The sequence below is a fragment of the Mycobacterium sp. IS-1590 genome (assembly GCF_001500025.1).
Lineage (GTDB): Bacteria > Actinomycetota > Actinomycetes > Mycobacteriales > Mycobacteriaceae > Mycobacterium.
Genome location: NZ_LQIW01000017.1, coordinates 1 through 55307, shown reverse-complemented (window position 1 = coordinate 55307; position 55307 = coordinate 1). Strand labels below are relative to the sequence as shown.

The window sequence follows — 55307 nt, the reverse complement described above, 5'->3', positions numbered from 1 at the left end:
GCGGCTGCCCAAGAGCCTCTCGCTCGACGAGGTGTTGGCCCTGCTCGAGGCGGCGGGCGGCGACAGCGACGCCGACAGCCCACTCACGCTGCGTAACCGCGCGCTGCTGGAACTGCTGTACTCGACCGGGGCGCGCATCTCCGAGGCGGTGGGTCTCGACATCGACGACGTCGACACCCACGCGCGTTCGGTGCTGCTGCGCGGCAAGGGCGGCAAGCACCGGCTGGTCCCGATCGGCCGGCCGGCGGTGACCGCGCTCGACGCCTATTTCGTGCGCGGGCGTCCCGATCTTGCGCGCCGCGGACGGGGCACGCCGGCGATCTTCCTGAACGCCCGCGGTGGGCGGCTGTCGCGGCAGAGCGCATGGCAGGTGCTGCAGGACGCGGCCGAGCGGGCCGGGATCACCTCGGCGGTGTCGCCCCACGTGCTGCGGCACTCGTTCGCCACGCATCTGCTCGACGGCGGCGCCGACGTCCGTGTCGTGCAGGAGTTGCTCGGCCACGCCTCGGTGACGACCACGCAGATCTACACCATGGTCACCGTCAACGCTTTGCGCGAGGTCTGGGCCGGTGCCCATCCGCGGGCGCGCTAGCCGCCGCATGGCGCGTTAACTGGTGGATCGCACGTACCGGCTGCGTGCAATCCACCCGTTAAGGCATGAAGACAGTCACCGGCCGCCCAGATACTCGGACTCGAGGAGCAGGTCGGCCAGCAGCGACTGATACTCCGCGTGGGTCTTGTGCTCAACGGTGTCGAACAACGTGCCCTGCTGTCGGCGCATGTACTCGCGGTACTTCGGCGCGCCGGGAATCTTCACGTTGTCGGCGACGACGACGGAGCCTCGGTGCAGCCAGCCACGGTCGAGGATGCTCTGCAGATCGGACAGGTAGGCGGCCTTGTCGTGGTCGATGAACACCATGTCGAGTGAGCCCGCGCCGAACCCGTGCTCGGAGGCCAGCAAGTCGAGGGTCCGCCCGCCGTCGCCGAGTGTGCCGACCACACAGGTGATGCGGTCCGCGACGCCGGCGTGCGCCCAGACATCCCGGGCGATCTCGGCGTTGGCCTCGGCGAGTTCCACCGAGTAGATCCGCGCCGACGGCGCCGCCCTGGCCAGTCGCAGCGCCCCGTAGCCGCAGTAGGTCCCGAGCTCGAGCACCAGGCTCGGATTGCTGCGGCGCACCGCGGCGTCGAGAATCTCGCCCTTCTCGTCGCCGACATTGATCAGGAAGGACTTCTCGTACGCGAACCGGTCGATGGTGGCGAGGACGTCGTCGATGTCACCGCGCCGCGCGTTGGCCACCACATAGTCGCGAAGGGCGGCCTCGCGCCCGTCGCCGACCTGACCGGTGGTGGAGATGTTGCGCACACCGATGGCCATCCGCAGAAAAGACCACCTCAGCAGCGGGATCCGTTGCCTCAAGCCCATTCCGCCAGCCTATGACGCGGTGCGGCTCAATCGGCCCCCAACTTGCCCGCGGGTCTGGCTGACCTGGCACGTTCCTGCCGTTAAACTTGCCCGGATGTCCGCCATGCCCGTGAAGTGCCTGACCAGCGAAGGCCTGGTATGAGCGACGACGGGGCAGCGGTGGAAGTGGGCCTGACCGGCCGTCCACCGCGGGACATCCCCGAACCGCCGCCGAAGACCACGCACGGTCCGGCCAAGGTCATCGCGATGTGCAACCAGAAGGGCGGGGTCGGCAAGACCACGTCGACCATCAACCTCGGCGCCAGCCTCGCCGAGTACGGCCGCCGGGTGCTGCTCGTCGACCTCGACCCGCAGGGCGCGCTGTCGGCGGGCCTGGGGGTGCCGCACTACGAACTCGAGCACACGGTGCACAACCTGCTGGTCGAACCGCGGGTGTCGATCGACGACGTGCTGATCCACACGCGGGTCAAGAATCTCGACCTGGTGCCCAGCAACATCGACCTGTCGGCCGCCGAGATCCAGCTGGTGAACGAGGTCGGCCGAGAGCAGTCGCTGGCGCGGGCGCTGTACCCGGTGCTGGACCGCTACGACTACGTCCTGATCGACTGCCAGCCGTCGCTCGGGCTGCTCACCGTCAACGGCCTGGCGTGCAGCGACGGTGTGATCATCCCGACCGAGTGCGAGTTCTTCTCGCTGCGCGGCCTGGCGTTGCTCACCGACACCGTGGACAAGGTGCACGACCGGCTGAACCCGAAACTGTCGATCAGCGGCATCCTGATCACCCGCTACGACCCGCGCACCGTAAACTCTCGCGAAGTCATGGCCCGGGTAGTGGAGCGTTTCGGTGATCTCGTGTTCGACACCGTCATCACCCGCACGGTGCGCTTCCCAGAGACCAGCGTCGCCGGTGAACCGATCACCACATGGGCGCCGAAATCCGGTGGGGCGCAATCGTATCGATCTCTGGCTCGCGAGGTCATCCACCGGTTTGGCGCGTGAATGACCCGGTGACGGAGACCGAAGCCGCGACGACCCCGGATTCGGACGAAGCTCCGCAGTCGGGCTTCAAGGTTCGGCTGAGCAATTTCGAGGGCCCGTTCGACCTGCTGTTGCAGCTGATCTTCGCCCACCGCCTCGACGTCACGGAGGTGGCGTTGCACCGGGTCACCGACGACTTCATCGCCTACACCAAGGCGATCGGCCCGCAGCTCGAACTCGACGAGACCACCGCGTTCCTGGTGATCGCCGCGACACTGCTCGACCTGAAAGCGGCGCGGCTGCTGCCGGCCGGCGAAGTGCACGACGAAGAGGACCTCGCGCTGCTCGAAGTGCGTGACCTGCTGTTCGCCCGCCTGCTGCAATACCGCGCGTTCAAGCACGTCGCCGAGATGTTCGCCGAACTGGAGGCCGCGGCGCTGCGTAGCTATCCGCGCGCGGTCGCGCTGGAGGATCGCTACTCCGAGCTGCTGCCCGAGGTGATGATCGGTGTGGACGCGCAGGACTTCGCGCAGATCGCCGCGGCGGCGTTCACGCCGCGGCCGGTGCCGACCGTGAGCACCGAACATCTGCACCACGCGGCGGTGTCGGTGCCCGAGCAGATCGGTAACCTGATGGCACTGCTGGAGAGGCGCGGGATCGGCCAGTGGGCGTCCTTCCGAGATCTGGTCGCCGACTGTGAGGCGCCGATCGAGATCGTCGGGCGGTTCCTGGCGCTGCTCGAGCTGTACCGGGCCCGGGCGGTAGCATTCGAACAACCTGAAGCGCTTGGAGTGCTGCAGATTTCGTGGACCGGTGAGCGGCCGACACACCAACACCTGGCGGTGGAAGAAGATCAGTATGGATAGCCAAGACCACGACAACCTCGACGAGGTCGCGACGGACTTCGATGAGGGCGTCGCGGCCGAAGCGACCGACCTCGGGATCGACGTCGCCGAACCGCCCGAACTGGAGGACGGTGAACTCGGTTCCGTGCTCGAGGCACTGCTGTTGGTGGTCGACACCCCGGCAAGCGTGGAACAACTCGCGCTGGCGATCGAGCAGCCGCCGTACCGCGTCGCGGCCAAGCTGCAGGCGATGGCGCAGGAGTACACCGTCCGTGACAGCGGTATCGACCTGCGCGAGGCCGGGGGCGGCTGGCGGATGTACACCCGCTCGCGCTACGCCCCGTACGTGGAACGCCTGCTGCTCGACGGGGCGCGCTCGAAGCTGACGCGCGCGGCACTGGAGACGTTGGCCGTGGTGGCCTATCGACAGCCGGTGACCCGGGCCCGGGTGAGCGCGGTGCGCGGCGTCAACGTCGATGCGGTGATACGCACGCTGGTCGCCCGAGGACTGATCACCGAAGCGGGCACCGATCCCGACACCGGCGCGGTGACGTTCGCCACCACCGAACTCTTCCTCGAGCGGCTGGGTCTGACATCGCTGGCCGACCTCCCCGACATCGCTCCGCTGCTGCCCGACGTCGACGTGATCGACGACCTCAGCGAAACCCTCGACGAGGACCCGCGTTTCATGAAACTCAGCGGCGCGCCGGCGCCCGAACAGCCGCTGTCGTTCGACGTGGACACCGATGTACATGGCTGAACCCGAGGGCGTGCGACTGCAGAAAGTGTTGTCGCAGGCGGGAATTGCATCACGCCGGGTCGCCGAGAAGATGATCAGGGACGGTCGCGTCGAGGTCGACGACCGCGTCGTCACCGAGTTGGGCACCCGCGTCGACCCCGAGGTGTCGGTGATCCGGGTCGACGGGGCACGGGTGACGCTCGACGACACCCTGGTGCACCTGGCGATCAACAAACCCAGGGGCATGCATTCGACGATGTCCGACGACCGGGGCCGCCCGTGCATCGGCGACCTGGTCGAGCACCGGGTTCGCGGGAACAAGAAGCTGTTTCACGTCGGCCGACTCGACGCCGACACCGAGGGGTTGATGCTGTTGACCAACGACGGGGAGCTGGCCCACCGGCTGATGCACCCCTCGTTCGAGGTGCCCAAGACCTACCTGGCCACCGTCCTGGGGGCGGTGCCACGCGGTGTCGGCCGTGAACTGCGCAACGGCGTCGAACTCGACGACGGGCCGGCGCGGGTCGACGATTTCGCGGTCGTCGACAAGGTTCCAGGCAAGACGCTGGTGCGGGTCACCCTGCACGAAGGCCGCAAGCGGATCGTGCGTCGGATGCTCGCGGCGGTCGGCCATCCTGTGCAGGAACTGGTACGAACCGACATCGGCACCGTCACGCTGGGGGATCAGCGTCCGGGCAGCATCCGGGTGCTGACGCAGAAAGAGCTCGGCGAGTTGTACAAGGCGGTCGGCCTGTGACGTCACTGGTCATCGCCGTCGATGGCCCTGCGGGAACTGGGAAGTCAACGGTGTCAAGGGGTTTGGCGCGTGAGCTGAACGCCCGATACCTGGATACCGGGGCCATGTACCGGATCGTCACCCTGGCCGTGCTGCGCGCCGGTGTCGAGCTGACCGATACCGAAGCCGTCGCGGCGGCGGCGTCGGAGGCCGAACTCGCGGTCGGATACGACCCCGACCAAGACCGCTCTTACCTTGATGGAGAGGACGTTTCGGCCGAGATTCGCGGCGCCGCGGTCACTACGGCGGTTTCGGCGGTCTCGGCGGTGCCGGCCGTGCGCACCCGGCTCGTCGACCTGCAGCGCAAGCTGGCCTCCGGGCAGGACAGCGTCGTCGTGGAGGGCCGCGACATCGGGACGGTGGTGCTGCCCGACGCCGATCTCAAGATCTTTTTGACGGCGTCGGCCGAAGAGCGTGCGCGTCGCCGCAACGACCAGAACAAGTCGACCGGTCTGGGCGACGATTACGAGGCGGTGCTGGCCGACGTCAAACGGCGCGACCACCTCGACTCCACGCGGGCGGTGTCGCCGTTGCGGCCGGCCGACGACGCCGTCGTCGTCGACACCAGTGCGATGACGCAGCCCGAGGTGATTGAGCATCTGACGCGCCTCGTGCAGGAGCGGGCGGGAGCGCAGCGATGAGCGAGGACGGAACCTGGGTCGACGAAAGCGATTGGGAGATACCAGAAGGCTTCGCTGAGGCCATCGAGGAGGCCGCGGCAGCACCGCCGGTCGTCGCCGTCGTAGGACGCCCGAACGTCGGAAAGTCGACGTTGGTGAATCGCATTCTGGGCCGGCGCGAGGCCGTCGTGCAGGACGTGCCCGGGGTGACCCGCGACCGGGTGTCCTATGACGCTTTGTGGTTGGGCCGCAGGTTCATTCTGCAGGACACCGGCGGCTGGGAGCCCGACGCGAAAGGTCTGCAGCAGCTGGTGGCCGAACAGGCGTCGGTGGCGATGCGCACCGCCGACGCGATCATCTTCGTCGTGGACGCGGTGGTCGGTGCGACGAGCGCGGACGAGGCGGCGGCGAAACTGCTGCAGCGCTCCGGTAAACCGGTGTTCCTGGCGGCCAACAAGGTCGACAGCGAGCGCGGGGAGGCCGACGCCGCGATGCTGTGGTCGCTGGGGCTGGGGGAGCCGCACCCGATCAGCGCCATACACGGCCGCGGCGTGGCCGACCTGCTGGACACCGTGATCGACGCGCTGCCCACGGTGTCGGAGATGTCGAGCGGCGGGGGAGGACCGCGCCGGGTCGCACTGGTGGGCAAGCCGAACGTGGGCAAGAGCTCGCTGCTGAACCGGCTGGCGGGCGATCAGCGCTCCGTCGTCCACGACGTCGCGGGCACCACCGTCGATCCGGTCGACTCGCTGATCGAGATGGACGGCAAGCTGTGGCGGTTCGTCGACACCGCGGGTCTGCGGCGCAAGGTCGGACAGGCGAGCGGGCACGAGTTCTACGCGTCGGTGCGCACGCACGGCGCGATCGACGCGGCCGAGGTGGCGATCGTGTTGATCGACGCGTCTCAACCGCTGACCGAGCAGGATCAGCGTGTGCTGTCGATGGTGGTCGAGGCGGGCCGGGCGCTGGTGCTGGCGTTCAACAAGTGGGACCTGGTCGACGAAGATCGGCGTTACCTGCTGGACCGCGAGATCGACCGCGAGCTCGTGCAGCTGCAGTGGGCGCCGCGGGTGAACATCTCGGCCAAGACGGGCCGCGCGGTGCAGAAGCTGGTGCCCGCGCTGGAGAGGTCGCTCGAGTCGTGGGACACCCGCGTCCCGACGGGCCGGTTGAACACGTTCTTCAAGGAAGTAGTGGCAGCGCATCCGCCGCCGGTGCGCGGCGGTAAGCAACCGCGGATCCTGTTCGCCACCCAGGCGACCGCGCGTCCGCCGACGTTCGTGCTGTTCACCACCGGTTTCTTGGAAGCGGGGTACCGGCGTTTCCTGGAGCGACGGTTGCGTGAGACGTTCGGTTTCGAGGGCAGCCCGATCCGGATCAACGTGCGGATGCGCGAGAAGCGGGGATCCCGCTCCCGGTGATCTGTGGAGTCGCACCGGCGGTAGGCGCCGCTGCCGCTCCACGAATCGACGATTAGCCTTGCCCAAGTGCCCGTCGTCGACATGATCCTGATCGCGTTGGCGGGCCTGGGAGCGGGCGCGATCAACACGCTCGTCGGCTCCGGCACCTTGATCACGTTTCCGACCCTCGTGACATTGGGCTATCCGCCGGTGACGGCGACCATGTCGAACGCGATCGGGCTGGTGGCCGGCGGTGTGTCGGGCACGTGGGGGTATCGACGCGAACTGCGGGGGCAGTGGGACCGGCTTCGGTGGCAGATCCCGGCCTCGTTCGCCGGCGCGGTGCTCGGCGCGTGGCTGTTGCTGCACCTACCGGAGACGGTGTTCGAGCAGGTTGTGCCCGTGCTTCTGATCGCTGCGCTGGTGCTGGTCCTGGTCGGTCCGCGGATTCAGGCGTATGCGCGGGCCCGCGCCGAAGCGGCCGGGCAGTCCGCCGAGCACGTGTCGGGGGCCCGGATGGCTGCCGTCGTCTTCGCGACGTTCGCGGTCGGGATCTACGGGGGCTACTTCACCGCGGCCCAGGGGATCCTGCTGATCGCGGCGATGGGCGCGTTGCTCCCCGAGGACATGCAGCGCATGAACGCCGCCAAGAACCTGCTGTCGTTGGTGGTCAACGTGGTGGCCGCGGTGGCGTACACGATGGTGGCGTTCGACCGGATCAGCTGGGTGGCGGCGGGCCTGATCGCGGCCGGTTCGTTGGTCGGCGGATTCCTCGGGGCGCGCTACGGTCGTCGTCTTTCGCCCAACGCGTTGAGGGCGGTCATCGTCGTGGTGGGAATCATCGGCCTGTATCGGTTGCTGACTGTCTAGACGACTTCGGTATGGTTACGCGAAGCCGTCTGACGAGAGGGGAGCCGCGTGGCCGAGCGCCGATTCCGCACCGCGCCGTCGACCCTCTGCGCCCTTGAGCCGTTCTGGCCGTCACGGCGGGTCATCGCCTTCGACGAGTGGTGTCGCGAGCGCATCTGATTCGCGCCCACCCGTCCGTCCGGTCGCGCCTACCGCGCTGACCACTTTCGAAAGCAGTCGAACGTATGCGTTCGCTTCTGATATTCACGCTCGTCGGTGTCGGAGCGCAGCTGGTGGACGGCGCGTTGGGCATGGCTTTCGGCGTGACCGCCTCGACGCTGCTGGTGCTCAGCGGTCTCGGCGCGGCCCAGGCGAGCGCGGCGGTGCATCTGGCCGAGGTCGGCACGACGCTGGCTTCGGGTCTGTCGCACTGGCGGTTCAAGAACCTCGACTGGTCGATCGTGCTGAAACTGGGCGTGCCCGGCGCGATCGGCGCGTTCGCCGGTGCGACCGTGTTGTCCTCGCTGTCAACCGAGCACGCCGCCCCGCTGATGGCGGGGATCCTGGTCGCGATCGGCGTCTATGTGGTGCTGCGATTTTCGCTGCGCAACCCTCCGGTGATGCGGCACGGCGAGACACCGCATACGGCGAGGTTCCTCAGCCCGCTCGGATTGTTCGGCGGGTTCATCGACGCGTCCGGAGGCGGCGGCTGGGGTCCGGTGACGACGAGCACGCTGCTGTCCCGCGGTAAGACGGCGCCGCGCACGGTGATCGGATCGGTCAGTGCCTCGGAGTTCCTGGTGGCGGCGTCGGCGTCGGTCGGTTTCGGTATCGGGCTGCGCGAGGAGTTCGTCGAGAACCTGCCGGTGGTACTCGGTCTCGCGGCGGGTGGGGTGATCGCCGCCCCGTTCGCGGCGTGGCTGGTCAGCCGGATCCGCCCCGCATTGTTGGGGACCGCCGTGGGCGGTGTCATCGTGCTGACCAACAGCCAGAAGCTGGTGCACTACTTCGGTATCGAATGGCCGTGGTCGACGGGCGTTTACACGTTGATCGTCATCGCATGGGCCGCAGCGCTTTACGTGGCTTGGCGGTACCGTCGGTCGGTGGAGCAGGTGCTTGCCGCCGACGAGGCGGCAAGCGTCCCGGTCGGCAGGTGAGCGGACCGGGTCTCGGCGAGATCGCGCCGGGTGGCGGTTGGGATTGCAAGGCAAGCCTGCGGTAGCATTTCGACCTGCTGCCGGCGATCCCGGCGGCACCGCGGGCTGTGGCGCAGTTTGGTAGCGCACTTGACTGGGGGTCAAGTGGTCGCAGGTTCAAATCCTGTCAGCCCGACTTTCGAATCACGTTGTGACCTGGGGTGATGCCCCCTCAAGCGGATGCATTCGCGCATTGTGATCCAAGGCGTGGCGCAGCATCGGCTCACCCAGCGGGACCACACCGAACCTCCTGCCTGAGCCAGCCTCGCGCGTACTTACCCTTGATGAAGAGTTGCGTTCACACAGACCGCCGCCGGCGGCCCGGCAACGGAGGGTGCGATGCCGAAGGATCTCGAGGTCGATCCGATCGATCTGCACATGTCCGCTGATCACATGGACATGCATCATTCGGACCTGCTTGCCGCGCACAGCGCCGCCAACAGCGCGATCGAGGCGGCTCAAGTCGGCTGGGTCGGCGCCTCGGCATCGGCCCTGCAGGCGAAGTTCGCGGAGTGGCACGAGGCCACCGAAACGATGGCGGGCGACATCGCCGCGCACGGCGCAGCGTTCCGATCGGCCGCCTCCGAGTATCAGATCCGCGATGCGGAGGGCGCGGCGGCGCTCAACGACCAACTCTGATGACGCTGACCCTCGCCGACGTCGAACGTTGGGATGCGGGCGCGGTACGAGAAGTGTCATCGGCGCTGGCCAAGCGCGGCGCAAGCGCCAATGAGGTCCGATCCGGGTTGACCAAGTTGCCCATGGTCGCCGCCTGGCAGGGATCCGGCGGCGATGCGGCGCGAGCCTCGCTGGACAAACTCTCGGCGTTTCTCGCCGGCCACGGCCTGGAGATGGCGCGCCTGTCGTCGGCCACCGGAGAGGCCGCCGACGAGATCGAGCGGATCAAGGCCGGCCTGCAACGACTCAAGGACGATGCGCAACGCCTCGGTTTCGCGATCGACACGTCCACCGGCGAGGTGACGCCGTTGCATCCGGACATGGTCGGCGACCCGATCTACGCACTACAGCAAGCCGACCTCGAAGTCCGGGTCACCGAGTTGCTGACCGCGGCCGAAACGGCGGACTCCGACCTGGCCCGCGCCATCACCACCGCCGGTGAAGCACCGGCCGACCGTCCTCCGATCCCCGATCCGCTGTCGACACCGTTGCCGGACGATCCAAAGCAGTTCCACGACTTCTGGCAGCGGCTCACCCCCGAGCAGAAAGACCTGCTGTACCGGCGCGACCACACGATCGGCAACCGCGACGGGATGCCCGCTGTCGACCGCGACTACTTCAATCGGCTGGCGCTCGCCGATGAGCTGAAACAAGCCCAGTCGGCGCAGACCACCGCCGACACACTGCGCAACGAACACCCGGACTGGGCGGCTGGACAGAACATCCCGCCACCGAACAAACCGGGCGCGATCTTCGACGAACGGCTGAAATACGAAGCGTGGCAACGCCGGTACGACGCGGCGCGAGCCGGCGCCGACGCGCTCCCGGATCTGGCCGCCGTCGACCGGGCGATCGAGGAACCCGGCCGCAAACTGCTCCTGCTCGACACCAAGTCCGGCGAGATGGTTCACGCCGCGGTGGCCATCGGCGACCCGGATACCGCCGACAAGGTCGCGGTGACCGCGCCCGGACTCAACACGACCGTGCGCGACAGCCTGGTCGGGATGACGGAAGAGGCGGTCAACCTCCAACGGGAAACCTACCGACAGCTCAGCCTGTCACCGGGTCACGAACTCGATTCGGTGTCGACGATCGCCTGGATCGGTTACGACACCCCGCAGATCCCCGGATTCGACGACACGGGCGCATCGCTGACCGGCGCCTGGGACGTCAGCCACGGCCAGCTCGCACAGGCCGGTGCCAAGGATCTCGCCGGTTTCTACGACGGCCTCACCGCCAGCCACGAGGGCGTGCCGGCCCAACTGACCGCGATCGGCCACTCGTACGGGTCGTTGACCACCGGACTCGCGCTGCAAGAGCCCGGTGACCACGGCGTGACCGATGCGATCTTCTACGGTTCGCCGGGCATCATGGCGACCACTCCCGGTGAGCTGCAGCTCCCCGACGGCCACGTCTTCACCATGCAGGCGCCGGACGACCCCATTCGGCATGTCTTCGACGCGCCCTGGCTGCACGCGGCCACGCCGCTGCTACCCGAGCCGTTCGAGACCCTCGCCGAATCAACGCTTCGGACAATGGAACTCACCGGTGCCGGGCAGTTCGGTCCGGACCCGGCCGCCAATCCGAACTTCACACACCTCGAAACCGGTGCGGTGAGCGTCCCCGACGGCAGCGGCGGGACGTTCAGCCTCGGTGCGGCACAAGGTCACAGCGAGTACCCCCGATTCGGCGACGACGGGACGCCACGCACGACCAACTACAACATCGCCGCGGTGGTCGCGGGCCTACAAGACGACGCCATCCGGCAGAAGTGAGGCGGACGAGATGCACCGATCCTTGGGCGCTGGCATCAGCGTGGTGGCGACGGGCCTTCTACTACTAGCGACAGGATGCGACGTGTCAGACCGAGATCCCGCCCCCTCGCAGACCTCGTCCGTCGAGACGCGCGACCAACTCAACGCGTTGCCGTCCCTGGAGGAAACCCAAGCCCAAGTGCAGGCCGTCATCGACGAGATCAAGGCGGCCGCGTCCGCGCAGCAGCCGGGCCTCAGCTGGCAGTCCCTGCACGGTGAGACCCGGGGTAATTGCGAGGGACCGTTGCAGAACACCGATGGCAAGCGTCTGTTCCTGCCCGATGCCGTCGCCTCCGCCCAGCTCTCGGACGCCCAGTGGGCGGCGGTACTGCAAACCGCGCGGCAGTCGGCGGCACGGCTCGGCGCCACCGATGAACAAGTCATGCAGGACAGCCCGGGACATCACGACGTGTGGTTCACCGGCCCGGCGGGCCTGTCTGTCAAGGTCGCCTACAAGGGCAACCTGGTGATCTCCGGCTTCACCGGTTGCCGACTGCCCGAAGAGAAGCGGACGGCCACCTAAACCCGAGACGCACTCACCAGCGAGCAGCCACCTTCTCCGCGATCTGTTTGGCGATCCGCACAGCCGAGTCGCCGGGGTTGGCGCTGCAGGTGTTCACGTCGATGATGACGTTGTTCGCCAGCGCGATCGCGTGTCCGCACGCCCATCCCGGTGCGGCGGCTTCCTGGAGCGTCGCGACGGTGCTCAGCACGTCGTCGGCGTGGGTAATCGGCCCGACCGTCCACTTGGTCCCGCTCTGCAGGTGGGTGTACTCGTGGCAGGCCGGCCACCGCTGCGCGGACGCATCGAGAAAACCCTGCGCCTTTTTCACGAGCGGATACAACACGACGGCCTGCTTCACGTAGTGCGCGAACTTATCGCCATCGTTGAGGCTCTGGTCCCGCGACGCTTGGAACCCACTGTCGGCGTAGACCGGCGCCTCCGCCGCCCCGTCGATGCCGAGGCATTCCTGCGGTTCCATCGTGGCGCTGTTGTCCGACATCGAACTCTGAGCGCTCGTGACCTCCAGGGTCTGCGAGCCCATCGCGGCGTTCAACTCAGCAGGATTCAGCAGCAGTTCGTCCAACTCGCGCTCCACGAGAGGCCGCGGAATCAATGTGCGGGTGGGCGTGGACGTGACCGCATTGCCGACCGAGCTGGCACACCCAGCGACGAGAAGACAGACCATCGCGGCACCGAATGCCGTCACTGGTTGGCGCATGTGTTCCTCCCCATGGCAGCCGTCTCCAACCGATCAGCGCGCGGCGTTCCCCCCAGGATCGCGGCGCGTGCAGCAATGGTGCAGCAGGTCGGCCGCCTACTGAGCGAGGCACCGCGGTGTTTCTGATAACGATGGGCGCTGCTTCTGATAACGATTGATGCGTCGCATGCAGCGCCGGAGCGCGACCGGAGAACGACGCAGGCTGGGGGACCGCACCGCACCCGTTGTGCGAGAGCGGAATTCACCAGCCGCTGGGCAAGCTCAGTCGGACTTTTTGTCGTCGTCCTGGTCTTCGTCGTCGTCGTCCTCGTCGTCGGAGTCCTCGTCCCCGTCGTCGTCTTCTTCGTCGGAGTTGTCGGACTCCTTATCGTTGTCGTCGGAGTCCTCGTCGTCGTCCTCATCGCTGGATCGGGGGGAGTCGTCCAGCTTGTCTGCGAATTTCGTCAGCGCCCGCGCCAGCTGGCGCGCTTCATGCGGCTCGAGAGAGTCACCGAACAACAACTCGCCATCATCGTTGGCCCGCTCGAGGTAAACCCTGTTCTCCTTGGCCGCGACGTTCCACTGGCCGGACTCGGGCTCTGCCATCGTTGTCGCCTTTCGCAGGTGGACATTTTCGCCTCGTATACCCACGCAGATTCGCTGTCACGCAACTCACGACGCGGTCATCGCGCTTCGTTCGACAGATAGTTTCGAGCGCAAGCAGTCGGTGCTTCCGGCCTTACCCCACAGACAGAAAAACCTCCCCACACACGGACGGAATCTGACCTCGCGGCGATTACGGAGCCCCCCGCCAACTCGCAATCATTTCTCTCAACACCCCGCACCACCCCCGAGAGGACCCGACATGACCACCACACACGCTCGACGGACCCGACTCCAGTACGCCGCCACGCTCGTCGGCGCCCTGGCCGTCTTCGTCTTCGCCCCGGCGACCGCTTTCGCCGTCGACAACGAACCCACGCCCGGCAGCGGCGGATGCACCTACACCGACGCGGACGGCTACGACATCCCGATCGACGATGGGCAGGACGTCTTCGTCGACGGCAAGATCGTCTCCTGCCGCGGCGGCAAGATCGTCATCACCACTGCGCCTCAGCGCAATCCAATCAACGTGCGCCCGGCGTTGCCCGCCGGCAAGCTGCCGGTGCTCACCCGGCTGCCGTGAAACCCCTCCCCACAATCGGCCCGTCACCTCACGGTGGCGGGCCGATTCAGTACGCGATCGGCGTGGCCGGAGGAAGATCCGCAGTACATTCGCCGCATGCCGAATTGTGGCGGCACGCTTCCGCCGGGAAAGCCAAGTGGCCGGTGACGTAGCGGTCATCGGTGCGGGCCCCGGCGGGCTCGTCGCAGCACGCTGGCTCATTGCTCAGGGATTCGAGCCGACGATCTACGAGCGCGGCGCCGCCTTGGGCGGTCAGTGGACCGGGGAGCAAGGCCGCAGCGGCGTGTGGCCGACCATGCACACCAACACAAGTCGCGTCCTCACCGCGTTCAGCGACCTCGATCCCGGGGCGGGTCCCGTCTTTCCACCCGCGGTCGAGATCCTTCGTTACCTCCACCGGTACGCCGAGATGTTCGATCTGTCACGACGAATCCGGTTCCTCACGCCGGTGGCCGGCATCCGCCGCGACGTCGGTCGGTGGCTGGTCGGCAGCGCGGGCGGTGAGGAAAGCTACGAGCGCGTCGTCGTGGCCACCGGGCGGTTCCAGTCACCCCTCGTTCCGGCTGTCGACGGGTTGGACGGCTTCACCGGTCCACTTGGCGCCGTACCGACCTTCGGCTACCGGGATCCGGCACCCTACTGCGACAAGCGTGTCCTGGTGGCCGGATGCGCTGTCAGCGCGTTGGAGATCGCCGCCGAACTGGCCCAGCGCGGAGCCGCGCGCGTTGTGGTCACCCAGCGCCGTCAGCGCTACGTGCTACCGAAGTTCGCCGCGGGTGTGCCGTCCGACCACCGAATCTTCACCCGGTACCTGGCGCTGGCCGACGAGCATCTGCCTTTCGCCGAGGTCGACCGTCAGCTCAAGGAGATCGTCGTCGAAGCCGGGGGAATGCCGCAGCAGTATGGCGCACCGGCACCCGATGCCTCACTGGTCTCCGCAGGCGTCACGCTGAGCCAGCATTACCTGCCGCTGGTGGGGGAGGGCCGGATCGAGGTGCGCCCGTGGATGAGGTCGGTGGCCGGTGCGACGGTGACGTTCGCCGACGGGCATGCCGAGCAGTTCGACGGCATCCTGCTCGGCACCGGTTTCGGTCTCTCGATGCCGTTCCTGCACAACGAGATCCACGCAGCCCTCGATACAGACGACGTTCACTTCGACACCGATCGCCACACCTTCCATCCCGACCTGCCCGGTTTGGCGTTCATGGGGATGTGGGATCAGTCCGGCGGGTACTTCGTGCCGCTGGAGTTGCAGGCCCGCTGGATCGCCTACACGTGGGGCGGCACGATCCCGGCTCCGAGTGCTGCCGGCCAACGAAGTGCGATCCAGGTGTACCGGTTGCGCCGTGGCCTGCCTCAGAAGACGCGGATGAATCTCGTGGCGTTGACCTTCGCCCGGGCCGCAGGCGTCGAACCGGTGATCCAGAACTGGCCCGAGCTCCAGCGCGCCCTGTTGTTCGGCCCGCTTGCCCCGAGCTGCTTCCGCCTCGAGGGTCCCGACGCGTTGGAGGATGCGCCTGCGCGGTTCGCCCGTGACGCCGCGGCGTTCGGCGCGATCACCTCGCCTGCTCTGACAGACCGCGAACGCGCCTACTACGCGTTGTTCGGGGCGCCCGCGTCACGTAGTACTACTCAAGCCGAGCCGCGACCGGCCGGGGCATCCTGAACTCATGCCGCTCACCAAGCCCCTGTCCGGCGCCGACGAACTGGCTGCCGACACCCCGCCGACCCGCGACCGCGCCGTCGACGTCGCCCGCCTGGCCGCCCTCATCGTGGTCATGTTCGGCCACTGCGCGCTGCTGCTGGCCACCATCGACTCAGGCGGCGTCCGGATCGGCAACATCCTCGGAGAGATCCCCGCTCTCGCCCCGGTGACGTGGATCGTGCAGGTCATGCCCCTGTTCTTCCTCGCCGGAGGCGCCGCGGGCGCATACGGCTGGCACGCAGGCAAGTCGTGGGGCACCTGGCTGGTCGCCCGGGCGCAGCGGTTGTGCCGGCCGGTCTTCTGGTATCTCGCGGTGTGGGCGGTGGGGCTGTTCGCGGTGCGCCTGACTCTCGGCTCCGACTCCGCGGCGGACCTCGGTCGCGAGTCGGTCGCGCTGCTGTGGTTCTTGGGCGTGTACCTGGTCGTGCTCGCGTTCGTGCCCGCACTGACGCGTCTGTCGACGGGCCGTGACGTCGCGGTGGCGGTGGCCGGCCTGCTGGTCGCCGCGGCGGTTGTCGACGCCGTCCGGCTCTCCGTCGGCACGCCGATGGCCGGAGTCGCGAACTTCGTCATTGTCTGGCTCATCCCGGTCGTGCTGGGCGTCGGGTATACGCGACGGTTGATCGGCCCGCGTGTCGCGCTCGCGGTGGCGGCCGGTGCACTCCTCGCACAGACAGTGCTGGCGATGGTCGGACCCTATGAGGTCTCGCTCGTCGTCACGGGAACCGAACGGCTGTCGAACGTCTCGCCGCCCACCCTGCTCCTCGCATTGCACTGCACGTGGGTGTCCGCCGTGTTCATCGCGTGCTCGGGGGCGATCCAGCGGTGGGCTCAGCGGCCGCGGGTCTGGTACGTCGTCGCGGTCGGCAATGGGGGAGCGATGACGCTATACCTCTGGCACATTGTGGCGATCGCCATCGCCGCGTTCTCACTGCACGCGGTCGGCCTCGACGCGTACGACGTTGACGCGCCGTATTTTTGGGCCCTGCTCGGGCTTCGCGCCGCGGTGTTCGCCGTCGTGATGTTCGCTCTGTTCCGGCTGCTCTCGCCGCTGGAGCATCGCCGCCTGCCGTGGTGGGACGCGCCGGTCGGTGCGACGGGGCCGCGATCGGTGGCCGCCGGTGTGCTGATCGTGCTGGCCGGTGTGGCGCTGGTGCTGCTGGCCAAGAACGGGCTGACCGGAGCCTTCGGGTGGACGATGCTGGGTTGCTTTACGGCGTCGGCTGCTTCGGCGCGGGCCATGGCACGGGCTTCGGCCGGGGCCTGACCTGCTGGGGCCACCAGAACCATCGGCCGAGCAGCGCGGCGATCGAAGGCGTCATGAACGCGCGGATCACCAGTGTGTCGAAGAGCAGTCCCATGCCGATCGTCGTGCCCATCTGCGCCACCACGGTCAGTTCACTGACCATCATCGACATCATCGTGAACGCGAACACCAGACCCGCCGCTGTCACGACCGATCCGCTGCCGCCCATGGCCCGGATGATGCCGGTGTTGATGCCTGCGGGCAGTTCCTCCTTCAACCGCGCGACCAACAGCAGGTTGTAGTCGGCGCCGACGGCCAACAGGATGATCACCGCCATGGCCATGACCATGAACTGCAGTTCGATGCCGAGAATGTGTTGCCACACCAGAATCGACAGGCCGAAGGACGCGCCAAGGGACAGTACGACGGTGCCCACGATCACCGCGGCGGCGATGATGCTGCGGGTGATGATCAGCATGATGGTGAAGATCAGCGCCAGCGCGAGGATGCCGGCGATCATCAGGTCGTAGTTGTTGCCCTCCTGCATGTCCTTGAACGCCGCGGCGGTTCCGCCGACGTAGATCGTCGACCCTTCCAGGGGCGTGCCTTTGATGGCTTCCTTCGCCGCCTGCTTGATCGCGTCGATTCGTTCGATGCCGTCGGCGCTGAGGGGGTCGCCCTCGTGCTGGACGATCATCCGCACGGCACGACCGTTGGGCGAGATGAAGTTCTCCATGCCGCGTCTGAATTCCTCGTTGTCGAAGATCTCAGGTGGCAGATAGAACGTGTCGTCGTTCCACGAGTCGTTGAAGGCGTCGCCCATCGCCGACTGGTTCTCGCTCATGGCGGCCTGCTGATCCTGCAGACCGCCCTGTGAGGCGTGCATCGTCAGCATCATGGTCCGCATGGTCCGCATCGACTCGATCTGCTCGGGCATCAGCGCCAGCAACTGCGGCATCAGCGCGTCGAGTCGCTCCAGGTCCGGAATCAGTTCCTGCACATTGTCGGTCAGCTTGTTCGTGCCGTCGATGACGTCGAAGATCGACCGTATGGTCGAGCAGACCGGGATGTTGAAACAGTGCGGTTCCCAGTAGAAGTAGTTCCGGATCGGCCGCATGAAGTCGTCGAGATTGGCGATGTAATCCCGCAATTCGGCGGTGTCGGCGGCCATGGTCTTGGTCTTCTCCACCATGCTGTGGGTGGTCGCGTTCATCTCGCCCATCAACGCCATCATCCGCGTCATGGTGTCGATGGTCTTCTGCATCTCATCGGCCTGCACGAGCATGTCGGCCATGCGGTCCTGGGTGTACTTGCGGTTCAAGTCCTGGCCGACGCCGCCGAGGCTCATTTGCGCAGGGATGGTGCTGAATTCGATCGGTTTACCGTTGGGGCGGGTGATGGTCTGGACCCGCGAGATCCCCGGCACCCGGAAGACCGCCTTGGCGATCTTGTCGATCACCAGGAAATCGGCCGAGTTGCGCAGATCGTGATCGGTCTCGATGAGCAGCAACTCGGGATTCATGGTGGCAGGGGAGAAATGCCGTTCGGCAGCGGCGAAGCCCTGGTTCGCGGGCAGATCGGCCGGCAGATACAGGCGGTCGTTGTAGTTGGGTTGATACCCGGGCAACGTCAACAACCCGACCAGTGACAACGCGACGGTCGCGAGCAACACGGGCCCGGGCCAGCGGACGATCGCGGCGCCGATCTTGCGCCAACCACGAATGCGCATGGCGCGCTTAGGTTCCAGCCGGCCGAAACGGGTCGCGATCGTGATGATCGCCGGTCCGAGCGTCAGCGCGACGAACACTGCCGTCGTCATTCCCACCGCCAGCGGGACACCCAGCGACTGGAAATACGGCAGGCGGGTGAACGACAGGCAGAAGGTGGCGCCGGCGATCGTCATACCCGAGCCCAACACCACGTGGGCGGTGCCGCGGAACATGGTGTGGAACGCCGCTTCCCGGTCCTGACCGAGCGTGCGGGCTTCCTGGTACCGCCCGATGAGGAAGATCGCGTAGTCGGTGGACGCCGCGATCGCCAGCGTCACGAGTAGGTTCGTCGCGAATGTCGACAGGCCGATCAGGTCGTGGTACCCGAGAAAAGCCACCACTCCGCGCGTGGCTGCCAGCGCCAGGAACACCATCACCAGCGTGATGAGCATGGTCCCGATCGACCGGTAGACCAGCAACAGCATCGTGATGATGACGGCGAACGTGGCGTATTCGATGATGCGAATGCTGCGATCGCTGGCGATCTGCTGGTCGGCGACCAGGGCCGACCCGCCGGTGACGAAGACCTTCACCCCCTGGGGAGGGGGAATGCTGTCGACGATGCTCTTGACGGCTTCGACGGACTCGTTGGACAGGGCCTCGCCCATGTTGCCCGCCAGATAGGCCTGGACGTAGACGGCCTTGCCGTCGGCGCTCACCGCCGCGGCCTCCGTCAGCGGGTCGCCCCAGAAATCCTGGACGTGCTCGACGTGCTTCTTGTCGGCTTCGAGCCGGTCGACGAGTTCGTCGTAGTACCGGCGTGCGTCGTCGCCCAAGGGCTGCTCGCCTTCGAGGACGATCATCGCCGAGCTGTCGGATTTGAATTCTTCGAAAACGTGGCCGACACGTTGCATCGCGATCACCGACGGGGCCTCCGCCGGACTCATCGACACCGAGCGCATCTGGCCGACGACCTCGAGCTGCGGCACGGTCATGTTGAGCAGTGCGATCAGCGCGATCCAGCCGACGATGATGGGAAGGGCCAGCCGCCGGATCCACTTGGCCAGTTGAGACCGTTCGGAGTGCGCGGCGTGTTCGGTGGACGGCGCGGTGGGAGCGCTCACCAGGAATTCACCTCGGCGGAGCTCCTCCCTAGAGTGTTAGGACCGCCTTAGTTCCTACCAGATAAGAGCCTGGGACCGGTAGTCAGATCCGCCCCGCAGCGAACTCCGCAGCTTGGTTAACCAATCCGGCCTGGACATAGGCGACGTGTGCGCCCATGTCGCGTCCCCCCTCGAAACAGATCGGGTCGTTCGGCACACACAGGTCGATCGTCTTGGCCGCGTAATCGCGCCCCACAGACGGCAGCGGCCCGGGCGACAGCCGATCGGCAAAACTGCTGCGCGGCCCACCGAACAGGGCGACAGCGGCGACGTGCGAAGCGACGGACGAGGGCATCTCCGCGGTGGCGACGTCCATCACCGCGGCCCCCTGGGAGTAGCCACCGAGCACCATCTTGGTCGCGGGGCAGCCCGCGGCCATCGATTGCACGTGGGCGCGGGTGTCCTCGGCGCCTGCGCGGGTGCTCACCGCAAAGTCGCGAGTGGCGGGGTAGTCGACGGCGTACACGCCGACGGACCGTTCACCCAACCTCGACCGCACGGTGTCGACGAAGGCTTGTCCGATGCCGCCAACTCCCGGCGGCTCGGTGGTCCCGCGCGCGAAGACGATCTCGACCTCTGGACACGGGGCGGCCTCGGCAGCGGGCACACCGATCAGTGCGGACAACATGACCGCGGCGGGAAGAAGTGCCGCGCGACTGGTGAATGCGCTCATACGGGTATTTCGCCGAGCGGGAGCCAGACGTGACATTGCACCGAGGGCCGTTAACGAGCCGTTAACGGAGCCGGCGTCGGGCAAAGGCAGTCCGGTGGTGGGCGCTGGGCGCCCGCACAGGTTTCGAGATGCCGTGCACCCCGAAGCAAATTATGCTCGCTTCGCCGATCTCGACTGTGCAGCGCAGGTGCGGCGGGACCCAGGCGGGAAGGGAGGCGGTGTGGACACGGTGCTGGGGCTGTCGATGACATCGACGGGTATCGCATGGGTCCTGCTCGACGGCGGGAACGCCGATGCGCAGACGTTGGACCACGACCACTTCACCGTCGTCGACGTCGCCACCGACGGCGACATCTCCACGCACGAGGCCGCGGTGCGGGGAGCGCGGGCGATCGCGTCGGCCAGTGACCATCGGATCGACACGGTATGCATGACATGGAGCCCCGATGTCGGCCCGAAAGCTCAACTGCTCCGGAAATCGCTGTCCGACATGGGTTTTGCCAAGGTGGCCACGGTACGGATGGCGGACGCCGCTCGAACCTGGGCCGAGGCGTTTCATCCCGGTGACGAATACGACGGGTGCGCGGTGTGCGTGGTGGAGTCCTCGGCCGTCACCGTGGTGTCGGTGCTGGGTGACAACGTCCGCACTGCGATGACGCACATGCGCGAAAGCGCGGACGGCCTCGCCAGATGGCTCGCGGGTTTCTTCGGCGACCAGCCGGCGCGTCCGGAACGTCTTTACCTGATCGGCGCCCGCGGGGACCTCGAGCTGATCTCCGGGCCGCTCGGGGAGGCCCTCGGTATCCCGGTCGTGTCGTCCGACGACGTCCAGCTCGCGCTCGCGCGCGGCGCCGCGCTGTCCGCGTCGGCGGCCACAGCCGCTGCGCCGCGCACACCCGTGGCGAAGTCGACGCAGCTGCGCTCCCGGCGCCGATTGAGTTCGCACGGCCGGGCCGCGATGGTCCTCGCGGCTGGCGTGATCGCGCTGTTCGCCTTCGGTCCGGAACTGGCCCGCTGGGACTCTCCGCAAGCCGGGGCTGATCTGCCGGCCGAAGCCGCGCCGGTGACCCCCGCCGCCGCGGTGTCGGACGCCGACCCGTCGGTCAGCGTTCACGCGGTGCCCTCGGCACCCGTCGTCCCGATCGTGGTGAAGCAGGTGATCGCCGAACCGGTGCCCGCGCCTGCGCCGGTGCCCGACCCGCCCGTCGCGCCATCCGATGCGGTATCCGACGTCGCCGCGGACTCCGCCGTGGCCTCGGAGGCCGGCCCGCCACCGGCCCCGGAAACGGTGGTAACGGTGGCACCGGTGGCCGACGTACATCGGGAACCGACCGCGACAGTCGTTGTTGCGCAACCCGTTCCGGCCGCGCCCGGCCCGGCGCCCGTTGCGCAGCCCGCTATGGCGCCGGCGCCCGTGGATCCCCTCCAGGCGGCGTTGAGCCCGCTGTTCGGCGGGCTGCCCTGAACCTGGCTACGGCGTAGTGGTCCAGTTCCAGATCTCAGGCTGGCTCGGCGGGTAGTTCATGCACACGTCGGTCGCGTGCGCGACGACACCCTTGTTGTTGAAGAACAGCTTGGCCCAGTTGCCCCACCGGGTGGCCATCTGCTCGTAGAACACGTTGGTCGCGGTGTTCTCCGCGTACTGCCGGCGACCCGCGTAGTCCAGCGAGAAGAACCAGTAGATCCGGTCGCGGGCGCCCTTCTGCACGTCAGCGGGCCGGTTCCGGTAGTCGATCATGTAGCGCTCGAAGTAGAACGGGTCCTCGTCGCGAACGGCGGCCATGTACTGGTCGACCGTGCAGGGGGTCCGCATGATCCGGTTCGGGATCGGGTAGTCGTCGGTGGCGTCCGCGGCCGCGGTGGCCGGGAAGATCATCGCCGCGCAGCCGAAGGATGCCAGCGCAATGGTGGCTTTACGAAACACTTTCGGACTCCTAGCTCTACCGGTTGCGGGCTTGATCGAGGGTCGGAAGCAGGTCGGGGCAGTAGAAGCGCAGCGCCCCGGCCAGGAACTTCCACGACTGGTCGGTGCTGTTCTGACCCCGCGCCAGCTGCTTCTGGACGAATTGCGCCGAGGCGAAGGCATCGCGGTCCACACCTTTGCGTATCCGCTTGCAGGTGATCTTGCCGATCCAGGCGTTGTAGTCCTTCTGCCCGTAGATGCCATACGTGTGCAGCTCGTTGGTGAAGTCGGTGTCGATGTCCTGCGCTTGGGCGGGTGCGGCCAGCACCAGCGCCGCCGCTGCGGCAGCAACCCCACTGATCAGTCTTTTCATGACTGTGCTCCTTCCCCCCCTGACGGCGTCAGTTCCCTCGGTTTCGGCCACGGTACAGGCACTGGACGTTCTCGCACCCGCTGTGGCCACCAGAACCACTTACCCATGAGCGCCGCGATGGACGGCGTCATGAATGCCCGGATGACAAGAGTATCGAACAACAGGCCGAGTCCGATGGTCGTTCCGACCTGTCCGATCACTGTCAATTCGCTGACGGCCATCGACATCATCGTGAACGCGAACACCAACCCGGCCGAGGTCACGACCGAACCGCTGCCACCCATCGCCCGGATGATCCCGGTCTTGATTCCGGCGTGGAGTTCTTCCTTGAGCCGCGACACCAGGAGCAGGTTGTAGTCGGCACCGACCGCCAGCAGGATGATGATCGCCATCGCCATGACCATCCAGTGCAACTCGATGCCCAGGATGTGCTGCCAGATCAAGATCGACAAGCCGAACGACGCACCGAGCGAGACCACGACGGTGCCCACGATTACCGCGGCGGCCACCACGGCGCGGGTCAGGATGAGCATGATCGTGAAGATCAGCGCCAGCGCGAGGATGGCCGCGATCATCAAGTCATAGCTGTTGCCGTCGGACATGTCCTTGTAGACCGCGGCGGTGCCCGCCAGATAGATCGTGGAGCCCTCCAGCGGCGTGCCCTTGATGGCCTCCTTGGCCGCCTGCTTGATCGCGTCGATGCGCGCGATGCCCTCGGGGGTCATCGGGTCACCGTCGTGGGCGATGATGAAGCGCACCGACTTGCCGTCCGGGGAGATGAAGTTCTCCATGCCCTTCTTGAACTCTTCGTTGTCGAAGACCTCCGGCGGCAGGTAGAAGGAGTCGTCGTTCATCGACGCATCGAAGGCATCACCCATGGCAGTCGAGTTCTCCTGCATGGCTGCCATCTGGTCCTGCAGACCTTTTTGCGACGAGTACATCGTCAGCATCATCGTCCGCATCGTCTTCATCGTTTCAATCATCGGCGGCATCAGCGTGACCATCTGCGGCATCAGCTGGTCCAGCCGCTCCATATCGGGCAGCAGGGCCTGGATGTCGTCGGTCATCGTGTTGATGCCGTCGAGGGTGTCGAAGACCGATCGGAACGCCCAGCAGATCGGGATGTTGAAGCAGTGCGGTTCCCAGTAGAAGTAGCTGCGAATCGGCCGGAAGAAGTCGTCGAAGTTGGCGATGTTGTCGCGCAACTCGGCCACGTCGACGGTCATGTCCTTCATCTTCGTGACCATGCTGTGCGTGGTCGCGGCCATCTCCTCGGTGAGCTTGGACATCCGCTCCATGTTCGCGATGGTCTTGGACATCTCGTCGGCCTGCACCAGCATGTCGGCCATCCGGTCCTGCAGGTATTTCTGATTCATCTGCTGGGTGGTGCCCTGCATGCTGATCTGGAACGGGATCGACGTGTGCTCGATGGGCTTACCGTCGGGCCGGGTGATGGCCTGCACGCGGGAGATCCCGGGCACGCGGAAGATCTGCTTGGCGATCTTGTCGATGACCAGGAAGTCGGCGGAGTTGCGGAGGTCGTGGTCGCTCTCGATCATCATCAACTCGGGGTTCATCCGCGCCGGCGAGAAGTGCCTGTCCGCGGCGGCGTATCCCTCGTTGGCCGGCAGATCGGCGGGCAGGTAGTTGCGGTCGTTGTAGTTGGTCCGGTATCCCGGCAGCGCCAGGAGGCCCACCAGCGACAGGGCCACCGTCGCGACCAGGATCGGTCCGGGCCACCGCACGACGGCCGCGCCGACCTTGCGCCAGCCGCGTACCCGCATGGCCCGCTTGGGTTCGAGCACCTTGCCGAACCGGCTGGCGAGGCTGATGATCGCCGGACCCAACGTCAGCGACGCCACCACCGAGGTCACCATGCCGACCGCCAGCGGCACGCCCATCGTCTGGAAGTAGGGCAGCCGGGTGAAACTCAAGCAGAACAGCGCGCCCGCGATCGTCAGGCCGGAGCCCAACACCACGTGCGCCGTGCCGTGGAACATCGTGTAGTACGCGGTCTCTCGGTCCTCGCCGAGTCCGCGCGCCTCCTGGTAGCGCCCGGTGAGGAAGATGGCGTAGTCGGTTCCCGCGGCGATCGCCAACGTCACCAACAAGTTGGTCGCGAACGGGGACAGCCCGATGATCTCGTGGTAGCCGAGGAAGGCCACCACGCCGCGGGCCGCGGTCAACTGCAGGACGACCATCACCAACGTCAGAAGGACGGTGACGATCGACCGGTACACCAGCAGCAGCATCGTGATGATCACGGTGAACGTGAGCGCCTCGATGACCCGCATGCTGCGGTCGCTGGCGATGTGTTGGTCGGCGGCAAGGGCGGCGGGTCCGGTCACGTAGACCTTCACGCCGGGCGGTGGCTGCATGCCCGCGACCAGGTCCTGGACCGCCTCGACCGATTCGTTGGCCAGCGCCTCGCCCTGGTTGCCGGACAGGTACACCTGCACGTAGGCGGCTTTACCGTCGCTGCTCTGCGCGCCGGAGGCGGTGAGCGGGTCGCTCCAGAAGTCCTGAACGCTCTGGACGTGCTTCTTGTCGGCTTCGAGCTTGGCGACCATCTCGCCGTAGAAGGCGCGGGTGTCCTCACCGAGGGGTTGCTCGCCCTCGAGCACGATCATCGCCGAGCTGTCGGAGTCGTACTCCTGGAAGACGTGGCCGACGCGCTTCATCGCGATCATCGACGGCGCGAAATCCGGGCTCATCGAGACGGCGCGCTCTTGGCCGACTGTTTCCAGTTGCGGCACAGTCACATTGAGCAGCGCGATCAGCGCGACCCAAACCAGGATGATCGGGACCGCGAAGGTGCGGATCGTCCGTGCGATGAAGGGGCGCTTGGCGCGCCGAACGGGAGGGAAGGCGTCCGTCGGAGCCTCGTTCGTCGGTGCGGTCATGCGGATTTCACAAAACAGAAGGTTTGGGCGTTCACGCCGGTAGAGGTTCTTTCGTCCTTGATCTCGTCATCGACGGTGATTCGGCAGGTGATGGTCTGGCCGTCTCCCTGGGCGACGATGTTGGGCGCGGCCGACGGCGCCGTGGTCTGCAGCGTCAGCGTCCAGGGCAGCGACGCGCCGTCGATCCGTTGCGGTCGGGCGTCGAGGTCCAAATAGTTGATGTCCGCATATGATCCGCTGCCGAAGATCTCGTACTTGATGACCTTCGGGTCGAACGGTTCGGGGTCCTCGGCAAAGACCCGGGGCGTGACGATGATGCCGTCGGCGCCGAAGAAGGTCCGGATGCGGCTGACCGTGAAACCGGCGATGGCCACCACCACGATGATGACGATGGGCAGCCAGACCTTTCTCGCCTTCCGGAGCATTACTGCGCCCGCCCAATGCAACCCATATCCGCCCTCAAGTCGTATCCGTCGTTGTGCATGCGTCTCTGCGTAACTTAGCCCGTATAAGTTCTCATTGAGCCCTAGGTTAACTCAAGTCCGAGTGCTGCTGGTCACCCGCGCGTTCCCGGTGTGGGCCAGGTCACGATGGCGTGATTTCAAAGCGATTCAGGTAGCGCTCGACGAACGCCTCCGCCTCGGCATGACCTCGAGTTATGCCGAGCCCGCGTTCGAGAAGGACGATGCGGGCCAAGCTGGTCACGAGCATAGCCATGACCACGGGCGGGAATGCCTCGACGTCCGCCCCGTGCGCCTTCATCGCCGCGGCCACCACGCTCTCCTCGACGCCCCCGAACCGCTCGGCGTAGGCCGCAATCTCACTGCGGATGGCCTTTCGATGGTTCGCCAGGGCCATGAACTCCATGAAGAGCCGCGCTCCGTGGGTGCTGTTGAGGCGCCACAGCGCGTGCAGGGGTTCGTCGGCACCGGCCGCTTCACGCTGACGGGAGAGGTTCGCCTCGGCGCCTTCGCGCAGGACGGCCAGGAACAGGTCGTCCATGGTCGGGAAGTAGTAGTGCACCAACGCCGGCTTCACCCCGGCCCGCGCGGCCACCCTCCTGGACGTGGCTGCGGCGTACCCCTCGTCGAGCATGACCTGGGCGGTGGCCTCGATCAGGGCCGAGCGCGCGGCCGACTCCCGTCCACCCCTTGACCGCTCGCCGACGGGGCTGCTAGACATGGCGCCAGCCTAGATGTTGGGCGATCGCCCAACAAGTGAGGGGAGCTGCGGCGATGGCTGGTCGGGTAGCGGGCAAGGTCGCGTTCGTCACCGGTGCGGCGCGGGGTCAGGGGCGTAGCCACGCGGTGCGGTTGGCACAGGAGGGCGCCGACATCATCGCGGTCGACATCTGCCGCGGTTTCGCGGACTCGACCGCACCGGCGGCCACGCCCGAGGACCTCGCCGAGACCGCCGACATGGTCAAGAACCTCGACCGTCGCATCGTCACGGCCGAAGTCGATGTCCGCGAATACGACGCGCTGAAATCCGCCGTCGACAACGGAGTGGAACAACTGGGCGGCCTCGACATCGTCGTGGCCAACGCGGGTATCGGCACCACCGGCGTGAAGCTGCACAAGATGGCCGAGGACCGCTTCGACGAGACGATCGACGTCAACCTCGGCGGTGTGTGGAAGACAGTGAAAGCGGCGGTTCCACATCTTCTCGCCGGTGGTCGGGGGGGATCGATCATCCTCACCAGCTCCGTCGGCGGGACCAAGGCCTACCCCCAGGTGGGCCACTACATCGCCGCGAAACACGGTGTCGTCGGGCTGATGCGCACCTTCGCCGTCGAACTCGGAGCGCACTCCATCCGGGTCAACAGCGTGCACCCGACTCATGTGTGCACCCCGCTGTTGATGAACGAACCGACATACCGGCTGTTCCGACCGGACCTTCAGAATCCGGGACCCGATGATCTCGCGCCGATCTGCCAGTCGTTCCATTTCCTTCCGATCCCGTGGGTGGAGCCGGTCGACATCAGCAACGCCGTGCTGTTCCTCGCGTCAGACGAGGCCCGCTACATCACCGGCGTGACTCTGCCCGTCGACGCCGGCAGCCTGCTCAAGTAGGGGAGAACCGATGACTGCGGTTGACGAGAAGGCCCACGACAGCGCTGTTTACTACGACCCCTACCGGGTGGACATCGTCGCGGACCCGTATCCAACGTATGCCCGCCTGCGGGAGGAAGCGCCGCTCTACTACAACGAGTCCTACGACTTCTGGGCATTGTCCCGCCACGACGACGTCGAGCGCGCGCTGCTCGACTGGCAGACGTTCTCCAACAGCCGGGGCGACATCCTCGAACTCATCCAGTCGGAGTTCGAGATGCCCAAAGGCGTGATGATGATGGAGGATCCGCCGGTTCACACGATGCTGCGCGGGCTCATGTCGCGGGTGTTCACCCCGCGCCGGATGGCCGAGCTCGAGGACCAGATCCGTCAGTACTGCGTCAACTGCCTCAATCCGCTCGTCGGCTCCGACCGGTTCGACATCATCGCCGAACTCGCGTCGATGATGCCCATGCGCGTCATCGGCATGCTGCTCGGCATCCCCGAATCCGAGCAGGTGTCGGTGCGCGACGCCAACGACGCGAGCCTGCGCACCAAGCCCGGCTCACCGATGAAGGTGGTACGCGCGGACAAGATCGCCGACGGCAGTATCTACGCCGAATACGTTGACTGGCGCGCGAAAAACCCCTCCGACGACCTGATGACCGCCCTTCTCAACGTCGAGTTCACCGATGAGAACGGCGTGACGCGCAAGCTGACCCGCAAAGAGGTGCTGCACTACACGCAGGTTGTCGCGGGCGCGGGAAACGAGACCACGGGCCGACTCATCGGGTGGCTGGCGAAAGTTCTTGCCGAGCATCCCGATCAGCGCCGCGAAGTGGTGCAGGACCGGTCATTGCTGCAGCGAGTGGTCGACGAGACCTTGCGGTACGAGCCGACCGGTCACAATGTGGCCCGTTTGGTCACAAGGGAATTCGAGGCCTACGGGCGTACCGTGCCGACCGGCAGCGCGATCCTGTTGATGTTCGGGGCGGCCAACCGCGATCCCCGCCGCTACGACAATCCGGACACGTTCGACATCCACCGCGACAACATCAGCCACATCACGTTCGGCAAAGGCGTGCACTACTGTCTGGGCGCCAACCTCGCCCGACTGGAGGGGCGGGTCGCGCTCGACGAACTGCTCAACCGCTGGCCGGACTGGGACGTCGACACCGAGACCGCGCGTCTGGCGCCGACGTCGACGGTCCGTGGTTGGGAGCGGCTCGACGTCGTCTTGCCCTGAGGCGGGCCGCAATGCGTTAACGGGTGGATAGCACGCACCTGGCGCGTGCTATCCACCCGCTAAGCGACGATTCCGGGCCCCGGGGGTTTGCGGCGGCCCCCTTCTGGGCAAGCTCGACGCATGACCAAGATCGTTTCTCGCGGGATGATTCTCGCCGCGGCCGCCGGCCCGATCGCGGCTTTTTCCATCGCCACGGCGGCAAGCGGCTCGGCACAACCCATCAACTGTCCGAGCGGGCAGTGGTGGGATCCGGTCGCGAATGTGTGCCGGGGACCGGTGGCGACCACACCGCTGGCATGCGCGCCCGGCGAATACTGGAACCCGATCACCAACCTGTGCCGGCCGCTCGGGCAGTACTAGCGACCGCACCCCGAACGCCGCGTCTCGGTCCGGCAGCCGAAGCGCTAGTCGAGCGCGAAATCGATGACACCGCGGATGATTTCACCGCCCAGCAGGTCCTGGTACGCGGTGTTGATATCGTCCAGTCGATACCGGCGGGTGATCATCTCGTCGAGCTGTAGCTGACCCGTCTGGTAGAGGGTGGCCAGCCTGCTGATGTCGGCCCGCGGATTGCACGAACCGAACACGGTGCCGACGAGGTTCTTGTTCCAGAGGATGAAGTCCTGCAGCGCGATCTTCGCCGATCGTGTGGTCTGGGCCGTCATCCCGGTCAGCACGCACGTGCCGCCCTTGCGTGTCAGTTTCAGATACGCGTCGAGATCGGTGCCCGCGATCAGCGACGGCGCTGCCACCACGCTGTCCGCCATGACCCCGGCGGTGAGGTCACGGACGAGATCGAGGCCGTCCTCGACAGTCGAAACACTGTGGGTGGCACCGAACTGCAGCGCGGACTTCTGCTTGAACTCGACCGGGTCGACGGCGACGATCTGCGCGGCACCGTTGATTCGCGCGCCTTGGATGGCGGCGGTTCCGATGCCACCGGCCCCGACCACCACGACGGTGTCCCCGCCGCGCACGTTGGCGCGGTTGGCCGCCGAACCGTAGCCGGTCGGAACCGCACAGGACAGCAGCGCGCTCGCGACGAGCGGCAGATGCGGGTCGATCTTGACCAGCGAGTGCGCCGACACCACGGTGTGTTCGGCGAAGGCACCGACCTTGGACAGGTGCCCGAGGGGGCGCCCGTCGACGGTGTGGTGACGAAACGTCTGGTCGGTCGGCATACCGGGCACCATCGTCCCTGCACCCTCGTCGCACAGGTACTCCAAACCCGATGCGCACCAGCGGCATTGGCCGCACACCGCGATGAACGACATCACGACGTGGTCGCCTGCCGCGAACTCCGTGACACCCTCCCCGGTTTCGACCACCGTGCCGGCGCCCTCGTGTCCACCGATCAAGGGGAACATCGGGGTGATCCCGTACTGGCGGGCGACCTCGTTCGACACCGACATGTCACCGGAGAGGATGTGATCGTCGGAGTGGCACAGGCCGGCCGCGGCCATCTCGACGAGCACCTCACCGGCCCGCGGGGGGTCCAACTCGAAGTCCTCGACCGACCACGGACCGCCCACGTCGTGCAGGATCGCCGCCCGACTCCTCATCGCGTCGGGCGGAACGTGACCGGAAGATGTATGGGGGAGCGGAACGGCAGGCCGGCGAGCCGGGTGTCGTCGTCGGCCTGTAGCTCGAAATCCGTTGCGCGGTCGAACAAGCTGGTCAACATCACCCGAGTCTCCACTCTGGCCAGATGCATTCCCAGACAGCTGTGCAGCCCACCGGCGAACGAGGTGTGAGCACGCCGCGGGCGGTGGATGTCGAATACATTCGCGTTGTCCCACCGCTTTTCATCGCGGTTCGCCGAACCGATGCAGAGGTTGACCTGTGCACCCTTCGGTATGGGGATACCGTGGATCTCCACGTCGCACGTCGTGGACCTCGGAACCGTCACCAACGGTGTCTCGAAACGCAATCCCTCCTCGAACGCGGCGGGGATCAGCTCGCGGTCGCTTTGGACCGCATCGAGTTGGTCAGGGTGCGTCAACAGCAGATACAGCAGGTTGCCCGACGACCGGTACGTGGTTTCGAGCCCGGCGGGAAGCAGCAGCCGCAGAAACGAGATGATCGCCTCGTCGGTCAGCCGTTCACCGTCGATCTCGGCGCCGACCAAGTCGCCGATGACGTCGTGGGTCATCTTGCGGCGCCGCTGGTCCACCTGGTCCTGGAAGTACGTGCCGAGTTCGACCGAAGCGGTCAACCCGGCCTCGATGTCCTCGGTGATCGAGATCAGTTCGAGTGAGAGGCGGCGGAACAGCTCCAGGTCGTCTTGCGGAAGCCCCAGCAACTCCGCGGTGACGCGGGTCGGGAACTCGAAGGTCACCGCCTTGACCAGATCGACCTCGCCGTCGTCGATGAACTCGTCGACCAACTTCTCGCAGATCGGCACGATGACCTCGGGCTCCCACTGAGCCAGCGCGGTCTGCCGGAACGCCTTGGCCACCAAGCTGCGGTGGTCGTGATGCTGCTTGCCGTGCATCCCGAGGATCGTTGGGCCGAAAACCAACTCGATGGTGCGGTGGTACACCTCCGACCCGTAGACGTCGCTGTCACGGAAGGCGTTGTACACGCTGTCGAAGTCGAACAGCGTCCATTCCTCTGGTGGCAGCAGTTCCGGCGGCACGCTCGAGGTGTCCATGATCGTGCCGCGCCACACCGGTTCGGTCCTGCGTTTGTACTCGAAGAAAGCGTAGGGATCGCTCGCCACATCGGGAACGGTCTTGTCATCCGAACGGGTACTGATCGTCACCTTGCCTCCCGGCAGCGGGGTTGGCGCTCTACCCCGCCTATCTTTACTATTTTAGGTAATCTAGGTCAAGGTAAGTGAAGGGATGCGATGCGGCGCCGACCGGTGTGTGCCATCGAGGACCTGCCGCCGGGCGAAATGAAGCTGGTGCCGGCAGGCAAGTTCGGCGTGGGGGTTTACAACATCGACGGCTCCTTCTACGCGATCGCCAACTACTGCACACATGAGGGCGCGCCGCTGTGCGCCGGGTATGTCCGAGGCACCACCGAGTACGCACCCGACCTGCCGGACCAAGTCCGCCAGGTACGCGCCGGCCGGGTCATCCGATGCCCGTGGCATCAATGGGAATTCGACATCCCCACCGGGGTCAACCTCGCCGACCCCACCAAACGCGTGCGCACCTACGAAGTCGACATCGCCGACGGACAGGTGTACCTGACCGCATGACCGTCATCGACGCATCGGTGCAGCCCCACTTCCGATACAACGCCGAGATCCGGCGCTACCTGGCCGACCCGCACAAACTGCGAGCGATACCGGACGTCGAACAGCAGTGGTACCAGGCGCCCGGAGGCGACTACCGGACCGACCTCTACGGTGACGGCCATCCTGGGTCGGATCCCGACGTCGTGGCCCGTCACCTGTTCGACGAGGGCGGCGTGGACTACGCGATCCTCAACCCGATGACCCGGGGCAACATCGCCGACTACCTGCTGAACAGCCGCATCTGCGCCGCGGTCAACGACTGGTTGCTCGACCGCTGGCTCGAGCCCGACACCAGCGGCCGGTTCCGCGGCACCATCCGGGTCAACCCCGAGGACGTCAGGGGCGCGGTCGCCGAGATCGAACGGTTGGCCGACCACCCGAAGATGGTCCAGATCGGTGTTCCCATGCAATCGCGCGAGCCGTATGGAAAGCCGATGTTCGAACCGATCTGGGAGGCCGCGGCCGCGCACGGACTCCCGGTCGCGGTGCACATCAACGGCGGCAACGGCGTCGACCACCCGCCGACCTTCGCCGGCCACGCGCACACCTATTCGGGTTACGCGTCGTTCATGCCGCTCAACGGTTTCGTGCATCTCGCGACCCTGATCATCGAGGGAACCTTCGGCAGGCACGCGGGGCTGAAGTTCGTCTTCGCCGACGGCGGCTACGACATCCTCACCCCGCTGATGTGGCGGTTGGACACCTTCTGGATGTCAATGCGTGACCAGACCCCGTGGGTGGACCGCTATCCCAGCGAGTATCTGGCCGACCATGTCCGGTTCTGCACCTCGGCCCTCGACGGGCCGACGACTGCCGGACCGGCCGAGCGGTGGATGGACTTCACCGACAAAGCGGATTTGGTGATGTACGGCTCGAGTTATCCGCACTGGTCGACGGAGCCGCCCGCGGATGCGGTATGCGGCCTCAACGAACGCCAACGCGAGAATCTGCTGTGGCGCAACGCCGCCGAACTGTTTGCGCTCGAGGTCGAGGTGACCATGACATGACAGCCATCGCATCGAATCGGCGGTCTTCGGCAGCAGATGTCGCGGTGACGATCGTCGACACCGATGTCCACCCGCTGCCCGTCTCCGTCGACGAGCTCAAGAGCTATGCCCCGACGACGTGGAGGGACGCGCTGTGGCCGACGGGCAATGCCGTGTCGCCGATGCCGCACTTCTACGACACCCCCGACTCGTACAAGACCAACTCGCTACGCGTCGACGCCGAACCGCCCGACGGCGGATTGCCGGGCAGCGACCCCGACTACGCCGCCAAACAGTTGTTGGTCGACGCCGGTGTGAGCATCGCCGTGCTGGAACCGATGTGCGATGCGCAACTGCCTCAGGCCGAACACGTGCTCAAGGCCACCTACAACGACTGGCTGGCCGACGTGTGGCTGGGCGAGACCAACTGGCACGGCCGGTGGCGCGGGGCGATCAGCGTCACGGCACAAGACCCGCTGGCCGCCGCCACCGAAGTCGAACGCTGGGCGGGACACCCCTTCATGGCCGAAGTGCTGATGACGCCGCAGACCCGCGGAATCCCGTTCGGCAGCCCGCATTTCGACCCGCTTTATCGCGCGGCGGCCCGTCACGGCTTCCCGATCGCCACGCACCTGATGGGGCAGACGCCGTTCGAGCTGATCCCGATCTATCCGGTCGGCAACCCCGCCCATTGGCACGACTTCTTCGCCTCCTGGCCTTTGCTGTATGCATCGCACCTGATGAGCCTGGTGTTCGACGGGGCGTTCGACCGCCACCCGGACCTTCGCGTGGTGTTCGTCGAAGGCGGTTTCACCTGGGCCATGCCGGTGATGTGGCGCATGGACCGCATCTGGGCGCAACGCAGGTCTGACCTGCCGCACGTCAAGCGCAAACCATCCGAATACGTCCGCGAACACGTGCGTTTCACCACCCAACCCTTGGAGGAGGTCGATGTCGGCGTGTACCGCGAGTACCTGGAGATGATGGACCTCGGCGACAACCTGATGTTCTCCACCGACTATCCGCACTGGAGCTACGACTCGCCGCAGTGGGCGATCCGCCGTTTTCCCGCCGACCAGCGCGAGCGGATCATGCGCGGCAACGCCACCGAACTGTACGGCCTGCCGTCGACAGTCAAGGCGCTGTAGGCGATTTCGTCGCGCGGCGCTGCGCCTCGAGAGGGACGACCGGCGGCCGGGCCGACGGCCCGCGCGTGATCGCATGCAGCCTGATCTCCGGCACATCCACCGCGGGGTCGACGGTGTCGAGCCAGGCCACCGCGTCGGCCACATCGGCGGCCCGGATCGCGTACATCTCGAACGGAACGTCTTGCAGCATCTCGGTCTCGACGGGTCCGGGCGTGACCACGTGGACGTTGATCCCGTCGCGGTCGATCTCCTGTGCCAGCGCGCCGGCGAACGCGTTCATGCCCGCCTTGGCGGCCGAGTAGGCGGTCCGGGCCCGCATCGGCTCGTGCGCCGCCGACGACGAGATGAACACGAACCGGGAACCGGGACGCATCCGCGGCAGCGCGGCCGACGTCACCACGAAGCAGGAGTCCAGGTTCGCCGACATGGTCGCGCGCCACTGCTCGAAAGTCTGCTTGCGGGCGTAGGTACCGCCGAGGATTCCCGATGCGTGCACCAGCAGGTCGATGGTGCCGGCCGCGTCGACGGCGGGGGCGAAACCCGACGGCAGGCTCGCGTCGGCGACGACGTAGCGCGCACCCATCTCCTTGGCGGCCGCCCGCAGCGGTGCCTCCCGCCGTGCCGTCAGCACGACGTCGTATCCCAGTTCGGCGAGTCTGCGGCCGCACGCCCTACCGATTCCGCCGCTCCCGCCGGTGATCAAAGCCGTTCGCATGCTGTGACTTTCAGTGCTTGCGCTGCGCGAGTGCCTGCGGGGACAGCGCGACGATCCGTTGTTCGGGGTCGCCGGCCAACAGGTAGGTCTGAGTGTCGGCGACGTGTTTGGCGGCCAGCTTGCGGGCGCGTTCGCCGTCACCCGCCTCGATCGCGTCGGTGATCTTCGTGTGAACGCTCAACGCGATGCGGCGCTTGTTCATCGACGGGTACTCGCCTTTGGCGGCGCTCTCCTCGGCCCACCAGTTGAGGTGTCCGGTCCACAGCGTCTCCAGGCTGCCGACCACCGCGATCATCGTGTGGTTACCGCATCCGCGGATGATCTCGTCGTGGAACTGCCCGCCGATCTCGGTGAACCGCGCCCCGTCCTCGATATGTTCGGCCATGGCCGCGTTGAGTTCCCTCAACCTGGGAATGAGCGTCTTCTCGCGGTCGGGTCGGCGCGCGGCGAGCGCCGCGCACATCGGATCGAGTTCCTGCAGCGCCGTGCCGAGGTCGGCAAGCGGAACGTAGTCACTCTGCAGCAGCAGGCCCAGCATGTACGCGGCGCTGGCTTTGGCGGGCGCGTGTACCACAGCTCCGCCACGGTTGCCGCGGCGTACCGAGACGAGGCCTTCAGTCTCCAGGATTCGCAAGGCTTCTCGTAGCGACACCAGGCTGACGTTGAACTGCTCGACGAGCACTTCCTGACGCGGCAGCAGGTCGCCGTCGTTGAGCTCACCCTCGATGATCTGCCGGCGCAGTTCGTCGGCGACGATCTCAGCCGTGCGACGCGCACCCAGTCGGCGACGCGCCTCGGGCCCGATTCCCAGTGTTGTCATGTCTTAGCAATATTAACAGTGATAGCGGCCCTACCTGCGGGGTCGCCCAGCCATCTGCCAATAGTTATTAAGATGGCGGCCGACCGGGAGGTGTGCGTGGGCGTGAACGGCACGGTATCCACCCCGTTGCACGATGTGCGGGTCCTCGAGATCAGCGACCGCATCGCCGGGGCGTACTGCGGCAAGCTGTTGGCCGATGCGGGCGCCGATGTGGTCAAGGTCGAACCGCGCGAGGGCGATCCGCTGCGCCGGGTCACCGCTACCGGGGGCGAGCTCCGCGAGGGTGTCGACTCGCCGCTGTTCAGCTATCTCAACGCCGGAAAGCGCAGCGTCACAAGTGTTTCAGATCGGCTGGTCACGTGCGCCGACATCATCGTGGTGACGGGGGACGAGGCCACGGCGCGTCGAAACGGTGTCGACGCCGCCGCGGTACTGGACGCCGCGCCCGGCTGCGTCGTGGTTTCGATCTCGGATTTCGGTTGGACGGGCCCGTGGTCTGGGCGGCCCGCGACCGAATTCACGCTGCAGGCCGCGTCGGGGCTCACCGGTTTCCGCGGCGATCCCGCAGGTCCACCGATCTCGATCGGCGGAGACCTGGGGGAGTACATGGGCGGGGCGTGGGCCGCATACGGCGCGCTGGCTCTGCGACGGCGCGTACGCGACGGCGGGGCGGGTGGGCATCTCGACATGTCGATGCTCGAGGCGATCACGCTGATGCAGAGCGGGGAATGGCTGCATTCGGCGCTGCTGCAAGTCCCTCCCGTACGGAGGTCGGTGGAGGTGCCGTCGATCGAACCGGCCAAGGACGGCTACGTCGGCATCAGCATGGTGACCGGGCAGCAGTGGCTGGACTTCGCCGCGATGGTCGACTGCCCGGAGTTGACGGAGATCGCGCAGCTGCAGTTTCAGATCGGCCGTTGGGACTACCGCGACTGGATCCGTGAACGCATCGACCCGTGGATGAGGGAACGCACGGTCGCCGAGATCGTCGAATTGGGACAGCTGTTCCGGTTGCCGCTGGCACCGCTGGGTAACGGCGCGACGATTCCATCGATGGATCATCTTCGCGAACGCGGGGTCTACGTCGACAATCCGGCCGGGTTCCGCCAACCGCGACCGCCGTGGCTCATGTCGAGGGCACGCCCCGCCCCGGTCGGCTCCCCACCCGCCGTCGGCGGAAGTGACGGTGAATCGCTTTGGGAGCCAGAGACGTTGCGCGCCGGACCGGCGAACACCGAGCGCATGCCGCTCGCGGGCGTGCGGGTCGTCGACTTCACCGCGTTCTGGGCAGGTCCGGCTGCCACCCACGCGTTGGCCGCGATGGGCGCCGACGTCATCAAGATCGAATCGATCCAGCGCCCGGACGGCATCCGCTATTCGGGCGGGATGCGCAAGGATGTCGACGACTGGTGGGAGTACGGCTGGGTGTTCCACGCGATGAACACCAACAAGCGATCGGTGACCCTCGATCTGCAGTCTGATGAGGGGCTGCGGCTGGTTCGGCACCTGATTGGCCAAGCGGACGTCGTCGTGGAGAACTTCTCACCGCGTGTGATGGAGCAATTCGGCCTGGGCGCAGAGGCTCTGCTCAGCCTCAACCCGCGGCTGGTCGTGGTTCGGATGCCTGCGTTCGGACTGTCTGGCCCCTGGCGGGACCGCGTCGGATTCGCTCCGACCATGGAGCAGATCGCGGGCCTGGCCTGGGTCACGGGTATGCCCGACGGTCCGCCGATCGCCCCGCGCGGAGCCTGTGATCCGCTCGCTGGGGCCCACGCCGCGTTTGCGACGCTTGCCGCACTCGAATTCGCCGACCGTACGGGCGAGGGTCAGCTCGTCGAGGTGCCGATGATCGAGGCGGTGCTGAACGTAACGGCCGTCCAGACAATCGAATACGAGGTGTTCGGTCGGGTGCTGGAGCGGCGTGGCAATCAGGGCCGAGGGGCGGCCGTGCAGGACGTCTTTCGGTGCGCGGGCGACGACAGCTGGATCGCCCTGGCCGCGCGCACCGACGACGAACGCACCGCGCTGACCGATGTCACCGGCGGTGCAGAGCTTGCGAGCTGGCTTGCCGAGCGCGACGCCGAGGCCGCCGCCGAGGTCCTGACCCGCGCGGGGGTGCCCGCCGCGGTCGTGGTGTCCCCGTCGCTCGTCACCGAAAACCCGCAATTGCGCGACCGCGGGTTCTTCGAGTACCTGGACCATTCTCGTACCGGGGAAAACCTCTACCCGTGCCCGCCGTTCACCCGGTTGCCCGACAGCCGGCGATGGCTGAAGCGCCCGCCACCGACGCTCGGGGAGCACAACGCCGAGGTCCTGACCGCGTTGTGCGATCTGACCGAAAGCGACCTGGAACGGCTCGAAACGCAGGGTGTCATCGGGTCACGACCGAAAGGTTTGTGAATTCAGCGGGCCCGCAACCGGATCGGCATCGAGTGGAAGATCGTCATGTTGTTGGTGAGGGTCGGGTAGGTCACCTCGACCGCTCCGAGCGTGATGTCCTCGGCGCGGCACAGGAGCTCGTCGAGAACAGCACGAATCTCCGCGCGGGCCAGCATCGCCCCGAGGCAGTGATGCGGTCCGCCGCCGCCGAACGCCACGTGCGGGTTGTCCGCGCGGCCGATGTCGAACGTAAACGGATCGGCGAAGACGTCCTCGTCGCGGTTGGCCGACCGCAACATCGACACCACCCGCTCGCCCCGGGGGATCGTGACGCCGTCGATGTCGACGTCGACCTTGGTGACCCGGCTCCAGAACGCCACCGGTGTCGACCATCGCAGCACTTCCTCGACCGCCGACTGGCGCACCGATGGATTCGTGCGGTAGCGCTCGATCTGCTCGGGGTTGTCGACGAAGGCCCGCAGCCCGTACGCCAAGGCGTTCTTCGTGGTGTCACTGCCCGCGAACGCGATCACGAAGAAGAAGATGTCGAGCTCGGTGGCGGGAATCGACAGCTGCTCGCCGTTCTCGTCGGTCACCACCGCCGTGGCCAGTGTGCTCCAGATGTCGTCGGTGGGATGCAGGCGCTTTGCGGCGGTCAGTTCCGCGGCGTAGGTGAAGATCTTGCCGAACAGTTCGAGATGCTGTTGTTCGGCCTCGCGTCCGGACGGAGCCGAATTCGCCTGCAGGATGAGGTCGAAGGTGTCGAAGATCTCCGGTCGGTCCTCTTCGGGTATGCCGACGATGTCGCCGATCACCGACATGGGCAGAGCGTCGGCGACATCGGCGATCCAGTCGCCGCGGCCACGGTCGAGGAGGTCGTCGATCAGCGCCGCGGCCCGGGTGCGGATGTCTCGCTCGAGCTTTCCGATCGCCTTCGGAGTGAACGCGTGTGACATCACCCGGCGCCGCTTGATCAGATCAGGTGGATCCATGTTGATGATCGTGGGGAACGCACCCACAGCACCCACGCCCTGGATCAACGGCCCCTCGGCGGCGGTGAACGATTCGGTGTCACGGTGGATGCGGTGCGCGTGGCGCAACTTCGTGGTCATCCAAAAGTCGCGTTTCAGCGTCGCGGCCACCCGATCGGTGAGGCCGTGCCGGAAGATCGGTCGCTCGCGCCGCAGCTCGGCGAAAAGTTCGTCGGGAAAACCGTTCTGCCACAACGCCGGATCGGATAGGTCAACCGGAGTGGTCGTGGCCATGCGCCGTTCCCTTCGCCGTTCTTGACCCAGAATGCCTAAAATAGTAAAAATAGGCAACGGACAGCGCCGCTGACCCCGGCTGGTGCGTGCGCGGACGGAGCTGCGATGACGGACACGATCGACGATCCCACACTCGACCCGTCGGAGCGCGAGTTCGGGCCCAGCGGTATCAGCCTGTCGACCTACCGGTTTCCGACCGGATGGTTCATCGTCGGATTCTCCTCGGACCTGCCCGCCGGTCAGGTCAAGCGCGCCCACTACTTCGGCGAGGAATTGGTGATCTTCCGGACCCGGTCGGGCCGGGTCAACGTGCTCGACGCTTACTGTCAGCACCTGGGCGCGAACATGGGCGTCGGCGGCACCGTCGAGGGGGAGAACATCGTCTGCCCGTGGCACGGCTGGCAGTGGACCGGCGACGGCGCCAACGCGCTGATCCCGTACAGCAAGATCGGCTGCAAACAGAACGTGCGGATCAAGCGCTACCCGTGCACCGAGTGGAACGGCTTCATCCTCGTCTGGCATGAACGCCACGGCCGCGCACCGTACTGGCAACCGCCGGTATTGCCCGAACTCGAGACCGACGAGTACTACCCGCTGCATCCACACACGCGGATGGTCAACAGGGTCAAGGTGCACGCGCAGATGATCATCGAGAACGCGGCCGACCCGTACCACGTTCAGTACGTGCACAAGGCGGCGAATCCCGCCAACACCGCGTCGTTCGAAGTGTCCGGCTATCACCTGCACGCGACGGTGAACGCGAATTTCGGTGGGGGACGGCCCAAGACGTGGCTCACCCCGAACGGTCCCGTGGACGCGAAGATCATCTACGACAACTATTCGCTGGGCCTCGGCGTGGTGCGTTTCCCCTCCGAGCTCGTCGCCACCGTCCAGGTGACGGGCCAGACGCCGGTCGACGAGGATTACACCGACTACTTCTACACCCAGGCATCCATCCGCGAAGCCGGCGATCGCGGCGACAAGCCCACCGGCCGGGCGGCGAAGTTTCTGCAGCTGCAGCAGGAGGTCATCAAACAGGACTTCTTCACCTGGGAGAACATGAAGTACCTGGAGAAACCGAACCTGGCGCCCGAGGAAGCCCGCGACTACGCCGCGCTGCGCCGTTGGGCGCATCGGTTCTATCCGGGCGCCGAGCCGTCGGCGACCGATTTCGGTTACACGCCGAGCGGTGAACCCGACCCCTCGGCAGCAGAGGCTTGATGCCCACGGACCGGACCGGGCGCACGGACCCCGCGGCCTTCGGCGTCGAACGGTTTACGGTCGCTTCCGTTCTCGACCGCCGCGCCGACCAGTTCGGTGACCAGGTGATGATGTCGATCGACGGCACGGCCATCACCTTCGCCCAGATGCGCGACCGGTCCAGCGCCGCCGCGGCGATGCTCGCCGATCGCGGCGTGTGCCGGGGTGACACCGTGGCGCTGTTCGCCGGCACCTGCCCGGAATGGGTGTACTTCTGGCTCGGTGCCGCCCGGTTGGGCGCGGTCAGTGCTGCGGTCAACGCCGCCAACAAGGGTGACTTCCTGGCACACGCGCTTGATGTGTCTCAAGCCAAGCTGGTGGTGACCGATCATGACCGCCGTGCCCGACTCGCCGAGGTGGCCGACCAGCTCGTTGCCCCGGCCGCGACCCTGCTGATCGACGATTCGGTCGGCACCGAGTTGAGCGGGTCGCACGTCGGCACCTACCCCGCGGTGCGCACCGACGTCGACGACGTGGGCGCGCTGTTCTTCACCTCGGGAACCACCGGCCCGTCGAAGGCGGTGGCGACCACGTGGCACTACCTGTTCGTCGCGGCCGCCACCGTCGCATCGGCGTGGGAGTACGGGCGGGGTGACGTGATCTGGACGGCGATGCCGCTGTTCCATCTCAGCGCCGCCCCGACGGTGCTCGCGCCGATGCTGGTCGGCGGTACCAGCGTGCTGGCCGGCGCCTTCCACCCCGCCGAGGTATCAGACGAGTTGCGGGCCTGTGGCGCAGCGGGGTTCGCCGGGGCGGGTGCGATGGTGTCGATGCTGTGGACTCTGCCGCCCGATCCCCGTGACGCGCAGCTCGGGATCCGGTTCATCTCGGCCGCGCCCATTTCGACCGAGCTGTACCGCGCGATCGAGGACCGGTACCGATGCCGCGTGGTGACGATGTACGGGCTGACGGAAGCGTTTCCGATCGCGTACAAGGCGGTTTCGGACGACGGTGTTCCGGGTACCTCTGGACAAGTCAACCCGGCCTTCGAGGTTCGCATCGTCGACGGGGACGGCCACCCTGTCGCCGTCGGTGAGACGGGTGAGATCGCGTGCCGGCCGCGGACAGCGCATGTGATGAGCGAGGGGTATGTGTCGTCCGCGCCCGGGCATCGCGGCCTGCGGATCGAGCCCCACCCGGAGTGGTTCCGGACAGGCGATCTGGGTTTTCTCGACAACCACCACAACCTGACGTTCGTCGATCGCGCCAAAGACTCGCTGCGCAGGCGCGGTGAGAACGTGTCCTCGGTCGAGCTCGAGCAGACGGTGATGCGCCACCCGGCGGTGGCCGAAGCCGCCGCGGTCGCCGTGCCCAGCGAGCTGGGTGAGGACGACATCCTCGTCGTCGTCACCCTTCGTCCCGCCGCGACCATCGATCTTCCCGAACTACTGGACTTCTGCGCGGCGCGCATGCCGTACTTCTGCGTTCCTCGGTATCTCGAAGTGCTGGACGAGATTCCGAAGAACGTCATCGGACGGGTGCGAAAGGATCTGCTGCGGAAACGGGGCCTGAGCGAGTCGGTGTGGGACCGAGAAGCCCACGGCTACCTGCTGAGTCGGTGAAGGAGTCAGACGATGGCATTGAGCTACCAACAGCAGTACGTACTCGACGGGCTGGCGGGGCGAGCGGGAATTCTCAACCTCGACGCCAGGCACAACCGCTTGTTCTCCAGCGGTGACCTGGCCGGCTGGCTCGCCACCTTCCGGCATTCCGGTGCGACCTACACCAGGGGTGAGGAACCGTTCAGCAACCTCGCGGAGGCGTTCGACGGCGGCGACGGCCGGCGACTGGTCACCGTCGACCACGACATCACCGTCGACGGCGTCGAGGCGACTCAACAGTGCGTCGCATTGCTGTTCTGCGACAACGAACTCCAGGCCACCGGCAGCTACACCGACCGCCTCGTCTACGAGCGCGGCGGGTGGTACTTCGCCTCACGTCGACTGACCTGGGATGCGGTTCCGCGTGAGAGCGCGCTACCGGGGTGATCGAGACCGGCCGGTACGAGCTGGCGTTCGGCACGTACGAAGACGCATTGCAGATGGTCGGCACGCGCACGGAGCCGCGATACGCCGGGACTGCGGTGAGCGCGGCCCGGATTCAGCACTTCGCGGCCATGGTCCGCGACTCGAATCAGGGTTTCTGGGACGAGGATTTCGCCCGCCGGCAGTGGGGCGGGCTGCTCGCCCCGCCCGGCCTGCTGATGGGGTGGCTCATTCCGCCGCCGTGGCTGCCGAACGGCCGACCGCCGGTGGCGGCGATCGCGATCCGCGTGCCGCTGCCGGGGACCACGTTCATCAACGCCGCCAACGACGCCGAGTATCCCTGCCCCATCGTGGAGGGGGATCACCTGCACCTGACCGAGGAGGTGGTCTCGGTCTCGCCATTGAAGCGCGCCCGCCTCGGTTTCGGCCACTTCGTGCAGACGTGTGACGAGTTCCGCCGCGACGATGGAACATTGGTCGCCGTCAACCGCAACACCTTGTTCCGGTTCACTCCCGAGGGGCAGGCGTGAGGGCGCACCTGGGTGTGGAGTGGGAGCGGGTCGAGGTTCCGTCCGACCTGCCCGAAGTCGTGGACCACATCGACTACCAGCGCGTCGTGATGAACCCCGGAGCGACGTGGGATTACTTTCCGGCGCACTATGACCCGCGCTATGCCGAACAGCACGGGCATCCGACGATCTTCGTCAACACGATGCACATCGCCGGGTTCGTCGACCGCATCGCCACCGACTGGGCCGGCCCCTACAGCCGCGTGGTGCGCCGCAAGATCACCCTGCTCGGCTCCATCTACGCCGGCGACTCGATGGTGGGTCGCGGGCGCGTCGTGGCCAAGCGCGACACCGGCCTGGTCGATCTGCAGATCACCGTGTCCAACCAACGCGGAGAGCTGTGCTGCCCGGCGGAGCTGACGCTCGAGCTGTCACGCTAGGTCGGGCAACTTGTCCGCGCTGATGGTCGTCTGCAACTCGACATACTCCGAGAGCCCCTCCGCGCCGAACTCCCGACCGATTCCGGACTGCTTGAACCCCCCGAACGGCATGGTCGTATCGAGTGTGTACATGTTGATCCCGTAGGTGCCGGTCCGAATGGCGGCGGCGATCTCCAGCCCGTGCGCGACGTCAGCCGTCCAGACCGAGCCGGCCAGCCCGTAGTCACTGTCGTTGGCGATCCGGATCGCGTCGCGTTCGTCGGCATACGTGAGCACGGTCAGCACCGGCCCGAAGATCTCCTCACGGGCGATGCGCATGTCGTTGCTCGCGTCGGTGAACAGCGTCGGCTGGACGTACCATCCCCGGTCACATGGTTTTTCGGTGCCGCCCAACACCATTCGCGCGCCCTCGGCGAGTCCCGCGTCGATGTAGCCCTGCACTTTCTGCTGCTGGCGTTGTGCCACCAGCGGGCCGATGTCGGTGGCGTCGTCGGCGGGATCACCCACCGCAAGCCCCGACATCATCGCGCTCAGCGCCTCCACCACATCGTCGTGGCGGCGTTCGCTCACCAGGATTCGCGTCTGCGCCACGCAGGCCTGCCCGTTGTTCATCAGGCTCGCCGTCTTCAGATGCTCGACGGTGCGCTCGATGTCGGCGTCGTCGAGGATGATGGCCGCCGACTTGCCGCCCAACTCGAGGCTGACGCGTTTGAGTTGCTCCCCGCATACGGCGGCGATACGGCGTCCGGTGGCCGACGAACCGGTGAACGAGATCTTGTCCACGCCGGGATGGCGCACCAGGCGCTCACCGGTGTCGCGTCCGCCGGGAAGGATCGACACGACGCCTTCGGGAAGGTCGACCTCCTCGAGCATCTCCGCCAGCCACATTGCGTCGATGGGCGTTTCGGGAGCCGGCTTGACCACGACCGTGCAGCCCGCGATGAGCGCCGGGATCATCTTCGGCATGATGAGGAACTGCGGGACGTTCCACGGGACGATCGCACCCACCACGCCGACGGGTGCGCGCCGGATCTGCACATCCCCGAAGAGCCCTCGCCGCCGCTCGATCCACGGGAAGTCCCGCGCGGTGGCCAGGATCAGGTGCATCTGGGCGAGCGCACCGGTGGCCTGCCCCAGCCGGCTGAAGCTGCGCGGTGACCCCATCTCCGCGGTGATGAGGTCGGCCATCTCGTCGGTGTGAGCCGCGTAGAGCGTCGCGAGCTTCTCGATCTTCTCCATGCGCTCGTCGACGCTCAACCGCGGCCACGGGCCCTCGTCGAACGCCTCCCGCGCGGCCTGCACCGCACGGTCGACGTCCTCGGCGGCGGCCTCGGGCGTCTCGCCGATCTGCTCCTCGGTGTGCGGGGAGATGACCGCGATACGTCGTCTCGTGGCCGGAGTCTCCCACCGGCCGCCGATGAAAAGCCGTTCGTATGTCAGCGATCTCATGACGGTGCCTCCTCGTCGACCACCGGGCGAGTTCCGCATCGGGCCTCACCCCGCACCCGCCTAAGTCGCTATTGATGCAAACATAGCAAATCAGGGGTCAGGGGCGGCCGCATGCGACGACTCCGCCGTGGAACGACGTTGCAACGGGCGTCCCTCGATCGAACTTTGCCGTTGGCAACGCCATTTCGCGATCGATCCGGCGCCTGCGGGCGTATCGTCCGCTGTGGGACGGGGACGGGAGGTCGTCGATGGCGCTCGTGCAATGGCCGTCACTGCGCCGGGCCACGCGTTGGGCGGCGGGCACGGTGGCCGCCGCCATGTTGCCGGCCCTCGCCGCCGGGGGTGTGAGCCCACCCGCGCAGGCCTTTTCGGATCCGAGCCTTCCGATCGAGCACCTGGAAGTGCCCTCCACGGCGATGAATCGCACCGTCCGCGTCGAGTTTCTCGGTGCCGGCGCCGACACACCGGCGTTGTATCTGCTCGACAGCATGGAGGCCGGCGACGACCTCAACGGCTGGGATATCAACACCGCGGCCTTCGACTGGTTTGACGGCTCCGGCATCTCGGTGGTGATGCCCGTCGGCGGCAAGTCGAGCTTCTACTCCGACTGGTATGCGCCCGCGGTGGGCAACGGCGCGACCCACACCTACAAGTGGGAGACCTTCCTGACCCAGGAGCTTCCGGCATGGCTGGCCGCCAACAAAGGGGTACGGCCGACCCGCAACGCGGTGGTCGGGTTCTCGATGGGTGGGTCGGCGGCGCTGATCCTGGCGGCCTACCACCCCCAACGGTTCAGTTACGCCGGATCGCTGTCGGGCTTTCTGAACCTCTCCGCGCCCAACGGCCCTGGGCAGGTCAGGGTCGCCCAGATGTGGAACGGGGGTTTCGATCCCGCTGCGATGTGGGGCCCGCCGTCAGACCCGGCATGGGTGCGCAACGATCCCACGATGCAGGCCGGCCGGCTCGCCGCCAACGGAACACGCGTCTGGATCTACTGCGGCGACGGCACGCTCACCGACCCCGCACTGACCAATCCCGACGCGCCGATCGCCGGGCTCGGCTTCCTGGAGGGCTTCGCGATCGACTCGAACCGGGCGTTCGTCGACGCCTACATCGCCTCAGGCGGGAACAACGGCGTCTTCAACTTTCCCGCGGGCATCCACAGTTGGGGCTACGCCGGCCAACAGCTACAGCAGATGAAGCCCGATATCCAGCGAGTGCTGGAATCTCAGCCGACGAACGACCAGTGAAGCGGCGCAGGCGGTTTCGCGTCAGGCGTCGTCGACGGGAGTGGATTCCGGGGCCGAATCCGTATCACCGGCGTCCAACACACTGACCGCGATGCCGTACGGCAGGAACCGCACCTTGCGGGCGGGGTCGGTGTTGTTCTTGTTGGCCCGCAACGCGTCCAACTCGGTGGGGTAGACCTGCTCGATATGCGCACCACCGTCGTCGTCCACGGTGTAGATCGCCCACACCCCGTCACCGGTCTCACCGGTGGTCTCGGGTTCGCGCCGGGGCCGCGACGAACGGGTGAACTCGTCGACCAGGTTGGCCCAGCCCGCGCGTTCCCCCGACGTGCTGAAGAACCTGCCGAGGCCGTCGAGCGCGTCACGCAGACCTTCACCCGCTTCGCGTACGACGCGGTCGAACTCCTCGGGGTCGATCCCGAACGGGCCGTTGCTGCTCATGGTGCCTCCTCCTGGAGCGCCCGCACCTCTGCGCGGTAGCTCTTCCAGTGTGCCCGCCTGCGGTGAAGTAGTCGACTGAAGCGATCCCGAAGTGGTAGGCAACCTTTATGGCCATCTCCCGGGCCGACGCCCTGGCCGCCGTCGAGCGATCCCCGGCCGCGGTCGCCGTGCACGACCGCCAGGCGTGGGTCGCCGCCTTCACCTTCGACGGAATCGTCGAAGACCCGGTGGGTTCGCAACCGCACCGCGGGACGACGGCCATCGCCCGCTTCTACGACACCTTCGTCGGCCCCCGCGACATCGCATTTCACCGCGACGTCGACATCGTGGTGGGCTCGACCGTGATCCGCGATCTGGAACTCGAGGTCCAGATGGCGGCGGGGATGACCCTGCGGATACCCGCCTACCTGCGCTACCACCTCGAAGCCGACGCGGGTCAGCTGAAAATTGCTGAGCTGTCGGCTTTTTGGGAGCTTCCCGCGATGGTCGGGCAGTTCCTCAAACGCGGAGTCCGATCGGTGCCCGCCGGGCTGCAGCTGTACCGGGGGCTGCTGACGAATCAGGGTCTGGTCGGGACACTCGGCTTCCTCGGCGGCTTCCGCGGCGTCGGCCCGCAGGGCAAGCGGCGGTTCAACGAGTTTCTCGCGGCCGCCCGTTCGGGTGACGAGGTCGGGGTGCGCCGCTGGTTGGGCGGTGGCACCCAGATCACCCTCGGCGACCACGCACCGATGGGCGGCGCCGAACTGCTGTCCCGGCTGACCGGCGCCCGCTCCCGCAAACTGATCGGATCGGGTTACAGCCTGGTCTGCGGCATCGAGGGCGCCGGGTCGCGCGACGTGCTGATCGCCGACGTGGCGACGAAACCCTTCGCGATCAGGCGAATCCGTTATTACGCCGGAACCGGCGTCTGACCCGCCGGACGTTTCGTCTCCTCGGGCCGCGGCAACTCGGCAACCATGCGACACACTGATTCACGCGAGTTCGCCGTCGTGGGCGTGGTCCTGGCCGCGGTACTGGCCTCCTGCCTGATTCTGCCCACCATCGGACGGCTTGCGACGCTCGACCAGACGTGGGCGGCCGCCGCGATCCTCGGCGTCCCCACCGTCGCGTTGCTCACCGTCACCGGTTACCGGCACTACGGGCCTGTCCGCAGTCTGGCCGTAGCGGTGGTCGTCATGGGCGTCGCGCTGATGGCCAGCTGGGTGTTCTCGGTCTACGTGGTGGCCGCCGCGATGAGTGGTTCGACGACAACCCTGGCCATGGGGGTCCTGCTGTACGGGACTCCGGCCCTCATCGTGGCGGTGCTCGGGCGACTGGCGCTCAAGCTGGTGCCCCCTCGGTCACCGTCGGGCGACCGTTTGACCACCCCCACCGCGGGTAACCCGGCCGCATGACTCCGCGCGAAGACGACGACAACAGTGAAGAGGGTGTCACCGAGGACGACCACGTCGCGACCTCCCGCGCCGGCAAGGACGGCGGCGACGACGAGGGCACCTACGTCGGGCAGACGTTCTCCGACGACGCGATCGACACAGAGGAGAGCGGGGCCGAGGCGCGCAGCAGCGACGGTCGTTGACGGTTCGGCACGCAGGGTCGCGGAACGGTTGCAGGAACGTCGCGAGAGGCTCACCCGAGGTGTCTCGATTCGGTCGCAGCGGTCGCGTCGCGTGCGGCGCGAGATGGGCGCGTGAGACTGTATGAGCACCATGCCTGTCGACGATGAGTCCACCGAGATCACCTACGAGGAATTCGGCCGCAGATTCTTCGAGGTCGCCGTGACCGAGCAGCGCGTCGGCAGCGCCATCGCCGAAATCGCCGGTGACGAGTTCGAGATGGGTCCGATCGCTCAGGGTCCGGGCAAGATCGCGAAGGTCACCGCGAAGGTGCGGATCCAGGAACCGCGCCTGACGCGCCACGTCGGGCCGATGATCACGTTCGCCATCCGCATCCCGCTGGAGATCGACATGATGGTCGATCTGCGCATCGACAAGCCGAAGTTCATGGTCTTCGGAGAGATCGCGCTGAACGCCACCGCGCGCGCCGCGGAACCGTTGTTGTTGATTCTCGACGTCGAGAAACCCCGGGCTTCCGACATCTCGATCCATGTCACGTCCAAGTCGCTGCGCGGGGAGGTGGTCCGCATCCTCGGTGGTATCGACGCCGAGATCCGGCGGTTCATCGCCGCCCACGTCGCCGGCGAGATCGACAGCCCGGCCTCCCAGAAGGCCAAGGTGATCGACGTGGGCGCCACCATCGACACCGCCTGGACGGGCGTCTGAGGGGTCCGCAGCGTAGGATTCCGGGGTGCTTAGCAAACCCGTGTCGGCGCTCGCGCTGACCTCCGGACTTCTGGCCGCCGCGGCCGTGGTTGCCGCGCCCGCGCAGGCCGATCCCGTCGACGACGCGTTTCTCAACGCGGTGACCGAGGCCGGCGTGGTCATGAGCGATCCGAACAGTGCCGTCGCAGTCGGTCAGCAGGTGTGCCCCATGCTGGCCGATCCGGGCCAGAACGCCGCCAACGTCGCGGCCAAGGTCGCCGAAATGGGCGGGATGTCACTGGGCCCGGCAACCATGTTCACCGGCATCGCGATCTCGATGTTCTGCCCCGCGATGGTGTCCTCGATCGGCAGCGGTAACTCGCCGATCCCGCTGCCGTTCCTCGGCATCTAGAGCCGTCGCCGGCTCCGATGGCCAGGCATCGGGCATATCAGGCCGGGTGTTGAAACCTCAACGACGCAGGGCCGCGGTCACCTGCTCGACGCCGACGCCGGCCGCGAGGTCACGGTGTCTTTCGGTCACCTCGGCGCCGCCGGTCCGCAGCACGCCGACGACCTCGGCCACGCCGTCGGCCCGGCGCGCGTGGAACCCGACCCCGGCGGCCCACCACCTCATCAGTGCGTCGAGGCCGCGCCGGGGGTCAGCGCCGTGGTCGACGAGCGTCGCGACGGTCGCGGGCAGCAGAAGTCGCGCGGCTCGATCGATGGGCTGGGTTCCGTCGGGCAGCGCGGCGTCGACCGGTGCGCCGGCGCGCACCAGCGCGCGCACCAACTCCGGGTTGACGTGGTCGTGGTCGCCGAGCACGTGCAGCGGTGTCGCCCCATCGGAGTCGAGCAGCGCCGGACGGACACCGCTGGCCAGGGCGTGGTTGAGCGCCACGCTGCGACCATTGCGCACGATCTCATGCAGGATCGTGGTGTAGCGCTCACCGCGGACCGACAACACGATGCGCCGCCCCGCGTCGGCGCCCGCATCGATCAACGCGACCGCGATGCCCAGGCCCGGCGAGCGCACCGCGTACCAGAGTGGTGACGCACCACACGCATCCACCGGATCGGGATCGGCGCCCATCGCGAGCAGTTCGATCACCGCCGAGTCGCCGCGCTGCGCACGGCGAAACAGGTCCAGGACGTCCGGCGCTAACGGCTCGGTCCATTGCGGCGGGTCGACGCCGAGTGCGGCCACAACGAGAATTGTGCCCATAAGCGAAGATGGGCACCCTTGCGGGTGCCCCTCTCGACCGAATCGGCTACTTGACGTCTACGTAGACGAGACGGTCCTGATGCGTGGTGTAGTTGTGGCTGCTCCCGATCACCGGGGTGCCCGCGTCGATCCGGGTGAAGGTGGGGCCCTCGCGGACCGCGACCACCTCGGCCTCGCTCAGCGGGGCGGTGCCCACCTGGGTGACGATGACCCTGTACCCCTCAGATCTGAGCTGGTTGATGGTGTCCTGCGCATTCTGTGACCCCGAAGGTGCGGCGGCCACCGGTGCGGCCAGCCCGATCAGGGCGGCGGCCAGTCCGCTCGCTACGACTGCGACTCCCGTCTTCCTCATATCCATGCCTCTTTCTCTGTCCGCGAGCCACCGAAAGCGGTTTTCCGCCAGATGATTTCGCATTGGGCGCGTTTCGGTCGGCTCATAGGCGGCAACGAAGAACGGACGGGTTTAATTCCCTGGCAGGAAATGCCCGAAGATTGGCAGATTTTAAGCGGCGCAACGGTGTTCGGTGTGCGCAACAACGTCAGAGCAGGCGCCCCAACCGGCTCAGTTGCAGTGGACGGCCGACCGCGCTCAACTGGCCGAGGATGTCCTCCAGCCTGGTCAGGGGCAGATCCATCCGCCACTCCGCCACCGACGCCGAGAGCCGCACCACACCCGGGGCGAAGCTGATTCCGGTGAGGCGGACACCATGCGGTAGCTCGGGCAGCCGCACGGGATAGGCCGGGGTCCGCGCCGGCAGCGGACACCGGGTCCGGCCGAATGTGAGGCAGCGTGGTTTGAGCCACAGCGTCGAGCCGTCCAGTTGGGCGTCGACTTCGAGGTGGCCCGCCCCCGGCCGCCGCGCGAGGCGCAACCGGGCCACACCGTCGGCGCCGATCGCACCCGAGAGCCGGGGTGCGGCCCAGCGGAACACATCGTCGAGAACCGCCGCCGGAATCTCCAACGTCAGCTCGACAGGCGCTGCCACCAGGACCGGTGGCACCGTGGGCCGAATGTGCACGTTGTGCAACACCGCGGTGGCATGGTCGAATTGCGCCCCGTTGCACTCAATGTCGCGTGCGGCCAGGCGGACGTCGTTGAGCTGACCGACCGAGAGGCCCCGGACGTCGAGGCGCGAGTCGAACTCGGTGACCGTCAGCGTCAGATCTCCCTCGTCAAGCTTGACGCTGAGTCGCCTGCCGACCACGAGCCGGCGGACCGTCATGAACAGCGTTCGGTACGCCGCGGCCGCCCCGGTGCCGACCGGCGTCACCGCGGCCGAGGACCACAGTGCGGTCAACATGTCGACGGGTCGGAACGGGTCGAATCTGCGCAGAGGTTCCGGGCGCGTCATGACTCCAGCATTCCCCGCCGGGGGCGGTTCCGTACAGTCGGGCGCATGACCTCCGTGGTAATCGTCGGCAGCGGGTTCACCGGTTTCGAATGTGCGCGCACTTTGGCCAAGAAATTGCGCAAGGAGCGTTCCGACGTCGAGATCTCGATCGTCTCGCCGGTCGACTACATGCTGTACACGCCGCTGCTGCCGGACGTCGCCGGCGGGTTGGTCGACGCCCGCTTCGTCGCGATCCCGCTGGCCAACGCCTTACGCGGGGTGCAGGCGATCCGTGGCCGCGTCGACGAGGTCGACTTCGAAGGACGCACCGTCACGTTCACCGATCCCGAGGAACGGTCACGTGCGCTGTCGTGGGACCGGCTGGTGCTGACCCCCGGTTCGGTCACCAAACTGTTCGACGTGCCCGGCCTCGCCGAGCACGCCCGTGGTCTCAAGTCGACCGCCGAAGCGCTGTATCTACGCGATCACGTGCTCCAGCAACTCGAACTTGCCGACGTCGACGACGATCCCGGCCGCCGTGCGGCCCGCCGCACGATCGTCGTGGTCGGCGCGTCGTACTCGGGGACGGAACTGGCGGTCCAACTGCGCGCGCTCGCGGACTCGGCCGCCCATCAGATGGGCTTCGACCCGAGCGAAGTGAAGTTCCTGTTGCTCGACCTCGCCGAGCAGGTGATGCCGGAGGTCGGGGAGAAGCTGGGCGCCGCGGCGCAGCGCGTGCTGAAGTCGCGCGGCATCGACGTCCGGCTGGGCGTGACGCTCAAGGAAGTACACGCCGAACACGTTGTGCTCAGCGATGATTCGTTGATCCGCACCCATACCGTGGCATGGGTCACCGGTGTGACGGGTGCGCCGCTGATCGAGAAGCTGGGGCTGCCGACCGAGCGCGGCCGGCTGAAAGTGACCACCGAGCTCGAGGTTCCGGGCCACCCCGGGGTCTTCGCCGCAGGTGACGCCGCCGCGGTGCCCGACGTCACACAGCCCGGCAAGATCACGCCGCCGACTGCACACCACGCCACCCGGCAGGGAAAGGTGTTGGCGCGCAACGTCGCCGCCAGCCTTGGTGTGGGCAAACCGAAGCGCTACAAGCACCGCAACATGGGCCTGGTCGTCGACCTGGGCCCGCGCTACGCGGTGGCCAATCCGCTCAACATCCAGTTGTCCGGTTTTCCCGCCAAGGTCGTGACCCGCGCCTACCACGTGTACGCGATCCCGCGGTTCGTCAACCGCTGGGCGGTGACGCTGGCGTACCTGACCGATCTGTTCTTCGACCGGTCCGTCGTCTCATTCGGGCTCTCCACGCAGGAGGACGCGCAGTTTTCGGCCAGCGAGGGCATTCCGACGCCGAAAGCGGGCTGATTCAAACCCCGTGAAGCGGGGAACTGTGTCGGCATGGCTACTTACCGCGTGCTGAACCCCAAGGGCGAGGTCGTCGACACCAAGGACATCGAGAGCGCCGACGATGCTCACGCCTGGTTCGTCGACCAGAAGGCGGACCCTGAACTCGGCTGGCGTATGGAGGTCAAGAACGACCAAGGCGACTGGGATTTCTTCGACAGCAGCGAGGGCGACCGCAAGTACTGAGTCGCTGGTCCGGGTGGCCCACAATCTGCGGTGAGCGACCGCGCTTGTACGGCTGGACGCGGCGTGTCGGCGCACAGACTCGGTCGCTCGCGGAAGATGGGGAGCGTGCCGAAGCTGAGTGCGGGACTGCTGCTCTACCGGGTGCGTGACGACGTGGTCGAGGTGCTCATCGGGCATCCGGGCGGACCGTTCTGGGCGCGCAAGGACGAAGGGGCCTGGTCGATCCCCAAGGGCGAATACGACGAGGGCGAGGACCCGTGGGTCGTCGCGCGCCGCGAATTCGAAGAAGAACTCGGCAAGCGCCCGCCGGACGGGCCCCGCATCGAGTTCGCGCCCGTCAAACAGCCCAGCGGCAAGATCGTCACGGCGTTCGCAGTGCAGGGCGACCTCGACCCGGAGGGCACCGTGTCCAACACCTTCACCATGGAGTGGCCGAAAGGGTCGGGCACGTTCAGGGAGTTTCCCGAAATCGACCGGGTCGCTTGGTTTCCCGTGCCACAGGCTCGGTCCAAGCTGTTGAAGGGTCAGCGGGTCCTGCTGGATCGTCTGATGGCGGCAATCGCAGGAGACGAACCGGCCGAGTCTCGATCGCATTGATCGTCAGCGCGCGACCGTGGATCCGCCAGCCTGCCCGTGTGCGCAGGTACTCGTCGTCGTAGCGCAGATGCCAAACCAGATCCGACGTCCGGCCCTCGCTGACCGTCCAATGGTGGGCGATGCACGTGATGCGGCCGAGCGCGTAATCGGCTTCTTCGGCCGCGGCGTACACCTCGCCGACGATCGCGTGTTCGGTCCTGGTGACGGCAGCCAGCGCGGCCATCGCCGCGCGCACCCCGTCGCGGCCGTGGTGGCGGCGCACCGGCTCCAGCGCGCGCGGCGGGTCGGGCAGCCGCAGTTCGGCGTTCTCGGTGAACAGCTCGGCGACATCGTCGAAGCGGCGGTCGTCGACGGCCGAGGCGTAGACGTGCACCAGGTCGGCCAGGGCCAGCCGGTCGGCGGTGCTGAGCCTCATGAGGATCCCCTGCCGGCGAGGCCGAGCCGCTGCGCGCACGCGGACAACATGTCGCGCGCTTGGTCGATATCCGCCGTCGGCGGCATGGCCAGGATCACGCGGTCGGCACCGAGCCCCTCGAGTTTGGCCGCCCGCTCACCGTCGATCTTGGTGACGAGATGCCCCAGCGACAGTTCCAGCGCATCGGGGTCACGCCCGCACCGTTCGGCCTCGTCGCGCATCAGTGAAACCAGTTCGGTCAGTTCGGCGCCGCCGACGCCCAGTGGCTGGAACCCGTCACCGAGCCTGCCCGCCCGCCGCGCCGCCGCCCTGCTGTGCCCACCGATGTGAATCGGTATGTGCGCCAGAGGTTTCGGATAGCACATCGCGTTGTCGAACGCGAAGAACTCACCGTGGAATTCGGCGCCGTCGGGGCGGTCCTGCCACAGCAGCCGCAGCACCGCGAGTTGCTCGTCGGCGCGCCGGCCCCGGCTGGCGAAGTCGGCTCCGCACGCCTCGATCTCCTCTTGGAGCCAACCCATTCCCACGCACAACCGCAGGCGCCCGCCCGAGAGCGCGTCGACCGTGGCCACCCGCTTGGCCAGCACCACCGGGTGATGGTTGGGCAGCACGAGCACGCCGGTGGCCAGCCCGAGCCGGCGGGTGTGACCGGCCAGGAAGGCGAGCAGGTCGAGCGGGTCGGGCACCGCACAGTCGGCGGGCAGTTCGACCCGACCGGACGGGTCGTACGGGTAGACGCTGGTGTACTGCGACATCAGCACGGTGTGCTCGACGACGACCAGCGATTCGAACCCGCGGGACTCCAGGTGCGCGGCGAACGCGGCCATGAAGGCGGGATCTGCGGTGACGCCCGCCGCAACAGGCGCGACGACGGCGTATTTCATGGCAGCGGCGGCAGACCGTTGCTTTCCCGGATGTCCCTGCGACACTCGCGGCGGGTCTGCCCGGTCTGCTCCATGCACACCCGCACGGGCGATTCCTCGGCGACCGGCAGCGGCGGCTCGGTCGCCTCGGTGGTGACCGTCGGGCTCGGGACGTCCCCCTCGGTCAGTGACCAGATCGTCGCGCCGGTGCTCTGCAGCGTCGAGCAGTAGGCGGTCGAGCCGTCGGCGGTCTGGGCGGTAGCGCCCTCAGGCGAGCAGTTGGCCCCGATCACCGCGGCGGAGTCGTCGGCGGGCGACGACGGCGCTGTTGTCGTGGCGGTGTCGTCGTCATCGGTCGCGGTGGTCGTGGGGGCGGCCTTTCTGTTCGGCGAGGAACGCGCGATCGCCCCAGGCAGGTCGACGA

At 67.0% G+C, this 55307-nt stretch carries 58 protein-coding genes, 1 tRNA gene and 2 pseudogenes (1 of these 61 running past the window's edge); 38 read left to right on the top strand and 23 right to left on the bottom strand.

Going from position 1 to position 55307, the window contains the following annotated elements; all coding sequences use genetic code 11:
* Positions 1 to 592, top strand: partial view of a site-specific tyrosine recombinase XerD gene (gene xerD, locus AU197_RS13455; RefSeq protein ID WP_064403200.1) — the 3' portion only. 356 nt of this gene lie to the left of the window's left edge; only the last 592 of its 948 coding nucleotides appear in the window; its start codon lies beyond the left edge, outside the window; it ends in the stop codon at positions 590 to 592.
* A gap of 75 nt (positions 593 to 667) precedes the next feature.
* On the opposite strand, the gene AU197_RS13450 is transcribed toward xerD, so the two are convergent.
* Positions 668 to 1426 carry an O-methyltransferase gene (locus tag AU197_RS13450; protein WP_064403199.1) on the bottom strand — a complete coding sequence of 253 codons (759 nt, stop codon included), beginning with the start codon at positions 1424 to 1426 and terminating at the stop codon, positions 668 to 670.
* A gap of 138 nt (positions 1427 to 1564) precedes the next feature.
* Between AU197_RS13450 and AU197_RS13445 the strand changes: the two genes are divergently transcribed.
* The 12 genes from AU197_RS13445 (at position 1565) to AU197_RS13390 (ending at position 11864) form a co-directional block, all read left to right on the top strand.
* Positions 1565 to 2425 carry a ParA family protein gene (locus AU197_RS13445; protein WP_064403198.1) on the top strand — a complete coding sequence of 287 codons (861 nt, stop codon included), beginning with the start codon at positions 1565 to 1567 and terminating at the stop codon, positions 2423 to 2425.
* A gap of 8 nt (positions 2426 to 2433) precedes the next feature.
* Complete coding sequence (locus AU197_RS13440) at positions 2434 to 3270, top strand: segregation/condensation protein A (protein ID WP_197415535.1); 837 nt, start codon at positions 2434 to 2436, stop codon at positions 3268 to 3270.
* Positions 3263 to 4009: an SMC-Scp complex subunit ScpB gene (gene scpB, locus AU197_RS13435; protein ID WP_082696661.1), complete on the top strand. Its 747-nt coding sequence runs from the start codon at positions 3263 to 3265 to the stop codon at positions 4007 to 4009. The genes AU197_RS13440 and scpB overlap by 8 nt, the downstream gene beginning before the upstream one ends.
* Positions 4002 to 4745, top strand: coding sequence for a pseudouridine synthase (locus AU197_RS13430; RefSeq protein ID WP_064403196.1), 744 nt, complete (start codon positions 4002 to 4004; stop codon positions 4743 to 4745). Before scpB ends, AU197_RS13430 begins: the two co-directional genes overlap by 8 nt.
* Positions 4742 to 5425 carry a (d)CMP kinase gene (cmk, locus tag AU197_RS13425; RefSeq protein WP_064403195.1) on the top strand — a complete coding sequence of 228 codons (684 nt, stop codon included), beginning with the start codon at positions 4742 to 4744 and terminating at the stop codon, positions 5423 to 5425. Before AU197_RS13430 ends, cmk begins: the two co-directional genes overlap by 4 nt.
* Positions 5422 to 6825, top strand: coding sequence for a ribosome biogenesis GTPase Der (gene der / locus AU197_RS13420; protein WP_064403194.1), 1404 nt, complete (start codon positions 5422 to 5424; stop codon positions 6823 to 6825). The genes cmk and der overlap by 4 nt, the downstream gene beginning before the upstream one ends.
* Positions 6826 to 6906: 81 nt before the next feature.
* Positions 6907 to 7674 carry a sulfite exporter TauE/SafE family protein gene (locus tag AU197_RS13415; protein WP_502687879.1) on the top strand — a complete coding sequence of 256 codons (768 nt, stop codon included), beginning with the start codon at positions 6907 to 6909 and terminating at the stop codon, positions 7672 to 7674.
* Positions 7675 to 7898: 224 nt separating this feature from the next.
* On the top strand, positions 7899 to 8810 hold the full coding sequence (locus tag AU197_RS13410; protein ID WP_064403192.1) for a sulfite exporter TauE/SafE family protein: 912 nt from the start codon (positions 7899 to 7901) through the stop codon (positions 8808 to 8810).
* A 101-nt stretch (positions 8811 to 8911) separates the two neighbouring features.
* Positions 8912 to 8985: transfer RNA gene (locus AU197_RS13405), tRNA-Pro, on the top strand.
* 203 nt (positions 8986 to 9188) lie between these two features.
* On the top strand, positions 9189 to 9488 hold the full coding sequence (locus AU197_RS13400) for a WXG100 family type VII secretion target (RefSeq protein ID WP_064403191.1): 300 nt from the start codon (positions 9189 to 9191) through the stop codon (positions 9486 to 9488).
* Positions 9488 to 11302 (top strand): alpha/beta hydrolase, encoded by a 1815-nt coding sequence (locus tag AU197_RS13395; RefSeq protein ID WP_064403190.1) that lies wholly within the window; start codon positions 9488 to 9490, stop codon positions 11300 to 11302. Before AU197_RS13400 ends, AU197_RS13395 begins: the two co-directional genes overlap by 1 nt.
* Before the next feature lie 82 nt (positions 11303 to 11384).
* On the top strand, positions 11385 to 11864 hold the full coding sequence (locus AU197_RS13390; RefSeq protein ID WP_064403189.1) for an LppA family lipoprotein: 480 nt from the start codon (positions 11385 to 11387) through the stop codon (positions 11862 to 11864).
* A 13-nt stretch (positions 11865 to 11877) separates the two neighbouring features.
* Here AU197_RS13390 and AU197_RS13385 read toward each other — a convergent pair whose 3' ends face one another.
* Both AU197_RS13385 and AU197_RS26285 read right to left on the bottom strand, forming a co-directional pair.
* Positions 11878 to 12564: a sensor domain-containing protein gene (locus tag AU197_RS13385; RefSeq protein WP_064403188.1), complete on the bottom strand. Its 687-nt coding sequence runs from the start codon at positions 12562 to 12564 to the stop codon at positions 11878 to 11880.
* A 261-nt stretch (positions 12565 to 12825) separates the two neighbouring features.
* Positions 12826 to 13149 (bottom strand): hypothetical protein, encoded by a 324-nt coding sequence (locus AU197_RS26285; RefSeq protein ID WP_064403187.1) that lies wholly within the window; start codon positions 13147 to 13149, stop codon positions 12826 to 12828.
* Positions 13150 to 13408: 259 nt separating this feature from the next.
* Here AU197_RS26285 and AU197_RS13375 point away from each other — a divergent pair, with 259 nt between their 5' ends.
* From AU197_RS13375 to AU197_RS13365, 3 genes are all read left to right on the top strand, one after another.
* Positions 13409 to 13729: a hypothetical protein gene (locus AU197_RS13375; protein WP_064403186.1), complete on the top strand. Its 321-nt coding sequence runs from the start codon at positions 13409 to 13411 to the stop codon at positions 13727 to 13729.
* A gap of 136 nt (positions 13730 to 13865) precedes the next feature.
* Positions 13866 to 15395: a flavin-containing monooxygenase gene (locus tag AU197_RS13370; RefSeq protein ID WP_082696659.1), complete on the top strand. Its 1530-nt coding sequence runs from the start codon at positions 13866 to 13868 to the stop codon at positions 15393 to 15395.
* A 4-nt stretch (positions 15396 to 15399) separates the two neighbouring features.
* The gene (locus AU197_RS13365; RefSeq protein WP_064403185.1) at positions 15400 to 16701 is read left to right on the top strand and encodes an acyltransferase family protein; all 1302 of its coding nucleotides are present in this window, start codon (positions 15400 to 15402) and stop codon (positions 16699 to 16701) included.
* Here the strand turns inward: AU197_RS13365 and AU197_RS13360 are convergent.
* Together AU197_RS13360 and AU197_RS13355 are read right to left on the bottom strand one after the other, a co-directional pair.
* A complete protein-coding gene (locus tag AU197_RS13360) occupies positions 16646 to 19513 on the bottom strand; it encodes an MMPL/RND family transporter (protein ID WP_082696658.1) in 2868 nt (955 codons plus the stop codon). The genes AU197_RS13365 and AU197_RS13360 overlap by 56 nt on opposite strands.
* An 82-nt stretch (positions 19514 to 19595) precedes the next feature.
* A complete protein-coding gene (locus tag AU197_RS13355) occupies positions 19596 to 20225 on the bottom strand; it encodes a cutinase family protein (RefSeq protein ID WP_064403183.1) in 630 nt (209 codons plus the stop codon).
* Between the two features lie 220 nt (positions 20226 to 20445).
* Between AU197_RS13355 and AU197_RS13350 the strand changes: the two genes are divergently transcribed.
* Complete coding sequence (locus AU197_RS13350; RefSeq protein ID WP_064403182.1) at positions 20446 to 21690, top strand: DUF7159 family protein; 1245 nt, start codon at positions 20446 to 20448, stop codon at positions 21688 to 21690.
* A 6-nt stretch (positions 21691 to 21696) separates the two neighbouring features.
* Here the strand turns inward: AU197_RS13350 and AU197_RS13345 are convergent, their stop codons facing one another.
* The 5 genes from AU197_RS13345 to AU197_RS13325 all read right to left on the bottom strand — a co-directional run bounded on the left by AU197_RS13345 (position 21697) and on the right by AU197_RS13325 (position 26586).
* Positions 21697 to 22149: a DUF5078 domain-containing protein gene (locus tag AU197_RS13345; RefSeq protein ID WP_407937604.1), complete on the bottom strand. Its 453-nt coding sequence runs from the start codon at positions 22147 to 22149 to the stop codon at positions 21697 to 21699.
* A 16-nt stretch (positions 22150 to 22165) separates the two neighbouring features.
* Complete coding sequence (locus AU197_RS13340) at positions 22166 to 22501, bottom strand: DUF732 domain-containing protein (protein WP_064403181.1); 336 nt, start codon at positions 22499 to 22501, stop codon at positions 22166 to 22168.
* Positions 22498 to 25404 (bottom strand): MMPL/RND family transporter, encoded by a 2907-nt coding sequence (locus AU197_RS13335; RefSeq protein ID WP_064403180.1) that lies wholly within the window; start codon positions 25402 to 25404, stop codon positions 22498 to 22500. The genes AU197_RS13340 and AU197_RS13335 overlap by 4 nt, the downstream gene beginning before the upstream one ends.
* Positions 25401 to 25829, bottom strand: coding sequence for an MmpS family transport accessory protein (locus AU197_RS13330; protein ID WP_064403179.1), 429 nt, complete (start codon positions 25827 to 25829; stop codon positions 25401 to 25403). The genes AU197_RS13335 and AU197_RS13330 overlap by 4 nt, the downstream gene beginning before the upstream one ends.
* 160 nt (positions 25830 to 25989) lie before the next feature.
* Positions 25990 to 26586, bottom strand: coding sequence for a TetR/AcrR family transcriptional regulator (locus AU197_RS13325; protein WP_082696657.1), 597 nt, complete (start codon positions 26584 to 26586; stop codon positions 25990 to 25992).
* 53 nt (positions 26587 to 26639) lie between these two features.
* Here AU197_RS13325 and AU197_RS13320 point away from each other — a divergent pair, with 53 nt between their 5' ends.
* From AU197_RS13320 to AU197_RS13310, 3 genes are all read left to right on the top strand, one after another.
* Positions 26640 to 27476, top strand: coding sequence for a mycofactocin-coupled SDR family oxidoreductase (locus tag AU197_RS13320; RefSeq protein WP_064403178.1), 837 nt, complete (start codon positions 26640 to 26642; stop codon positions 27474 to 27476).
* Between the two features lie 10 nt (positions 27477 to 27486).
* Positions 27487 to 28701, top strand: coding sequence for a cytochrome P450 (locus tag AU197_RS13315; protein ID WP_064403177.1), 1215 nt, complete (start codon positions 27487 to 27489; stop codon positions 28699 to 28701).
* Between the two features lie 120 nt (positions 28702 to 28821).
* Positions 28822 to 29061 (top strand): hypothetical protein, encoded by a 240-nt coding sequence (locus AU197_RS13310; RefSeq protein ID WP_064348777.1) that lies wholly within the window; start codon positions 28822 to 28824, stop codon positions 29059 to 29061.
* Positions 29062 to 29105: 44 nt separating this feature from the next.
* On the opposite strand, the gene AU197_RS13305 is transcribed toward AU197_RS13310, so the two are convergent.
* Together AU197_RS13305 and AU197_RS13300 are read right to left on the bottom strand one after the other, a co-directional pair.
* Positions 29106 to 30263, bottom strand: a complete 1158-nt coding sequence (locus tag AU197_RS13305) for a Zn-dependent alcohol dehydrogenase (RefSeq protein ID WP_064403176.1) — start codon at positions 30261 to 30263, stop codon at positions 29106 to 29108.
* A complete protein-coding gene (locus tag AU197_RS13300) occupies positions 30260 to 31465 on the bottom strand; it encodes a cytochrome P450 (RefSeq protein ID WP_064403175.1) in 1206 nt (401 codons plus the stop codon). The genes AU197_RS13305 and AU197_RS13300 overlap by 4 nt, the downstream gene beginning before the upstream one ends.
* Before the next feature lie 87 nt (positions 31466 to 31552).
* Here AU197_RS13300 and AU197_RS13295 point away from each other — a divergent pair, with 87 nt between their 5' ends.
* Genes AU197_RS13295 through AU197_RS13285 form a run of 3 tightly spaced genes read left to right on the top strand, consistent with a single transcriptional unit; the run spans position 31553 to position 34082 of the window.
* Positions 31553 to 31909 carry a Rieske (2Fe-2S) protein gene (locus tag AU197_RS13295; protein ID WP_064403174.1) on the top strand — a complete coding sequence of 119 codons (357 nt, stop codon included), beginning with the start codon at positions 31553 to 31555 and terminating at the stop codon, positions 31907 to 31909.
* Complete coding sequence (locus tag AU197_RS13290) at positions 31906 to 32955, top strand: amidohydrolase family protein (RefSeq protein ID WP_064403173.1); 1050 nt, start codon at positions 31906 to 31908, stop codon at positions 32953 to 32955. Before AU197_RS13295 ends, AU197_RS13290 begins: the two co-directional genes overlap by 4 nt.
* Positions 32952 to 34082 (top strand): amidohydrolase family protein, encoded by a 1131-nt coding sequence (locus AU197_RS13285; RefSeq protein ID WP_064403172.1) that lies wholly within the window; start codon positions 32952 to 32954, stop codon positions 34080 to 34082. The genes AU197_RS13290 and AU197_RS13285 overlap by 4 nt, the downstream gene beginning before the upstream one ends.
* Here the strand turns inward: AU197_RS13285 and AU197_RS13280 are convergent.
* A complete protein-coding gene (locus tag AU197_RS13280; protein ID WP_064403171.1) occupies positions 34069 to 34797 on the bottom strand; it encodes an SDR family NAD(P)-dependent oxidoreductase in 729 nt (242 codons plus the stop codon). The two genes, AU197_RS13285 and AU197_RS13280, sit on opposite strands and share 14 nt — an antisense overlap.
* Positions 34798 to 34807: 10 nt before the next feature.
* Entirely contained in the window at positions 34808 to 35617 is an 810-nt protein-coding gene (locus tag AU197_RS13275) for a FadR/GntR family transcriptional regulator (RefSeq protein ID WP_064403170.1), read from the bottom strand.
* A 72-nt stretch (positions 35618 to 35689) separates the two neighbouring features.
* Here AU197_RS13275 and AU197_RS13270 point away from each other — a divergent pair, with 72 nt between their 5' ends.
* Positions 35690 to 38017, top strand: a complete 2328-nt coding sequence (locus AU197_RS13270) for a CaiB/BaiF CoA-transferase family protein (RefSeq protein ID WP_064403169.1) — start codon at positions 35690 to 35692, stop codon at positions 38015 to 38017.
* 2 nt (positions 38018 to 38019) lie between these two features.
* On the opposite strand, the gene AU197_RS13265 is transcribed toward AU197_RS13270, so the two are convergent.
* A complete protein-coding gene (locus AU197_RS13265) occupies positions 38020 to 39261 on the bottom strand; it encodes a cytochrome P450 (protein WP_064403168.1) in 1242 nt (413 codons plus the stop codon).
* A 105-nt stretch (positions 39262 to 39366) separates the two neighbouring features.
* On the opposite strand from AU197_RS13265, the gene AU197_RS13260 reads away from it, so the two are divergent.
* From AU197_RS13260 to AU197_RS13240, 5 genes are read left to right on the top strand one after another with little or no spacing between them, the layout of a single operon-like run.
* Positions 39367 to 40482: an aromatic ring-hydroxylating oxygenase subunit alpha gene (locus tag AU197_RS13260; protein WP_064403167.1), complete on the top strand. Its 1116-nt coding sequence runs from the start codon at positions 39367 to 39369 to the stop codon at positions 40480 to 40482.
* On the top strand, positions 40482 to 42083 hold the full coding sequence (locus AU197_RS13255) for an AMP-binding protein (RefSeq protein WP_064403166.1): 1602 nt from the start codon (positions 40482 to 40484) through the stop codon (positions 42081 to 42083). Before AU197_RS13260 ends, AU197_RS13255 begins: the two co-directional genes overlap by 1 nt.
* A gap of 12 nt (positions 42084 to 42095) precedes the next feature.
* On the top strand, positions 42096 to 42509 hold the full coding sequence (locus AU197_RS13250) for a nuclear transport factor 2 family protein (RefSeq protein ID WP_064403165.1): 414 nt from the start codon (positions 42096 to 42098) through the stop codon (positions 42507 to 42509).
* Positions 42510 to 42562: 53 nt separating this feature from the next.
* The gene (locus AU197_RS13245) at positions 42563 to 43036 is read left to right on the top strand and encodes a MaoC family dehydratase (RefSeq protein WP_064403215.1); all 474 of its coding nucleotides are present in this window, start codon (positions 42563 to 42565) and stop codon (positions 43034 to 43036) included.
* Positions 43033 to 43455 (top strand): MaoC/PaaZ C-terminal domain-containing protein, encoded by a 423-nt coding sequence (locus AU197_RS13240; RefSeq protein WP_231744919.1) that lies wholly within the window; start codon positions 43033 to 43035, stop codon positions 43453 to 43455. The genes AU197_RS13245 and AU197_RS13240 overlap by 4 nt, the downstream gene beginning before the upstream one ends.
* Here the strand turns inward: AU197_RS13240 and AU197_RS13235 are convergent.
* On the bottom strand, positions 43447 to 44904 hold the full coding sequence (locus tag AU197_RS13235) for an aldehyde dehydrogenase (RefSeq protein ID WP_064403164.1): 1458 nt from the start codon (positions 44902 to 44904) through the stop codon (positions 43447 to 43449). The two genes, AU197_RS13240 and AU197_RS13235, sit on opposite strands and share 9 nt — an antisense overlap.
* A gap of 248 nt (positions 44905 to 45152) precedes the next feature.
* Between AU197_RS13235 and AU197_RS13230 the strand changes: the two genes are divergently transcribed.
* On the top strand, positions 45153 to 46154 hold the full coding sequence (locus AU197_RS13230) for an alpha/beta hydrolase (RefSeq protein ID WP_064403163.1): 1002 nt from the start codon (positions 45153 to 45155) through the stop codon (positions 46152 to 46154).
* A 21-nt stretch (positions 46155 to 46175) separates the two neighbouring features.
* Here AU197_RS13230 and AU197_RS13225 read toward each other — a convergent pair whose 3' ends face one another.
* Complete coding sequence (locus tag AU197_RS13225) at positions 46176 to 46595, bottom strand: Rv0313 family protein (RefSeq protein WP_064403162.1); 420 nt, start codon at positions 46593 to 46595, stop codon at positions 46176 to 46178.
* Positions 46596 to 46702: 107 nt separating this feature from the next.
* Between AU197_RS13225 and AU197_RS13220 the strand changes: the two genes are divergently transcribed.
* The 5 genes from AU197_RS13220 (at position 46703) to AU197_RS13200 (ending at position 49265) form a co-directional block, all read left to right on the top strand.
* Positions 46703 to 47506, top strand: a complete 804-nt coding sequence (locus AU197_RS13220) for a nuclear transport factor 2 family protein (RefSeq protein WP_064403161.1) — start codon at positions 46703 to 46705, stop codon at positions 47504 to 47506.
* Between the two features lie 45 nt (positions 47507 to 47551).
* Positions 47552 to 47989 carry a hypothetical protein gene (locus AU197_RS13215; RefSeq protein WP_064403160.1) on the top strand — a complete coding sequence of 146 codons (438 nt, stop codon included), beginning with the start codon at positions 47552 to 47554 and terminating at the stop codon, positions 47987 to 47989.
* A complete protein-coding gene (locus tag AU197_RS13210; RefSeq protein WP_064403159.1) occupies positions 47986 to 48171 on the top strand; it encodes a hypothetical protein in 186 nt (61 codons plus the stop codon). Before AU197_RS13215 ends, AU197_RS13210 begins: the two co-directional genes overlap by 4 nt.
* Before the next feature lie 121 nt (positions 48172 to 48292).
* Positions 48293 to 48874 carry a hypothetical protein gene (locus AU197_RS13205; RefSeq protein WP_197415534.1) on the top strand — a complete coding sequence of 194 codons (582 nt, stop codon included), beginning with the start codon at positions 48293 to 48295 and terminating at the stop codon, positions 48872 to 48874.
* Between the two features lie 25 nt (positions 48875 to 48899).
* Positions 48900 to 49265 (top strand): DUF732 domain-containing protein, encoded by a 366-nt coding sequence (locus AU197_RS13200; RefSeq protein WP_064403158.1) that lies wholly within the window; start codon positions 48900 to 48902, stop codon positions 49263 to 49265.
* Positions 49266 to 49322: 57 nt separating this feature from the next.
* On the opposite strand, the gene AU197_RS13195 is transcribed toward AU197_RS13200, so the two are convergent.
* From AU197_RS13195 to AU197_RS13185, 3 genes are all read right to left on the bottom strand, one after another.
* A complete protein-coding gene (locus tag AU197_RS13195) occupies positions 49323 to 50057 on the bottom strand; it encodes an ankyrin repeat domain-containing protein (protein WP_156434412.1) in 735 nt (244 codons plus the stop codon).
* Positions 50058 to 50121: 64 nt separating this feature from the next.
* Positions 50122 to 50427 (bottom strand): hypothetical protein, encoded by a 306-nt coding sequence (locus AU197_RS13190; RefSeq protein WP_064403212.1) that lies wholly within the window; start codon positions 50425 to 50427, stop codon positions 50122 to 50124.
* 187 nt (positions 50428 to 50614) lie between these two features.
* The gene (locus AU197_RS13185; protein WP_064403157.1) at positions 50615 to 51427 is read right to left on the bottom strand and encodes a hypothetical protein; all 813 of its coding nucleotides are present in this window, start codon (positions 51425 to 51427) and stop codon (positions 50615 to 50617) included.
* Positions 51428 to 51472: 45 nt separating this feature from the next.
* On the opposite strand from AU197_RS13185, the gene AU197_RS13180 reads away from it, so the two are divergent.
* From AU197_RS13180 to AU197_RS13170, 3 genes are all read left to right on the top strand, one after another.
* Positions 51473 to 52783 (top strand): NAD(P)/FAD-dependent oxidoreductase, encoded by a 1311-nt coding sequence (locus tag AU197_RS13180; RefSeq protein ID WP_064403156.1) that lies wholly within the window; start codon positions 51473 to 51475, stop codon positions 52781 to 52783.
* A gap of 33 nt (positions 52784 to 52816) precedes the next feature.
* Complete coding sequence (locus AU197_RS13175; protein ID WP_064403155.1) at positions 52817 to 53008, top strand: hypothetical protein; 192 nt, start codon at positions 52817 to 52819, stop codon at positions 53006 to 53008.
* Between the two features lie 105 nt (positions 53009 to 53113).
* Complete coding sequence (locus AU197_RS13170; protein ID WP_064403211.1) at positions 53114 to 53605, top strand: NUDIX hydrolase; 492 nt, start codon at positions 53114 to 53116, stop codon at positions 53603 to 53605.
* A 22-nt stretch (positions 53606 to 53627) separates the two neighbouring features.
* Here AU197_RS13170 and AU197_RS26020 read toward each other — a convergent pair.
* The 3 genes and pseudogenes from AU197_RS26020 to AU197_RS26455 all read right to left on the bottom strand — a co-directional run.
* Positions 53628 to 54020, bottom strand: a pseudogene (locus AU197_RS26020) (nuclear transport factor 2 family protein); the annotation flags it as partial.
* On the bottom strand, positions 54017 to 54904 hold the full coding sequence (locus AU197_RS13165; RefSeq protein ID WP_064403154.1) for an LLM class F420-dependent oxidoreductase: 888 nt from the start codon (positions 54902 to 54904) through the stop codon (positions 54017 to 54019). The pseudogene AU197_RS26020 and the gene AU197_RS13165, both read right to left, overlap by 4 nt.
* Positions 54901 to 55307 (bottom strand): annotated as a pseudogene (locus AU197_RS26455) (serine/threonine protein kinase); the annotation flags it as partial. The pseudogene AU197_RS26455 and the gene AU197_RS13165, both read right to left, overlap by 4 nt.

Excerpts from the sequence above, each read along its gene's own strand:
- AU197_RS13450 (WP_064403199.1), bottom strand. The coding sequence starts at position 1,426 with ATGGGCTTGAGGCAACGGATCCCGCTGCTGAGGTGGTCTTTTCTGCGG.
- AU197_RS13445 (WP_064403198.1), top strand. The coding sequence starts at position 1,565 with ATGAGCGACGACGGGGCAGCGGTGGAAGTGGGCCTGACCGGCCGTCCA.
- scpB (WP_082696661.1), top strand. The coding sequence starts at position 3,263 with ATGGATAGCCAAGACCACGACAACCTCGACGAGGTCGCGACGGACTTC.
- AU197_RS13430 (WP_064403196.1), top strand. The coding sequence starts at position 4,002 with ATGGCTGAACCCGAGGGCGTGCGACTGCAGAAAGTGTTGTCGCAGGCG.
- der (WP_064403194.1), top strand. The coding sequence starts at position 5,422 with ATGAGCGAGGACGGAACCTGGGTCGACGAAAGCGATTGGGAGATACCA.
- AU197_RS13415 (WP_502687879.1), top strand. The coding sequence starts at position 6,907 with ATGATCCTGATCGCGTTGGCGGGCCTGGGAGCGGGCGCGATCAACACG.
- AU197_RS13410 (WP_064403192.1), top strand. The coding sequence starts at position 7,899 with ATGCGTTCGCTTCTGATATTCACGCTCGTCGGTGTCGGAGCGCAGCTG.
- AU197_RS13400 (WP_064403191.1), top strand. The coding sequence starts at position 9,189 with ATGCCGAAGGATCTCGAGGTCGATCCGATCGATCTGCACATGTCCGCT.
- AU197_RS13395 (WP_064403190.1), top strand. The coding sequence starts at position 9,488 with ATGACGCTGACCCTCGCCGACGTCGAACGTTGGGATGCGGGCGCGGTA.
- AU197_RS13385 (WP_064403188.1), bottom strand. The coding sequence starts at position 12,564 with ATGCGCCAACCAGTGACGGCATTCGGTGCCGCGATGGTCTGTCTTCTC.
- AU197_RS26285 (WP_064403187.1), bottom strand. The coding sequence starts at position 13,149 with ATGGCAGAGCCCGAGTCCGGCCAGTGGAACGTCGCGGCCAAGGAGAAC.
- AU197_RS13375 (WP_064403186.1), top strand. The coding sequence starts at position 13,409 with ATGACCACCACACACGCTCGACGGACCCGACTCCAGTACGCCGCCACG.
- AU197_RS13365 (WP_064403185.1), top strand. The coding sequence starts at position 15,400 with ATGCCGCTCACCAAGCCCCTGTCCGGCGCCGACGAACTGGCTGCCGAC.
- AU197_RS13355 (WP_064403183.1), bottom strand. The coding sequence starts at position 20,225 with ATGAGCGCATTCACCAGTCGCGCGGCACTTCTTCCCGCCGCGGTCATG.
- AU197_RS13340 (WP_064403181.1), bottom strand. The coding sequence starts at position 22,501 with ATGAAAAGACTGATCAGTGGGGTTGCTGCCGCAGCGGCGGCGCTGGTG.
- AU197_RS13335 (WP_064403180.1), bottom strand. The coding sequence starts at position 25,404 with ATGACCGCACCGACGAACGAGGCTCCGACGGACGCCTTCCCTCCCGTT.
- AU197_RS13330 (WP_064403179.1), bottom strand. The coding sequence starts at position 25,829 with ATGCTCCGGAAGGCGAGAAAGGTCTGGCTGCCCATCGTCATCATCGTG.
- AU197_RS13325 (WP_082696657.1), bottom strand. The coding sequence starts at position 26,586 with ATGTCTAGCAGCCCCGTCGGCGAGCGGTCAAGGGGTGGACGGGAGTCG.
- AU197_RS13320 (WP_064403178.1), top strand. The coding sequence starts at position 26,640 with ATGGCTGGTCGGGTAGCGGGCAAGGTCGCGTTCGTCACCGGTGCGGCG.
- AU197_RS13315 (WP_064403177.1), top strand. The coding sequence starts at position 27,487 with ATGACTGCGGTTGACGAGAAGGCCCACGACAGCGCTGTTTACTACGAC.
- AU197_RS13310 (WP_064348777.1), top strand. The coding sequence starts at position 28,822 with ATGACCAAGATCGTTTCTCGCGGGATGATTCTCGCCGCGGCCGCCGGC.
- AU197_RS13305 (WP_064403176.1), bottom strand. The coding sequence starts at position 30,263 with ATGAGGAGTCGGGCGGCGATCCTGCACGACGTGGGCGGTCCGTGGTCG.
- AU197_RS13295 (WP_064403174.1), top strand. The coding sequence starts at position 31,553 with ATGCGGCGCCGACCGGTGTGTGCCATCGAGGACCTGCCGCCGGGCGAA.
- AU197_RS13290 (WP_064403173.1), top strand. The coding sequence starts at position 31,906 with ATGACCGTCATCGACGCATCGGTGCAGCCCCACTTCCGATACAACGCC.
- AU197_RS13285 (WP_064403172.1), top strand. The coding sequence starts at position 32,952 with ATGACAGCCATCGCATCGAATCGGCGGTCTTCGGCAGCAGATGTCGCG.
- AU197_RS13280 (WP_064403171.1), bottom strand. The coding sequence starts at position 34,797 with ATGCGAACGGCTTTGATCACCGGCGGGAGCGGCGGAATCGGTAGGGCG.
- AU197_RS13275 (WP_064403170.1), bottom strand. The coding sequence starts at position 35,617 with ATGACAACACTGGGAATCGGGCCCGAGGCGCGTCGCCGACTGGGTGCG.
- AU197_RS13270 (WP_064403169.1), top strand. The coding sequence starts at position 35,690 with ATGGCGGCCGACCGGGAGGTGTGCGTGGGCGTGAACGGCACGGTATCC.
- AU197_RS13265 (WP_064403168.1), bottom strand. The coding sequence starts at position 39,261 with ATGGCCACGACCACTCCGGTTGACCTATCCGATCCGGCGTTGTGGCAG.
- AU197_RS13260 (WP_064403167.1), top strand. The coding sequence starts at position 39,367 with ATGACGGACACGATCGACGATCCCACACTCGACCCGTCGGAGCGCGAG.
- AU197_RS13255 (WP_064403166.1), top strand. The coding sequence starts at position 40,482 with ATGCCCACGGACCGGACCGGGCGCACGGACCCCGCGGCCTTCGGCGTC.
- AU197_RS13250 (WP_064403165.1), top strand. The coding sequence starts at position 42,096 with ATGGCATTGAGCTACCAACAGCAGTACGTACTCGACGGGCTGGCGGGG.
- AU197_RS13245 (WP_064403215.1), top strand. The coding sequence starts at position 42,563 with ATGGTCGGCACGCGCACGGAGCCGCGATACGCCGGGACTGCGGTGAGC.
- AU197_RS13235 (WP_064403164.1), bottom strand. The coding sequence starts at position 44,904 with ATGAGATCGCTGACATACGAACGGCTTTTCATCGGCGGCCGGTGGGAG.
- AU197_RS13230 (WP_064403163.1), top strand. The coding sequence starts at position 45,153 with ATGGCGCTCGTGCAATGGCCGTCACTGCGCCGGGCCACGCGTTGGGCG.
- AU197_RS13225 (WP_064403162.1), bottom strand. The coding sequence starts at position 46,595 with ATGAGCAGCAACGGCCCGTTCGGGATCGACCCCGAGGAGTTCGACCGC.
- AU197_RS13220 (WP_064403161.1), top strand. The coding sequence starts at position 46,703 with ATGGCCATCTCCCGGGCCGACGCCCTGGCCGCCGTCGAGCGATCCCCG.
- AU197_RS13215 (WP_064403160.1), top strand. The coding sequence starts at position 47,552 with ATGCGACACACTGATTCACGCGAGTTCGCCGTCGTGGGCGTGGTCCTG.
- AU197_RS13210 (WP_064403159.1), top strand. The coding sequence starts at position 47,986 with ATGACTCCGCGCGAAGACGACGACAACAGTGAAGAGGGTGTCACCGAG.
- AU197_RS13205 (WP_197415534.1), top strand. The coding sequence starts at position 48,293 with ATGAGCACCATGCCTGTCGACGATGAGTCCACCGAGATCACCTACGAG.
- AU197_RS13190 (WP_064403212.1), bottom strand. The coding sequence starts at position 50,427 with ATGAGGAAGACGGGAGTCGCAGTCGTAGCGAGCGGACTGGCCGCCGCC.
- AU197_RS13185 (WP_064403157.1), bottom strand. The coding sequence starts at position 51,427 with ATGACGCGCCCGGAACCTCTGCGCAGATTCGACCCGTTCCGACCCGTC.
- AU197_RS13180 (WP_064403156.1), top strand. The coding sequence starts at position 51,473 with ATGACCTCCGTGGTAATCGTCGGCAGCGGGTTCACCGGTTTCGAATGT.
- AU197_RS13175 (WP_064403155.1), top strand. The coding sequence starts at position 52,817 with ATGGCTACTTACCGCGTGCTGAACCCCAAGGGCGAGGTCGTCGACACC.
- AU197_RS13165 (WP_064403154.1), bottom strand. The coding sequence starts at position 54,904 with ATGAAATACGCCGTCGTCGCGCCTGTTGCGGCGGGCGTCACCGCAGAT.